We start from the raw sequence: 57,671 nt of genomic DNA on the forward strand, positions 1-57,671 counted from the left end.
GTCTTTGTTCCTCACGGGTGCTGGGCAGGCTCTGGATTTTATGATGTCTTTCACCAGCAGACCTGTGCGAAGGTCCGGTTTACCATGAAAGATATGATTATTGTTGAGCTCATTGAAATGGTACATGTCCCCATCCCCCAAATGGAGTCATGGATCACAAGCTGGCAGTCACGGGAAAAAGCTTAACCCGTCCCTCGCAGCAATGGGGGCAGCTTTGTTATGACTTCAGTTCAATTTAGCTCATTGGCGGATAAGTCTTGTATAAGCTGCTTCGAGATGCATGGCCGTTCGGGACCAGCCAAACTGGTTCACGGCAATTGCTCGCCCAGCCTTGCCAAGAGATTCGGCTAGCTTTGGATCCCGGGCAAGCTTCTGAAGGCAAGCAGCAAATGGCTGAGGTTTGTCATATGGAGAAACCAGATAACCGCTGCTTCCGGACTCAATAATTTCTCGAATGCCACCATTGTCTGAAGCGATCACAGGCAGACCGGAAGCCATGGCTTCAACGTTAACTAACCCGAAGGCTTCGTGCATTTGAGACGGGCAGACCAGGCAATCAGCGGCCCGGTACAAGTGGTGTATCTGTTCATGGGCAATCTGTCCGAGAAAAGATGAACGAATCCCGAGTTTTCGGGCTAGCAGGCGCAGCTTGCGCACATAGACCTGCGGCCCCTTGCCTGCAATAATCAGCTGTACATCAACCCTCTGCTGCACAAGTGCTACTGCTCGAATCAGAATGTCCAAACCTTTGCCTGGAATCAGTCTGCCGACATACAGCACAGAAAAGGGTTGTGAACGCTCTGACGGTGTGGAGTTTGTTCCGCCGCTTAGCGCTGGAACGAAGCGGGTCAGATCGGCACCCAGAGGGATAACATTCATCAGATGTTTCACCGAAGGGAACCTGCGTCCTAATCTGTCTCTGAGGGACAAACTGTTGACGGCGATGCAGTCGGCTTGTCGTAACAACGCTAATCTTGACGGTCCAGGCTGAGCGAAGGTCAGGGAGTGAAGGAACAGGATTGCAGGGGTGTCAGGCAGGCTTCGTTTGATTCGGGCCAAGCAGCGTGGCCTGTTATCCACCTGGATCAGATCAAACGAATTTTCCTTTAAGAGCCGAATGACCGCCTGAATATATCGATCAGGATTGCTGGAAGGAACACGGCGGATCGTAATGCCTTCAAGCTGCTCTTTGGCTGGAAGACCAGGCATTTCGCGGCTAATGATTGTCACTTCATGACGCAGTGCAAGTTCGCGAGCGATACCCAGAATGCTTATTTCAACTGAACCGTTTCCAGGCACAGGTAGTTTCTCCGGTGCGACCATTACTATTTTCATTGGGCGGCTCCTCCTTGTCCCATACGCGTATCGAATCTTCGTCACATCTTATGCTTTTACGAAGCGTTTGGCGCCTCGGCAGTACCGAAGAAATAGGTACTTGTGATATAATGAACAGGTTGCAGATTACTCTTTAGGTGGATAGAAACAGGAGGAACATGATGTTACATTCAACACTGGGCCGCTTCCGATTACTGCTGTGGCTGCAGGGACTTTCATATGTATTATTGCTGTTTGTTGCATTCCCCTTGAAAAATGCAGGGATTTTGCCTCAATCGGTCACTTGGTTTGGTAATTTGTACGGTTTTCTGTTTTTGATGTATATGTTGTTTATGGTTAGTCTGTATACGACGCAAAAGTGGCGTTTACGCCGTCCGATTGCTTTATTTTTCATATCGTTTATCCCTCTGGGCAATTTCATTTATGACTTTTTTGTTTTTCGCAAAATGGATCAGGGTCAGGGTACGGTTAAATAAAGCTTGACTTTGTGTAGCGTTGTGAATATGATGAGAACAGGTTATTTGAACCGTAAGAAATGCACCAACTAAAACTGCATATTCCTGATGTTAAAGGGGAGTAGCTTTCACAGTAAAGTCGTCAATTCGGGATCACATCCCCGGCTTTATTGGCAGCAATTTGTTGTTAGCGAGACCTTTACCAAGTTTTCATGCTGGGTAAAGGTCTCTTTTTATGGATAAAAAAGGATCTTTACCAGCGATGGTAAAGGTCCTTTTTTTGTACATCATAAGGATACTAAGGAGGAGTCAAATTTGGATTTGTCATTATTATTGGAGTATGGATGGGTACTAATCGTCCTAGTAGTCCTGGAAGGATTGCTGGCAGCAGATAATGCTTTGGTGCTTGCGATTATGGTTAAGCATTTACCGGATGAGAAGCGCAAAAAGGCGCTATTCTACGGTTTGCTCGGAGCCTTCATCTTCAGGTTAGGTTCCTTGTTCCTGATCTCGTTCCTCGTCGATGTGTGGCAGGTTCAGGCGATCGGAGCGCTGTATCTTCTCTACATCTCGATTAACCACATTGCCAAGAAAGTTATGGGCAGCCGAAACAAGACAGACGAAGCAGCCGATGATGCACCGAAGAAAGCCAAGAAACAATCCGGTTTCTGGATGACGGTTTTCAAGGTTGAGGTAGCGGATATCGCTTTTGCGGTTGACTCCATTCTTGCAGCCGTAGCACTGGCAGTGGCGCTGCCACCAAGTGGATTGCCTCCAATTGGCGGGTTGGACGGTGGACAATTTATCGTCATCTTCCTGGGAGGATTTATTGGTCTCGTCATAATGCGTTTTGCAGCTTCCTTCTTCGTTAAATTGCTTCATTCCCGTCCGGGACTTGAAGTGGCAGCCTTCGTTATCGTTGGTTGGGTAGGGGTTAAGTTAGCAGTCATTACGCTGGCTCATCCTTCGCTCGGTGTTCTGGATGAACATTTCCCGGAAAATAAAATTTGGAAATTTGGATTCTATATCGTATTGATTACCATTGCTGTATGCGGGTGGTTCCTGTCTTCCAAAGTTCCAGCTAAAGAGGATGAAAATCCGGTTGAAGAGTTGGAAAAACAAGCAGGAAACTAAGCGTGTAAGCTTAACACAAACAACATATGTTGTCGTAAAAATCAGGGGCTGTATGGATACAGACCCCTGATTTTTTTAGTATATGCATATCCTTGCCAAACGGTTTATTTTCCAAGAAAAGGGTTGACATATCGAAACGAGTACTATTAATATAAGACTTATCATTTACGAAGGGAGGCCGAAAGACATGATGGTTGGTTATGATGTTCGATTAACACAGACACCAAGTCACGTAGATACAACTGCATATTCAGCTCATCGTCTCTTTGGCCTCTTGCGGGCGACATAGGAGAATCGGCATATCTTTTCACTGTTCATTATGCAGGCATAGATATGTCAATCTCGGCTTATATAGCGATGGAGAACAGAGGTATTGCATTTTTCATGCCGTCCTGTTCTCTGTTATTGTCATGAAGAAGTCATGGGCGATGCGTCCATGGCTTCTTTTTTTGTTGTATCGACTGAAGCGGACATGAACCATGCGATACAAACATTCCTTATTTTGAAAACAACTAAAGATGAAAAACAGGAAGGAAAAATCACCATTTATGAATACAGAACCTAATTTATTTACAAGTCAGAACGAATTTCCTGGCGGATATCGGCATGAAGTGAAATTGCCAGCAGGAGACTTGACGGTATATGCCGCACAGCAATTGTTTTCCTCTCTGGACTATAAAGTGTTTGAAATGGCTAACAACAATCTGCAAATTCCTGGCATTTCCTATATGAGTTATACCCCGGATGTTCATGTAGGTGTGGGAACCTGCATCGGCACTACGGCCGTATGGGACGCAAAGACGGGTTACGTTTCTCCATCCATCGTTGGTAGTGATATCGGCTGCGGGATGCGGGTGCATATGACCAATCTGCACAAGGATGATCTGAAAGATGTAAAATTGCGCCGCAAGCTGGTCAAGGCCATTGAAAAGGTATTGCCTATGGAGGCTAGTCAGCGTGGGCATTTCTCGGATATAAGGCTCGAACACATTGTTCGCAAAGGCTTGCACGGCTTGCCGAAAAAATATATTCCGGACAGTTACACGCCGAAGAAGTCGACATCCATTACCCATGTGGAAAGCAGCAAATTTGCCTACGATGAGGAAGTGCTCAATCTTGTTCCGGATATGACATGGCACCGTGCACACCGACAGCTGGGCACCTTGGGCGGGGGCAATCATTTCGCCGAAATCCAGTCTATTGAAATCGCAGAGGAAAATCGTGAGATCGCGGAAGCCTGGGGATTGGTTGATGGTCAAATTGTCGTCATGATTCATTCAGGTTCCCGTGCCTGGGGCGGACATGTGAGCCAGACCAGCTCGTCTGCCATTGCCAAAGTGATGCAGCGAAACGGGCTTGGTACATCGGATCCGAGACTGGTTTTTGCTCCGTTGGAACACGCCGAAGGCCGTCATTACGTCAACATGATGTATTCCGCTTTGAATTATGCTGTGGTTAACCGGCATCTGATCGCTTTCGCTATTCGGGAGGCATTCCGGGAAGTATTCGGACCCAAATGTGAATTCCGTACATTGTATGATCTGATGCACAACTATGCCTGGGAGGAATCTCATGCGAAAGAAGGCAGCGTATTCGTTCATCGCAAAGGGGCAACGCGTGCGCTGCCTGCCGGGCACCCGGATAATCCGAAACCTTATATGGCTACTGGCCATCCTGCGCTTATTCCAGGATCGATGGGGACAGCTTCGTATATCATGGTAGGTCAGCCGCAGGGCGAAGATAACTATTATTCGATCTGCCACGGTGCAGGGCGCATTCGTTCACGTACCGCAACCAAGCGTCTGGTTACGGTAGAAGATTTTGCATCAGCACTTGGCGTGGGTACAGAAGATGAAATTGTGGTGAATCAGCGATCACTCGAATCGATTATAGATGAATCGCCACAGGCATATAAAAATGTCGATGAAATTATTGATAGTGTTACCGGTGCAGGCCTGGCTCAGGTTGTAGCCAAATGCAAACCGCTTGCAGCTGTGAAAGGAGCCAAGTAATGATACTACCAAATGAAAAAGTAAATCACACCCAAGCGATCTATGCTTATGACCAAACACAGGACGACCAGATCCGAATCCAGGGCTATGCGACATATGCACGTCTGATCCGGGGCATTATTGAAGCACTAAGCAGCAAGTACGGGGTTCGTTATGAACTGTTTGCCAGTGATGATCCGAATAACGAATACTGGGAGCTGCTGAAGGAGGATTTGTTGAGCGATAGTAACGAAGTGGAGCTGGTTGCCCGTATTTTCGAGGATCTGGAGCTCCGTACCCTGCATTATGAAGATGATGGTGATGTGCCTACATATGGTGTGCATTATTCCATTCGGAACAACGTGTTTGCATATCCCAAATGGGGGGTTGCACTCGTCCGTATTCCCTTTTTCCGGGATAATGGCATTTACAATGAGGACTTTGTATTCGCGGTAGGTGAGGAAGAACTCAAGCAGTTTCTGGGCAGTGTGCGTGAACGGGAGCGTCAGCAAAATATGAAAAAGGTTACGGTGTATACCGATGCCCGCAATGGCAGTGAACGCCATGTCGAATCCATCACCCGCTCGGTGGGAAGAGACGATGTGGTTCTTTCGCCCCAAATTAAGCAGGATATTTTCCGCTCACTGGATCAGTTCTTCGAAGCGGATCGCTCCTTTTACCGGGAATATGATATTCCCTATAAACGGGGGATTCTACTGTATGGTCATCCGGGCAACGGGAAAACAACCTTGGTCAAATCCATTGCGGGCAGCATTCCGGGTCCAGCTGCATACTGGCAAATTACCGAGTATACCAACAGTGAGTCCGTTCGGGAAGTATTCGAGGCAGCCAAACGCCTGGCTCCTATGGTGCTGATCATTGAAGATATTGATTCGATGCCGGACGAAGTGCGCTCCTTCTTTCTCAATACACTGGATGGAGCAACATCCAAAGAAGGCATTTTTCTGATCGGTACAACGAATTATCCGGAGAAAATAGATCCAGGTCTCATGAACCGTGCCGGACGGTTTGATCGGGCTTACGAAATTCCGCTGCCAGATGAAGCACTGCGACTGCAGTACTTGCAGCAGCGGGGATTTTCGGTCTTTGCCGGCGAAGAAGGAACGCAGGAAGCGGCTCGGCTCACGGATACATTCTCCCTTGCACAGCTCGGTGAGTTATATGTCAGTGCTGCACTCGAATGGCATCAGAATGGCCAGACAGACATTGTACAAGTTATTCAGTCCATGCGGGGAGAGCTGGACAAGAGCCATAAGCATAACTGGCTGACTCAGCCAGGAAAGGGACGAGCCGGTTTTTATTAATACCATGCACCCCCAAATATTATACATCTCAATTGGATATACTACGGTTGTCTGCTCCTACATACAATGACCTTCGGGAGGTACAATTAAGCCGTTGAAGCTATTAAAGGTTGAACGGAAAGCAAAAATGAGTTGTTTCCTTGCTGAGACGGGCTTGTCGTGCGGATATGAAGCATATGAATAAAAGGTAATATACAACAATTTTTAATTCAGTTGTTTAAATGCTTCTGTAGCGGTTAATAGTAGACAGACAACAACAAAAACTTTTAATTGAGGTGAGTAGTATGGGTTGGTTATGGTCATTAATTATCGGTGGTATTATTGGATGGTTGGCAGGTTTGATCGTTGGTCGTGACATCCCAGGTGGTGTTATCGGTAACGTTATCGCTGGTTTCATCGGTGGTTGGTTAGGCGGCGTGATCTTCGGAGAGATGGGTCCTGAAATGGGCGGATTCTACATCGTACCGGCATTAATTGGTGCCATCGTACTTGTAGCAATCGTAAGCTTGATCTTCCGTTCAATGGGTCGTAGTCGCGGGTAACGACGTTATTGCACTACGAATCCATGGGAAATAAATGATGTTTCCCGTTTATAATGAAGAGGTTGATGAGAAGCCATATGGATGGCTTTCCATCAACCTCTTTTTGTTTTAAGATATATAGGCAGCGGTTCATAACGAAACCTTGGTTTGGGTGACTAGCAAGGTTTCCTAATAATAGATGAGTGCACGAAGGAGAGAGAGACATGGAGAAAGCGACATTTGCCGGGGGATGTTTCTGGTGTATGGTTACACCATTTGAAGAACAGCCAGGCATTCACGGAATTGTATCCGGGTATACAGGCGGTCACGTTGAACATCCCACATATGAGCAGGTCAAAACAGGGGAAACCGGACACGTTGAGGTGGTTGAAATCACATTCGATCCGGAACTGTTTCCCTATGAACGGCTGCTGGAGCTTTACTGGCCGCAGATTGACCCAACCGATGATGGGGGTCAGTTCCAGGATCGCGGAACCCAGTATCGTACAGCGATTTTTGTACACAATGAGCGACAGCGCGAACTGGCGGAGCAGTCCAAGCAGGAACTGGCCGCAAGTGGACGATTTAACCAGCCCATTGTGACAGAAATCCGGGATGCGGTTGTGTTCTACCCGGCTGAGGACTACCATCAGGATTACCACAAGAAAAATGAAAAGCATTACAAGGAAGACCGTGCCCAATCCGGACGGGATGAATTTATTGAAGCAAATTGGAAGTAAGACAATGGAAGATCATATAGCAAAAGCCGGGCAGGCTCCTTTTGGAGTCGACCCGGCTTTTTTTTATCAAGGCTGATGAATTATTTTGCGGACATGGACTTAAGCACATGTTTGGATAGTGTATCATCCTGAATGGTGTAGAGGACACCATTGACATACGTTGAAGGACTTATAATAGAAGGAACCGAAGCACTGGCTGTGTACACATGCACGTCTTCCAGGGTTTTGGGGTCCACAATATAACCTGTTTTGGCAAAATCAAGTTGATACTGTCCACCCTGTGTCCGCTTCACTTGCATCAGCACAGGCTGTTGATCTTTGAACGTGCGCTCGGTTACTTTGCCTTTCATGTTGTACAGCTCCAGCTTGGAACCTGTAAACAGGGTATATCCGTCGCCTGCTGTCTGAATGAAGGCATTACCTGGAATGCTGCGTCCCCAAGCGAGCTTGCCATCTTCTCCGAAGCCCATGAGTTTGTTGCCCGTGTTCTCAAAGTTGGCACGCATGATGACGGAGCCATCGTTCAGTATGGCAAGTGACTCACCACCGCCGTCTCCCTGCGTGTTTGCATTGCTCGGGAATTGATAGAAGGACAGGCGAGTGAGCGAACGATCATAGATCTCCACTTTGGGATTCGCTGCAGGCTGCCAGTAACTGCCGACTTTGATTCGTTTGCTCGCATCTACCACAATGCGGTCACTGCCTGCCTGGAGCACAGCACCATTAATCGTCTTTTCGGTAATCAGCTTGCCCTTCTTGTCATAAAGCGAGATAGCGGTTCGAACCGAACCGTTGGACTGTGCACCTTGACTGGAAGCGACTAGCAAGGTTTCGTCATCGAGAAGATACAGATCGGAAGGCGCATTTACCGTTCTGACCCAATTCGTTTTACCGGATGTGTTAAATGAGTATACTTTCTTGGTTCCATCCGAATATTCCATATATACATAGGCTGTGCCGTAACTGGTGTATATTGAATCGGAGTAGGTCGTATACGGCCCGCTTTTCTCATGAAAAATATAATTCCATTTCACTTTGCCGGTTGTCGCATCCAGGGCCTGAAGTGTATCCAACTGCCAGGCCAGCGTTGTGGCACTACTTGTTTTGGTCACAGGCTGGGAGGAATGTACGTATACCAGGTTTTTGGCAGGGACAGCGTTGATCTCCTTAACCAGAACGTCTTTCTCCGTGTTGACTTGGGATTGCATCAGTGAAGGCGAAGTCCAAGCAGGTTTGGGAAGCGGCTCACTCTGTACTGCAGCATAACCCGTTGTATTCATACTGAAGAGGAGCACGCCGCTGAGTAGCAGAGCTGCCCATGTTTTGGTATTGCGTTTGTTTAATGTAAGCAAGTTATAAACCACCTTTCTTCGGTTCAAAATAGAACCGATTGTTGAATTCTACCATTTAATCCAGTTGGAATTCAACCTGAGAGACTGTAACCTTTTATCCGTGATGTATCATATTATCTATGTTTGCTGAAGTGTAACGGTTACAGGGAATTCATCTTCTTCCGAACCGGGTAGAAGTTTGTTATATTAAGTGCGGTAATCATGGTTAATTCTAACCTAGGCACGATTCAGACAGAGGAATGTACAAGGAGAACAGACATGAATTGGAATGACAACTTAACCCCTTGGGTAATTGGATTGATCGCTGTACTGTTGCTGCTGGCCTGGGTAATTCGGCGATTCATCCGGCGGGGACAGCGTATACGCAGTGAAGCCAACCCTCGCAAGATTTCAATCAAGGACATCGATAAAATGGAAGATGGTTCGGAGTTTGAGTTGTACCTCTTTCATTTGTTTCAACAGCTCGGATACGAAGAAGTTCACAAGACGACCAGCAGCCGTGACTTCGGAGCGGATCTTGTGTTTACGGACCGGCTGGGCAGACGTAATGTGATTCAGGCCAAACGATATGGAGCGAATCATCCGGTTGGTTTGAGTGCCGTGCAGGAGATTTACACCTCGATGCGTTATTATGAAGCAGACCGCTCAATCGTTCTGACTTCAGCGAGGTACACGGAAGCCTGCCGAACCCTGGCTGCGGTCAACGGTGTAAAGCTGCTGGACCGGGAAGATCTGATGGATCTGATTGTCCTGTTCAAGTCGAGAAGAGTGGAAGAAGCCATGGAGCTCATTGAAGAAGATGATCAGGAACCGGTAGAAACGTGGCAATCGAGACGAAAACGAACTACACGCTAGAGTTCTAAATTAGAAATACATTAATCAGGCCCGATTGGGCCTTTTTACGAGGAAATTAGGCAGGGTTCACCTTCACTTGCATGCCTGCACATGATATATTGAGTGTATTCAACCAAAGGAGAGTGTATATCCATTATGGCACGTACCCAAACACAAAAAGCATTACGCAGAGCAGAGCGCTCAGGACAATATTGTCCCGAACAGAGCCGAAGAGTAAACGAAAATTATGGTGCATTATCCCAACATGTTCGACTCATGCCAACCAAACAAGAAAAACTGCAAAAGGTCAAACACAAGAAGCGGATCATCCAGGATGGTGGTGCTTCTTTTTATTTTGTCCACGGGACGTGCGGCAAGGGCGCTTAATGAATGTTTTACTTAACGCTTTGGTTGGATTGCTTCATTGAAGACTGATAAAATGGAAAAATAGGACAAACTGTAAAATCGTAAATGCGAACCATGAATCCTGTGAGAAAGGACGAATGAACCATCATGACTACAACCCTGCGCACGACAAAGGCAGCTGTTCGGCGCTTTTTGCTGCATACACAATTGCTGCTGGAACGCTGGCCAGCAGAATCGGGATCGTCCGGACCGGATCAGGTTATGCGTCTGATTCGTACGTTAGGCTGCGTGCAGATCGATCCGGTTGCAGCAGTGACCGGCAATCAGCATTTGGTTCTGGGTGCCCGCGATCCGGGGTACGATCCTGCATATTTACATACATTGCTCCGTGAGCACAAGGTATTTGAGTATTTTGCCAATGCCGCATGTGTCATCCCGATGGAGGACTACGCGTACTTCGAACCTGTGCGTGCAAGATTAAGGGAACGGCTTAATCCATCCCTCCAGGGTCTGGAAATAACCGTACAGCATGTTCTGCAGCGTCTTGCAGAGGAAGGACCGCTACCCTCCAAAGCATTTCGTGCGGTTGAACGAGTCAGTGGTTATTGGGATCGTCCGGATGCACCGAAGACCAAGGATACAAGTCTTGCACTGAACCTGCTGCTGGATACTGCCGCCATCCGGGTCGTTGCAAGGCAGGGCAATGAACGATACTTCCAGATCACTGAACCGCATCTGGTTCAACAGAGGCCTGGCCTTCGTGTCGAACAGGAGGCGGATATACAACAGCAGGCACTCCTGGATAAATACATCCATGCCTATCGGGTAGTGGATACCCGTGATGCCAGACTCGGATGGCTGAAATGGTCCGCAGCAGAGCGGCGTGCCCAGATGGCTGCACGTGTGACGGATGGACGAATTATTCCTCTGGAGATTGAGGGGGTTATGACACCCTACTACATCCGAACAGAGGATGAAGAGCTGCTGCTGAGAATGCAGCAGGACGAGACACATTATGAGGCATCCGGTCCGGTCCGTTTCTTACCCCCATTGGATAACCTGCTCTGGAGAAGGGAACGGATTGTGGATTTGTTTGATTTTCATTATAAGTGGGAGATTTATACGCCTGAAGCGAAACGGACGTATGGCTATTACGCTATGCCCATTCTTCACGGGGATCGGCTGATCGGACGGATGGATCCCAGACTGGATCGTAAAACGGGAACACTCACGGTCCGTTTGTTATCCATGGAGGAGAGCGCTCCCCCCGTGGAAGATTGGATGTCCGATTTTCGGGATGGACTCATCTTCTTCGCAACCATGCATGGGGCGCAGTCCATCAAGGTGGAAAAGACAGTACCTGCAGCACTAAAAAAGGGATTGAAGTCCCTCTGATCCTCTGATGCATGAAGGGTACATGAGATTGAAAAAGATAAATCATTCACTCTATAAATCTGAACATAACAAAAGGAGAGCCCCAAGGCTCTCCTTTACGTTTATATCATTTCGTTTGATGTACGTACCCGCGTTGCGTTATCTCTGATGAGCGATTAGCGCAGATGTGGTACTTCCACATTGGGATCCACATCAGCTTCGTAGTCCACGCCATCGGTCTCAAAACCAAACAGCTGGAAGAACTCGCGACGGTACCCTTCGAGATCCGACAGATCGTAGATGTTGTCTGTGGTCAGCTCATTCCAGAGCTTCGCGACTTCATCCTGCACATCCTCTCTCATCTCCCAATCGTCAATACGAATCCGTCCTTGTTCGTCTGTTGGAACGTCCCCTCCAGCATACAGTCGATCAGCGAACAGACGCTGCAATTGCTCGATACAGCCTTCATGCAGTCCTTTTTCCTTCATGACTTTGTATAAGGCAGAGATGTACAGCGGCACAACAGGAATCGCGGAACTGGACTGGGTGACAAGAGCTTTCGCTACAGTCACATATGCACGTCCACCCGTCGCATTCATGCGATCATTCAGCTTGTGTGCCGTCGCCTCCAGATGATCCTTCGCCTGACCAATGGAGCCTTCACGATAGATGGCCTGTGTCAGTTCAGGACCGATATAGGAAAATGCAATCGTCGTTGCGTCGTCAGCGAGCACGCCGCCTTGCTGCAGTGCATCCATCCACAGTTCCCAGTCTTCGCCGCCCATTACCGTTACCGTTTGACGAATCTCTTCTTCAGTTGCAGGCTCCAGGGTAACGGAAGTAATTTCGCCCGTATGGAAATTGACTGTTTTGTTCGTGTACGATTGTCCAATCGGTTTCAGCACGGAGTTGGAAACTTCTCCGGTGTTCGGATCGGTGCGCCGTGCGGATGCCACACTGTAGACCACAAGGTCAACTTGGCCGAATTCGCTGCGGATCAGCTCAACTGCTCTTTCTCTCGTTTCGTTAGCAAATGCATCCCCGGTGATGCTGTAGGATTTCAGGCCTGCTTCTTCCGCGGCCTTCTCAAATGCAGCAGAATTGTACCATCCTGCCGAAGCGGTGCGCTTGTCCGTCGAGCTGCTTGGGCGGTAAATACCGATGGTATTCGCTCCTGCGCCAAACGCGGAGACAATACGTGATGCGAGTCCGTATCCGGTAGAAGCACCGATAACGAGCACATTACGTGGCCCCTTCAGCGCCGGCTGGGATTTCACGTATTCAATCTGTTCTTGCACCTGTGCGGCACAACCTACAGGATGGGAAGTCGTACAAATAAAACCACGCGTTCTTGGTTTAATAATCATTCATTGGCATCCTTTCATTATCAACTCATGTGTCAATAGTTAGTCCATATTCTCCATTGCATACCTCCTTATTGTAAAACAATTGTCACCGAAACGGAAACCGTTTCATTTGAATTCGTCAAAAGGGTGGCATTGATTCCCTGATTTTGCGATGATAGTTCATAGCATTTACAGCAATGAATCGAAAGGAACACACGCCCATGCTGAAGGAACGGATTGAATTTCTGAGCAAAAGAAAGCAAATTTCCCGCAAAGATCTTGTTGAGGGTCTGGTGACACAGGCTCATTTTGCGAACATACTGGCGGATCGTTATCCGCTCCCCGAGGACTTGGCTGAAGCCATTGCTTCACGCCTGGCAGTCAAGCCGTCTTATCTGCTGCATGCAGCCGATCAGAGTGAGGAGACGCTGGAACGGGCAGAGGCTATTTTTGCACAGCTGTCCATGCCGGCTTCGGTTATACCGGAAGACACCGTACATGCGCTGGAAGACCGGGATGATGCGCTGACGGTTGAACTGACGACCGCTCTTATGAAAGCAGTGTATTACCAGCAGCTGAACGACGCAGCCGCTCATGAATACATCCATACTTCCTATTTGAATTATTATTTGGAGAAATACGGTCGTCCGGATGATGTGGATCTGCCCCGTCCGCTGGCGAAAGCCCTCTTGTATTACAAAGTGCAGTATTATCGTTCCAAGCTTGCATACGTCGACGTGTTGACTCATGCAACAAGGCTCAGTGAGCTGGCTCTCCCTGGTAGTGAATTTTGGCTGTCCGTACAAAATATCAAAATGGAAGCCAATATTCAGGTCAAACAATTTGAAGAGGCCAAACAGGTCTTTGAACTGACGATGCGGCATGTGTATGATCAGCGTCTATTCCACCGCTTGTCGGGTTTGTATGTTGCATATAGCGGTTATTGCTTCGCCATGGGGCTTGTGCAGGAAGCCCTCTCGGCTCTTACGATGGCGGAAGCCAACCTGGTGTATGCCGGGAATCAGGGAGATCTCGTTACTGCAATTGCAAACAATCGGATTGTCATGCTGACCATGACGGGTGAGTTAGACAAGGCTCAGACCGAGATTGAGCGATTTGAGACGCTGCTAATGCAGGAACCGGAAGAAACACAGCAGGCGATGAAGCCGCTCATCTGTGTGTATCGCTGTGAGGTGGCACTTGGCCGCAAACATTGGGGCATGCTTGCGCAAAGTGTGGATCAACTGCTGACATGTGCAATAACAGAGGATCAACAGATGAGTGGAACGTTTTATCAGAGTCATCTGGCCTTGGCTCATGGGAATCGTGAAGCGTTTATGGAACGGGCCCTCGCATGCCTTCCCTATTTCGAATCGACACAGCATGCAATGAGACTGGAGCTGTTATATGAGGGACTCGCGGTGGTATCCGAGGATCAGCGCAGGTATAAAGAGGCAGCGATGTATTATAAGAAGCTGGTTTATCTGCTGCGCAAAAAATAAGGGAGTAAATCGGCTTGAAATGCATGCTTGGATAACATTTTTTGTTCATCGGTGGTCCAATTTCTACAAAATAAAAGATTCTCAGACCAATTAAAGGGCCGATACTCGGCTCTTTTTTTGCTAATTAAATGAACTAAACATAAAAATCAGCTATCATATCACGATTGAATTTACGGATTTGGCGTTTATTTTGTATACAGTCAGAAGTATATTCAAGGCGAAGCCCTCCTGTTTATAATTAATATATAACAAAAAACAAACAAATGAGGTGTTTCGGATGGGATGGTTTAGCAAGAAGAACAAACAGGAAGACGCCATTGCAAAAGCAGATCGAATGATGAATAAAGGACTTACCGGCCTGATGATGAAAGGTTTCGTATCCAAGCGGCACCGGGAAGCGATTAATCAGAGTCTGGATTCGGCGAAACAGGCACAACTGGCGGCGACGGGTTCACTTCCCTTAACTGCCACGGCTACGGTCGTGACGATTACCGATACAGGCAAGCTGATCAACTTCGATCCCATTGTGGTACTCGTATTGGATGTAACGGAGACGAGTGGAAGACAGTATCAGCGAACGCTGGAAACGCTAGTGTCCAAGATGCAGATTCCCCGGGTGGGAGACCGGGTTGGATTAGGTCAGAATCCTGCGAATCCGTCGGAACTGATTTATATGGGATTGTTGACAGGTTAAGTGTTCACCCCAAGGATTAAGCACAATACGGATAGAGAGTAGTTTAGGTTATTCATATAACAACGAATTATAGAGTTGAAGGAGTGGGGGATTTGACAGGTATATTGAGAATGATTGGTGTGTTGACCGTATTCGGGGTGGGATTTTCGCCATTTCTGGCACAGCAGCTCTGGAATGATCCCTTTATCATCATGCAGGCATGGTGGTATAAACCGGCGATCTTTGCAGGTTTTGGACTAATTTTCATTCCTACCATTCTAAGTAACATCTTCGGCGTGGGTCGGGTGAAGTCAGGACTTCCTGCTGTGGGCGTCATTCGAAGCGTTCAGCAGACAGGCACGTATATTAATGAACAGCCAGAAGTACGGCTCAGCCTGACTGTATCGCGCAAAGGGCGGGAGAAATATGACGCTGAATTGAAAACGGTCGTCCCCCTTACAGCGCTGGCACAGTTTCAGCCAGGAAGTTTTGTTCCGCTGGTCGTTTCCGAGAAGGATGAGCGTAAGGTGGGGATTGATCTGAAAGGACAGCTATCGCAAGCGGACCTGCAGGAACTGCTTAACGAGAAGATGATCCAGGAGGGTGCTTCTCCAGATATGATGGATATTGCCCGTACGGGGGAGAAAGCGATGGCCAAGATTCTCGACGTCACCCCGCTGGGAAATTCGGGAACAGGCAAGATCAAGCTTCAGCTCACGCTCAGCGTGACCCCACCGAATGGGGAGACGTTTCAAGTGACAACGAAAAAGGATATTCTGCCTTCCGCCCTGTTTCAGGTTCAGCAGGGTCACATCATTAACGTCATCTATTCCAAGCAGGATCCATCCAAGCTGGTACTTGCATTGAATGTACAGGAAGAGCAGTTAAGCCATTTGTTCTCATCGTGATCCATATGTTGAAGACGGTTCTCTCCACAGAGGAGGAACCGTCTTTTTTGAATAGCTGTACGTTATGAATCGTGGCTGGACGCAAGTGGGGTGAGCATATCCCGGAATGATGGGAATAGAGGTACAGCCCAGTCTTCAAGCTGTTCGCGACTGGGCCATTCATTATGCACCAGCAGCTCATGATCAAACCAAACGACAGCATAATCATGGGCACCATAGGGTTTGCGAATGTCCCAACATACCGGTCCGGCGTCATCTTCGTATGTAGCAAATGGAATGTACCCTTCGGCAATCAGTGGTTTCCAGGCTACCCATAAATCTTGTAAGTCCCGTAATGGACGATCGGAGGGCAAATCCGGCAGACCAATGACAAAACCGTCGAAACGCAGATAGACATTCATGACATATCTTGTGCTCAGATATGCACGATACAGCGGCGGGACGGGAACGGGCAATCCACAGGACTGTTCCAGCCGGCGAATCTCATCCTCGGTCACCATAGAAGCCAGCATTCTCCAGCGAACCCAGCCTTCTTCATCTATTGCACCATCCTGCATGTCCTTAGGAACGCCGTAATCCTCGTCCTCTGTTTTGGCTGGATGGGACATCAGGATGTCTCTATGAGGGGAATTGAAATAGTTATCCAAGCATTGTTCAATAAAAGCCCGATCTTGCATCAAGGTTTGAATCATTCAAAGCCATTCACTGCCTTTCTTCCGGGTTGGATCTATATGATTGGAATAATGGGAAGATCAGATGATGCCCAGGCGCATGCGGTAAGAAAACAAGACCGTTCTCGTTTGTCCGTCAAATATCCGGGTAGCGAGCGCTCTGAATTCATCTGCGGCCGTTAATAGTTCGTCCGCTCCAAGCTTCAGCGCTGTCTGCAAGCCGCCCTGGCTGAGGGCCAGATTGACGTACCGATCCGCATCAAACGTCTCATGGTGATGGAATACGATCTCACGGACATAGCGGAACAGGCCTGATTGGCTTATTTGCTGCAAATGTCCGTCCTTGCTCCATTTATGAGCCTGGTTTTCCTGTACTTCCAGACTGGAGGCTCGATGATCGGCTTCCGCGATCAACTGCTGATATGTCTGCTCCAGCTGCCAATCGAGGATAGGCGGCCAGTCACAATCATAGGCGGCAAATATGCCTCCTGGTCGCAGTACACGTGCGAATTCACGAAGTGTGGACTCAGGCTCCATCCAGTGGAACGATTGGGAGCAGGTTACAATATCCACACTGCCGTCCGGCAATCCCAGTTCATGAGATAAGCCTGATACAAATCGCAGATGATCCGGTTTGCCAGCAGCCTCCCATTTGGCCTCCGCCACGGCTCTCATGTCATCGCTGGGTTCTACACCAATAATACGTTCAGCTTCATTCAGCCAGATCCATGAGGATAACCCGGTGCCGCAGCCCACATCTGCAACCAATCTTGGTTTGGTGCCGAGATAGGTGTTCAGAATTTCCACGACTTCTGTGGGTGCAGCCGGGCGATTCTGGTCATATAACGTACCGAAGCCTTTGAAACGTTCCACATTGTTGCGTCTGATGTCTTGCATGGATAAACCTCCTCTACAAAATGGGTGACTAGCAATGAACTGATGAATTCAAGTTCTTGGCGATTCCATTATATCATTCATTGGGCTTGCAGCTGTCAGGATTGAAGGCTTGCACGTGTTTGACAGCCTGTTGGTATCGACGGAGCAGTTCATGTCTGACATGTGGAGGTTCGAGAACGGTCAGTTCAGCACCAAATGACATCAGAAAAGAATACAGCCGCTCTCCTTCATGAATTTCCAACGTCACACGAAGGCGACCATCCGGCTGTTTGTTGATCCGGGAAGGTTCGAAGAAATCAAGCGCCCGATAAGCAATGGAACTTGAAAATAAGAGATCCAGGGATAAGGGAGCGTTCACAGGTGTCTTTTCTACATCGGCTGTGGACGAAGCTGATCCATGCTCTTGCAGCCTTGGCAGTAAACGGAGTTCAGAGATCCGTTTCATTTTGAATGTCTTTTTCTCAGTAGAATACGGCAGGCTTTCGTCCTGTCCTTCGATATACCATGTACTATTTTTGAAAATGAGTTTGACGGGTGCAATGGTCTCCACACTTGCTTCTCCGTCAGAGTCGATATAGTTGAATGTCATCCCTTGCTTGGTCAGTATGGCCTGCTTCACTAAGTTGAACATTTCTCTTTCCTGCACAGGGATATTGCCCCACGGGGAGAAATCGAATTCAATCCAATCCAGTTTGTGATCAAACAAGGCAGTCAGCCGTTTGAGCATATGAACACTGTTCAGGTGTGGAATGGCACTGATACTGTATAGGCCAAGCAAAATTTCGTTCTGATCTTCTTCAGACAGCAGGGACTTGTCCATCACATAATTGTCCATCAGATGGATGCCGCCGTGCTTGCCTGTGGTGGTGTAGACGGGAATTCCCGCTGCGCTCAGCCGGTCGATGTCACGGTAAACCGTGCGTACCGAGATTTCAAACAAGCGGGCGAGTTCGGGCGCGGTGGCTTTCTTCTTTTCAAGTAACAGCAGCAGCATTCGGAATAATCGGTTATTTTCCATGCCATGATTATACCATGACAATAGGTGTCAGGGTATAGATGCTACACTGGTATTATAGTGTTAAGCAGCTTATTCATAGGAGGACTTGTCATGAAAATGAAAGATGGATTTTACTGGGGCGGAGCAACGGCTGCCAATCAATTCGAAGGCGGATGGAATCAGGGCGGCAAAGGCCCGAGCACATCCGATATGATGACAGGCGGAACCCATACGACTCCGCGGCGGATTACGCCAGTACTTGAAGAAGGCACGTATTACCCGAGCCATGAGGCTGTAGACTTTTACGGACATTACAAAGAAGATATTGCCTTGATGGCAGAGATGGGTTTCAAAATGTTCCGCATGTCCATCAACTGGTCGCGGATCTATCCGAACGGTTATGATCTGGAGCCAAACGAAGAGGGATTGCAGTTCTATGATCAAGTTTTTGCCGAACTGAAAAAATATAACATCGAACCGTTGGTAACCATCTCTCACTATGAGACACCATTTGGTTTGACGCAAAAATACAACGGATGGGCTTCGCGTGAAGTGATTGATTGTTACCTCCGTTATTGTACAACCCTGTTCACTCGCTATAAGGACCAGGTGAAATTTTGGTTGACATTCAACGAAATCAACTGTCTGACCATGCCGATGGGCGCATATATGGCGGCGGGTATTCTGTTTGAAGGAAAAGAAACGTTGACAGACGGCATCGACGATCCGCAGACTCGCTTCCAGGCATTGCATCATCAGTTCGTGGCGAGTGCAAAGGCCGTCAAGCTTGGACATGAGATTAACCCCGATTTCCAAATCGGCTGTATGGTTGCATTCATGACAACCTATCCGAACACGTGTAATCCGGATGACATTTTGCTCGCACAGAAGAAGGATCAGCTTTCAAACATGATCTGTGGGGACGTGCAAGTGAGAGGAGCGTACCCTGGTTTCGCCAAACGTTTCTTCGCAGAGCAGGGCATCCAGATCGAAATGCAGCCGGAAGATGAGCAAACTCTGCGTGAGGGCTGCGTGGACTTCTACTCCTTCAGCTATTATATGTCCTTGGTTGAAAGTGCGGACGAGTCCTTGGAGAGAGCCGAAGGCAACCTGCTGGGCGGGATCAAAAATCCGTACCTGGAAGCTTCCGACTGGGGCTGGCAGATTGATCCGAAAGGATTGCGTTACACACTGAATCATCTCTATGATCGCTATCAGGTGCCATTGATGGTCGTTGAGAATGGTCTGGGTGCAGTCGATGTGGTAGAAGAAGATGGCACCATTCAGGATGACTATCGCATTGATTATTTGAGAGGTCATATTGAGCAAATGAAAGAAGCAGTAGCGGATGGGGTGGAGCTCATTGCCTACACGATGTGGGGATGTATTGACCTCGTCAGCGCATCGACCGGAGAGATGAAGAAGCGTTACGGCTTCATTCATGTCAACAAGGATAATGATGGAAATGGTGATCTGAGCAGAACACCGAAGAAGAGCTTCCACTGGTACAAAAAAGTCATTGAATCCAATGGCGAAGAACTATAATGGATTGCTGATAAAAAGAGCTGTCGTACCCGCTTGTTCCCTCTATGGGAATAGGCGGGTATTTGCTTTTGAATAAAATCTCGAATAATTTACATACTTAACTCAGAGACTGAGCATAAGTGAAGGTAAAACGCTAGATGTGATTTTTTCAGCAGATTCATATGATCGTTCAGAAAAGGGGAGATCTCTGTGAACACTTCCGGGAATCGCTACAGCATGTCACCCATTCATCTGTATTTTGTGCTCTATGTAAGTTTGGTTGGCGTGGGTTTAATGAATTTTCAATATAAAATGCTGCGCGGCGCGGAGAAAGATGGATGGATCAGCATTTTGGCCGCCGCTGTCATGATCACCATCATCCTTAAAATGATGTTTGTCCTGCTGTCACGACAATCCCCCGGTCATTCCTCTCTCGTTCACATCAATAGGCGGTATTGGGGCCGAATCGTGGGTTCAGTCCTGAATTGGATCTTTATTTTATATTTTCTGCTGGGTGCTTTTGTAGCCTATCGCTCCTATATTCATATCATCCAGCTGTGGATTCTTCCCACACAAAATAACTGGCTGCTGGGCATCGTGGTACTGCTGCTTGTCTATTACTGTGTGTCTGGCGGCATTCAGTCGGTCACCGGGATGTGCCTCTGGGGCACCCTCTTCATCCTAGTATTTGTCTTCCCGCAGACATTCCTGGTCTCTTCCTATCTTCATCCACGAAACCTTCTTCCCGTGCTGGATCACGATGTCACATCCATATGGTTGTCCACAAGGGATATGCTTCATGAATTTATCGGCTGCGGCATTCTGCTGGTCGTATATCCGTACATCAAGACGCCAGATCGCTCGCTCAAATGGGCTTATCTCGCTTTAGTTACTGCAACCATAGTGTATCTGGTTTTCTTTATCTATTCCTTTATGTACTTCAATCATGGACAGATGAAGGAACATTTGTGGCCTACCCTGAGCCTGATCAGCATTATTGAAATGCCTTTGATCCAGCGGATGGAGTATCTGGTATTATCCTTTTGGCTGCTAAAAATTCTATCCATCATCACGTTGGGACTTTGGGCAGGATGCCATTGTTTGAAACTGGAGAGATCAATCAAGCCCAGTCTCGGACTGAAACTCGCCATCGTCCTTTTTGCTATTCTTTTGTTTGTGGTTAAAGACACCGTGGATATTGATATGGTCACCGAGATATACACCAGAACCGGCGAAATATTGATTTTGTTATATGTCCCGCTTCTGTTTATCATCTCCCTGATCCGCAAGAATCTGGGGGGCTCTACCGGACATCAGGATATGCCGGACCAGCCCAAAGGAGAGGAAGCATGAATTCACCTGCCAGTGACAACCATAAAATCTCCAGTACATCTCATGACCCGCTCGATCCATGCCGTCGCTCTGATGATTTTATCATAAGTACGATGACCGTCTCCGGACTGGTCCTTGAAGTCTGCTACTATAAAACGCTCGTGGACAGCCATCTCCTTGAAGTAGCCATCCACTCCTTGCAGGAACGCATACCTTCAAGCGAAGAAGTGAATTTGCATGATGTTCTCTTGCATATTCCCATAGAGGAAACGAGCCTTACCGATCAAGGCGAGGAAATGGTCAAATCCCTTCTTCAAGGCAGCCTGCTAATTCGGGAGTCCGGACTGACTCATGAAGCCATCCTGGCTCCCATGCCAGGCAAGGAAGGGATACGAAGTGATAACGACACGGAAAATGAATTTAGCGTGATCGGACCCAAGGTCGGATTCGTCGAGGCATTGCCGGTTAACCTGCATCTGATCCGTACACAGCTGCGGACACCTAATCTGATCATCAAGGAAATGACACTGGGCTCCTTGTCCCAATCCCAAGTGGCCATTCTGTATATGGATGGTATTGCTCATCCCGAGAACGTCAGCCGGATGGAGGACAGACTGAAGGGAATCGATTTTGATGCTGTCTTGGATACGTCACAGTTGGATCAACTGATCGCGGATAATTCACTTACGCCGTTCCCCTTGTTTACGACGACAGAACGAAGGGACAGAGTCATCTATGCCCTGATCACCGGGCAGGTTGCCGTCATCAGCGAAGGCTCGCCAAGTTTTATTACAGGGCCATCCACGTTGTTTGATTTTTTTGTATCGCCGGAAGATTATTATCTGCCGTGGGCGCTTGGATCTTTTTTTCGCCTGATTCGCATTTTTGGAGTCATTTTCTCGCTGTTTGCCTCAGCCCTCTATGTGGCATTAATGACCTTTCACTATGAGGTCATACCCAAGGAGCTGCTTGGCAAATTGATCTCATCCAGACAAAATGTACCGTTTCCCCCTTTTGTGGAAGCCATATTTCTGGAGACGACGATTGAATTCCTGCGTGAAGCAGGAGCCAGACTGCCGAACCGGATCGGACAAACACTAGGTATTGTTGGCGGGATCATTCTTGGGCAGGCCGCCGTAGAGGCCGCACTTACGAGCAACGTACTGATCATCATCGTATCCTTGTCTGCACTGGCTTCATTTGTGACACCGATCTATAAAATGTCCAATGCCATTCGTTTTCTGCGATTTCCGATCATTATACTGGCTGCCATCTGGGGCGCATTCGGGATCGCGATCGGACTGTGCTTCCTCCTTGTCCATCTGTCGCGATTAAAGTCGCTGGGGTCGCCTTACATGGCTCCTTTTTATCCGATGCGGTTCAGGGATCTGAAAGACAGCCTGATTCGTGCTTCCTATCAACAGACGGATAAGAGGCCGAGCTATTTAAGGCCGCTCTCCTTCATCCGCTACAAGCCGGGAAGGGTTCATCAAACGAATCAACTGGATGAGGAGTGAGCGTATGAAACGTCTATCCAAATGGATCCTCGCCGTAATGTGCGTAATGGGGATGCTGCTGCTCAGCTCCTGCCAGGATACGAGCATTGTAAATGAGATCAGCCTCGTCCTAACTTCCGCATACGATCTGCAAGATAAACAAATTCACAACAGCGTGCTCATCGGTGAGTATACCGAGAAGGACAAGAGTGACGTCGAACTGCTGGAGATCGATTCAACCAACAGCTTCGATGTCATGCCAAGAATGAATATGCAGGCGAAAGAACCTATTGAGTATGGCCAATTAAGAATGATGGTGCTGGGTGAGGACTATGCGAAACACGGGATAGGCGATATTCTGCGCGTGTTAGCCCATAATACCCGGGTATCCAGACGTATGCAGTTTGCCGTAGCGGAAGGAAAGGCACTGGATATCATTAAGGCGTCCATCCCCGCTCATGATCCTCTGTATCTGATGAAATTAATCGAGCAAAACGGCAATTTTGCCAATCTGCCTCACTTCAGTCTGCATCAGACATTGTTCCAATATTTCAGCAAAGGACAGGATATTTATCTCCCTCGTCTTCGTTTGAACGATCAGGATAAAATTATGCTGGGTGGACTTGTGGTTTTCAAAGGGGAAAAAGCTGTACTTCAGCTGAGTGATGAAGAGGGGCTTTGTTTGAAGCTGCTTACTGAGGATGCCAAGAATGGCAAGTTTCTTGCACAGATCAATGAGGTTGAGGGAGCCCAGAAGCCATCGGCCAATACAACAGACAATGATGCCCTAATCAAAATCTTATCTTCCTCCGTGAAGCATCGGTTGGTTTCAGACACGCCAGCAGCAACGCTGGATTCAAAGATTCACATCAGCGCGTCCGTGATTAAGGCTTCGCGGAATGATTTTCTGTTATCCGGCAAAGAGATGAGGGAACTGGAAGCCGAAATGAAAAGGCATATGGAAGCTAAAATGAATCAACTGATCCGAAAGTGTCAGAGAGAAAATGTGGATCCGATCGGGTTTGGAGAGTATGTGAGAAGTCGTACCCACCATTGGGACAGTGAAACGTTCTATAAAAATTATGGCTCGATGGATATTCGGGCTCACGTGGACCTGACTCTCGTCCAGGACGGTATCCAGGAATAACTACAGGAAAACCCGCTCTAACCTCAGCTCTGAGGGTGGCGGGTCTTTCATATGTTCTAAATTTGATGTTCTATGTCAGAGGTTTGGAATGAAGCAGGGAGAGCCGCTCCACATAACGCTGATAAAACCAAATGCAAATGGCCAGCCAGCTGCCGCTCAGAAAGTAACCTCCGGCAATATCACTGGGATAGTGCACACCCAGATAAACCCGGCTCATGCCAATGGTCAAAATAAAGGCTGCACTGACGATAATCATGATTACCCGACCTGTTGCCGTGGGGATATGTTTCCAGATCAAAAAGGCCAGTCCACCATACAGGCTGAATGCTGCCATTGAGTGTCCGCTTGGGAAGCTGTATCCGCTTGCTTCGATAATGCGGTGAATGGTGGGTCTGGCACGCTGAAATGCCAGTTTCAACAGGGTGTTTAGCAGCGTGGAACCTGCAATGACTGCTGCCAAAAACAGAAGTTCCCTTCGGTGTCCCAGGAAAAGATATAAAACCAACATGGAAATGATCGTAATGATGATCACAGGCCATCCGCTGCCAATCCAGGTGAACACCTGCATCCACTTGGTCATTCCGGGAGCTTCCATCCCTTGTATCCATCCAATCAGGTTATCATCAAACCGGTGGATCTGGTTATCACTGATAGACAGGGCAATCAGTGCAAATACGGTAAGGCTCAATGCTGCAAGGAGCAGCGGGATAGAGAAGGCCTTTTTCCCTTGCTGTTTCAAATGTCATGTTCCTCCAGGATGTCTGAATTTCATATGTTGGGCCGCCAGCCATACGATATTGATATTATGCTATCATTTCACCTTAAATATAGCTTGAACAAAAAGATTAGCGCCTCAGTTCAGTTGAAGCATATATTCATACGCGGTAACACCGAAGACACGCTTAAAATGTCTGTTCAAATGCGTAAGATCGACGAATCCGCATTCGGCTACCGCGGAGTAGACATCCTTATGCTTCTCTATGGCCTGCCGGGCATGTTCAACCTTGCAGTTCAGGAAGAACTGGTAGGGTGATATGCCGGCATGTGACTTGAATTCCCGGATAAACTGAAACTTGGACATATTGAATTCGGTACAGAGATCATCCAGTTTCAGCACATCATCGAACCTGCTGAACATCATTTCTTTGGCCTTTCGGACAAGCCCGTCACCAGGTCCGGGAATGTGAGTATCAATCTCCGACCGGGACAGCAGATGTACGAGGCTGAAGAGCAGTTCACTGCATTTGGCTTCATCCTGCCCGCTCTGAACGGCATGGTTCAGCATGAGAATACTTCGTGCCAGCTGCGGATCATAGACAATGGGAGTGGAGAAACGCAATTCCTTTTTCCCCAGAATGTCTTCTACCACTTCCGGCTTCAGATACAACATGACATAGTCGATACCAGCCTTGTCGTAAGAACTGCCATCATGGGACTGCTCCCGATTAAACAGCATGACACCGTTCTGGTGGGAAGCCTGATAATGACCATCCAGATGGTACTGCTGGATACCGCGCAGCGTTACACCAACCGCATATTCCTCGTGACAGTGCTTCTTATACGTAAAATCCGTAAAACTGGCCGAAAGGGCCAGGACATCAGACGACTTCTTATAATTGAACAGCTCCACTCCATGCATACCTCCAATCTAGATGAGTCCCGATACCATAATGGCTGAGTATACCAAAAAGAGAGCCATCACGATACTAAAAGCTTTTTGATGATCATGCAAAAATTGCCTGAACACAGAGCCGAAAACAACCCAGCTGGTAAAGGCCAAAAATCCAATCAAAGTGATAAGACAGACAAACAGCATCGTTGACAGCGAGGTGTCATAATAAGGCAGCACATAGCTGGGGATGACGGTGAACGTGAACAGAATTACCTTCGGATTCACAAACTGCATAATTAAACCGCTCACAAATCCGGTTGCTTGCTTCGGTGCCTCCTCGGAAGATCCCATCTTGTAGATCTGATAGGCGAGGTACAGCATATACAGGCTGCCAACGATCTGCATCACATGAAGAAGACTGGGCAAGATGCCGGCCAGAAGATGATTGAGGAAAGCCGATGCGGCAAGCAGCAACCCAAAAGCCACGGTGGCTCCCCACACATAATGCATGGTTTTGCGTGCACCCGCGTGCTGGACAGAAGATAAAATGACAATATTGCTGGGTCCTGGCGTAAAGGTAACCACAATGCAATAAATCAAAAAAGATGTAAGGTTCATCGTTTCATAGTGCCTCCCCGGGTTGTAGTTTCATGATCATACTGCGGGAATGGGGGAACCGATAGTACATTATTGCAGCAGCACAACCTGAGATCGAAAGTATGAAGATACTTTGGTTAGAGAGGAAAGCGGTTTCTTTTTTGCGTGTTTGCGTTTACAATTTAAGCGAAACACAAGTGGACAGATCTCAAGGATGTGAAAACGAATATGAAAAAGACATTGCTGGTCTACATTTTGCTTATCTCGGCTTTTGCACTGTATGTACTCAGGTATGAATACTCAAGCGAAGCGAATGGCTCTTGGGAAGCCAAGGGACTGCGTGGAGATATTGGTGAAACATACATCATGATTACATTTCAGTCTGGCTTGGAATATTGGAAAAGTGTGCTCAAAGGCTTCGAGGATGCGGGGGATGCGCTCGGAGTAACCGTGGAGTATCGGGGAGCTACCCGATATGACCCGAAGGAACAGACCACGATCATTGAGCAAGCGATTGCACGGAAACCGGCAGGCATCGCCATCTCCGCCATTGACCCGCAATCGCTTATTCCTGTGATTAACAAAGCATTGGATGCAGGGATTCCGGTGGTTTTGTTTGATGCGGATGCCCCGGACAGCAGGGCATATTCTTTTCTCGGCACGGACAATTATCAAGCAGGGGTGACTGCTGCGGACAAAATGGCCGAGCTTCTGGGCCGGGAGGGAGAAGTCGCCGTTCTGACCATGCCGGGACAGCAAAATCATGAGGAGCGAACGGAAGGGTTCCGTAATACCATCCGTGATCGGTACCCTTCCATGAAGGTTGTTGAAATCGCGGACGGGCACGGAGATGCAATGAAATCGAGGGATGAAGCTCTTCGAATGATGAAGACATATCCGGAGCTCGGCGGTATTTTTGTAACCGAAGCTACGGGAGCAGCGGGCGTTGGTGAAGCGGTTCAGAATGGGGATGCAGGTTATCCGCTACAGATCATATCCTTTGATACCAATAAAGCTACACTGGACATGATCAAGAGCGGCACAATCTCTGCAACGATCGCACAGGGAACCTGGAACATGGGTTACTGGTCCCTTCAATACCTGTTTCATTTGCACCACCAACTCACCGTACCTGCACCGTCTTCTTCGGATGAAAATGCACCGCTGCCGGTTAGGGTGGATACCGGAATCTCTGTCGTGACACGATCGAATGTAGATGATTACTATGCCAAATAAAACAGAACATCGTTCTCGAATGCCCCTCGGCTGGAAGAAAATTCGTTTCTGGATGAAGAGCGGATTGCAGAGACTGCGATTGCGTAATATGCCACTGCGCTATCAGCTGATGCTGCTCTTTTTGCTCTTTGCAATCGTTCCTTCAGTGGGACTCGGACTGCTGGTGAACTGGACAGTGGAACGGATTGTTGAAAGGCAGGTCGAGGGACACACGATGCAGCTAATCGGCAAAGTCAATGAAGCACTTGACAGCAAGATGGAGAATTTGCAAAACATGACCTATCTGATTGCGTTTGACCCGGATATCCGTGCGTTCATGGAAGGGAAAACGGAGTTTGACGGTCATACAGGAGCAACCGTATCCGGTGGCGATTCGAATCAGTCCAAAGATCAGGATCAACTGTATGGGATCAAACAGTTTTTGCAGGGATTCACGACATTGTATCCGGAAATTGCAGGAATTGTCCTTGTGAATGGAAACGGAGATTACATTAGCAACGAGATGTACCCGAAAACCAATCAGAGCCTGGTTCAGGAGGAGTGGTACCAAGGTGCATCCCGGAATGCCGGCATTTTTACTGTTCTGGGTCAACCGAGACAGCGTAACATCACGACACATGTTCGGTATAAGGATAGTGAAATTGTGTCTGTTGCACGTTCCATCACGGATGAAACATCAGGACGTGTGCTCGGTGTCATTATGATTGACCTGAAACTGCGTACCGTATCTCAGGCCGCCAGGGATGTGACGCTGGGGAAATCCGGATATGTGATGGTGACCGATGCAGAAGGGCGAAGTGTCTATATGCCGGAGAACCCACTTGTTGAGCAGATTCCATCGTCGTGGTTCCCATCCGGGGATAGCGGAATATTTAACGCTGAAGCGGATGGGAAGGAGTTGTTATTCATGTACCAGTCTTCCTCGTTTACAGGATGGAGAACTGTAGGGGTATTTCCGGCAAGGGAATCGACCGCTGAAGTCCGCCAGATCCAGTTTTACGTCGTCAGTTTTGTGTTCGTGGTCTGTCTCTTTGGTCTGAGCGCTTCCCTTCGGTTCTCCAGTTCCATCGCTCAGCCTATTTTCCGGTTAATGTCTTATATGCGCAGGGCGGAAACGGGAAATCTCAGATCCGGCCGCTGGAGCGATCGGGCTGATGAAATCGGCATGCTGGGTAGAAGTTTTAACCGAATGCTGGCACGGATCCGGCAGCTCATGTCCCTTAACGAATTACGGGAGAGGCAAAAACGGGATGCTGAAATGCGAAGCCTGCAGGAGCATATCAAACCTCATTTTTTATATAACACCCTGGATACGATCCATTGGATGGCACAGAGGAAAGGTGTGGACGATGTATCCGAGATGGTGGGAGCCCTGTCCAGACTGTTTCGTATCGGGCTCAGCAAAGGCAATGATTTCATTCCCTTGAAATCCGAGGTTGAACATATATCCAGTTATCTGCAAATTCAGCAGACCCGGTATCGGAACCGACTTCAATGTGAGTTGGTGATTCCGGAGGATCTGAAGGAGCTCTTCGTGCTTAAGCTGGTGCTGCAGCCTATTGTGGAAAATGCCATTTATCACGGGATTAAGGGCAGACGAGGTCCGGGTAAGATTCGAATTGAAGCCAAAGTACAAGATCATAAGCTGGTTCTGACGGTACAGGATGATGGCGCCGGGATGTCCAGCGAGCGGCTGCACGAGATGGCACAACTGCTCGGTACGCCCCTGGAAAGCATGGAAACACAGGAAGCCGGTCAGGGAGGCAAAAGCTATGGCATGCTGAATGTACAGGCACGCCTTCGGCTTTCTTTTGGAGAAGAATATGGGATCAGTTTGAATAGTCGGGAAGGTGAAGGGACTTGTGTGACCATCACTCAGCCGTTGATGAAAGAACTTCCACAAGCGTTGCAATTCGATACTGAAGGAAGGCGGGATAGTCAATGAAGGAAGCAATGATCCAAGCAGCTTGGACAGAACCAGAGACGGAGAGTACGGCAGCATCGGTGGCTGCAGCCCAGACATTGCCGTCGGCCCGGCGTTACCAAGTGCTGATCGCAGATGATGAACCGATTATTCGCGAAGGCATTCGGGATGCCATTGACTGGGAAGCGCTTGGCATGGAGGTTGCCTGCGAAGCGGAGGACGGAGAGGAAGCGCTGGAGCTGGCTGTCCAGTTCGGTATTGATATCATTCTAGTGGATATGAACATGCCATTTCTGAACGGCATTGATCTGATCCGTCGTCTTCAGGATGAGTGTCCGGATTGCCGCTGCCTCATCATCTCCGGGCATGATGAGTTTGCTTATGCCCAAGAGGCTGTACGGCTTGGCGTGGAGGATTACATTCTTAAGCCGGTAGATGCAGAGCGGCTGCACGCTGCGCTTGTGCGCCTGAAACAGCGCATGGATGAAGAACGTAGACGTACAGCCTACGTCAAGCAGGCTGCCGACCAGATCGAACGCAACATTCCGCTGCTGCGTCAGCGTTTTTGTCTGGAATGGCTGGAAGGACGGGCGGAAGGAAAAGATCTGACAGAGCAGCTTGCGTTCCTGCGCCTGCCATCGGATCCGCCTGTGCAGATCGGGGTCGTCCGCTGGCCTGCGGCCGAAGCACGGCAGTCCCTTATGCGGGAGAATGATCGTCAATTGTTTCTTTTTGCCGTAGAAAATATTATCGGTGAACTGCTGGGGAATCTTCCCCATGTCCTGTTCCGGGACCCGAATGGATTAATTGGCTTCTGTCTCTGGAGGGCAGTTCCGGAAGAACTGGATTGCACCATTGAACAGCAAATTAGTACCTGTCTGAATATTGCTGTTCATGCTCATGTGGAGCAGAATACAGGTGCATTGGAGGAAGTCCCGAGTGCTTACCGGTTATGCCGTGAGCTTATCTATGGGGAAGCCCGCTTATCTCCGCTGGTGCGCAGAGCTCGGCAGATCATTCATGAAGGATACGCGGATCGGGAACTGACACTGGAATCGCTCGCTTCGCGTCTGCAAGTCTCCTCGGTATATCTCAGCCGGGTGCTCAAGAAAGAGTTAAACGATACATTCGTAACCCTGGTCACACATGCTCGCATCCGCAAAGCAGTCCAGCTGCTGGATTCAACGGCACTGCCTATCCACAGCATTGCAGAACGGGTCGGTTACGATACCCAGCACTATTTCAGCACGGCGTTCAAGAAAGTGATGGGCATTTCACCCGCACAGTATCGGAAGGATGGGGGCACAGGGCAGAGTGCCTCCGCAGACCGCGTGTAGCATATAAGATATGGTGAAGACAACAGAGTTGCTCTGCTTCTGCGAAGCGGATCAGCTCTTTTTTTGTGTCCAGGGATGGAACTGGAACTGTATTCAAAGAAAGGGATGCGGTACTCCTTCTGAGGATACAAAAGTTAAATTTTTATAAAAAAGGTTCAAAAGCTGCAAAGACTGTTCAAACCTGACAATGCTACGATGGGATCAGGCAGAAACAGAAGGCAATAGAAGTTCATTACTAGATTGTAAGCGTTATCTTGTTAAACAATCAGATCCGCATGATTCGAGGAAAGGGGAACTTGATATGAAAAAAGGAGCAGTGATGATCTGGCTTCTGGTGATGACCTTGATGTTATCGGCCTGCAATCTGGCTGAGAGCGGAACAGGCAGCAAGGAAAAAGGATATGTCGGCATCTCCATGCCAACGAAATCGTCCGAGCGCTGGGTCGGCGACGGAGAGAACATGGTCCGTCTATTTCAGGAACAAGGGTATAAGACGGATCTTCAGTACGCTGAGGACGTGGTCGAAAATCAGATTTCACAGATTGAGAACATGATCACCAAGGGAGTGGATGTGATGGTCATTGCATCCGTGGACGGCAATACACTGACGGATGTAATCAAGAAGGCCCATGATGAGGGCATTCAAGTCATATCATACGACCGCCTGATCCGGAACACGCCTTATCTCACGTATTATGCGACGTTCGACAACTTCAAAGTCGGGGTGCTGCAGGCTTCCTACATTGAGCAGAAGCTTGGCCTCAAGGAAGGCAAAGGACCATTCAACATTGAGCTGTTTGGCGGCTCACCCGATGACAACAATGCGTACTTCTTCTTCGACGGTGCAATGTCTGTACTGAAACCCTATATCGACTCCGGCAAGCTTGTAGTACGTAGCAACCAAACCACAATGGCACAGATTGCGACCTTGCGTTGGGATGGAGCACTCGCCCAGTCGAGGATGGATAACCTGCTCAGTGCCTATTACTCTGGAGATAACCTGGATGCAGTGTTGTCCCCATACGACGGAATCAGCATTGGCATCATCTCGTCACTGAAAGGCGTCGGATACGGATCAGAAAGTAAACCTCTGCCTGTTATTACTGGGCAGGACGCGGAGCTGGCCTCCATCAAATCCATTGTTGCCGGAGAGCAGACACAGACGGTATTCAAGGATACACGCAAGCTCGCAGAGCAGACGGTAGAGATGGCCAATAGTATTTTACAAGGAAAACAAGCAGAAGTGAATGACGAAAAATCATATAACAACGGTATTAAAATAATTCCGGCCTATTTGCTGGACCCGATCTCCGTGGACCGGACCAATGTGGAGAAGGACATTGTCGGCACCAATTATTACACCAAAGAGGAAATCGGACTGAAATAATAATGGAAAGGAGCAAGTCCCATGACCGGAATCATATTGGAAATGAAGGGCATCACCAAAACCTTTCCTGGCGTCAAAGCACTGGAAAACGTCAATCTCAAGATCCGAGAAGGTGAAATTCATTCCCTGTGCGGTGAGAACGGTGCAGGTAAATCCACGCTGATGAAAGTGCTTAGCGGTGTATATCCACATGGAACGTACGAAGGAGATATTTTATTTCAGGGGAAAACCTGCGAGTTCAAAAGCATTAAGCAGAGCGAGGATTTGGGAATCGTCATTATCCATCAGGAGCTCGCACTAATCCCTTACCTGTCCATTGCCGAGAACATCTACTTGGGCAACGAGCGTGCCAGCAAAGGCATCATTGACTGGAAAGAAACATTGGTCGGCACACGTGAATTGCTCTCCAAAGTGGGCTTGAGCGAAAATCCGAACACCCTTGTATCCAACATCGGTGTAGGGAAGCAGCAGCTGGTTGAAATTGCAAAAGCACTCTCCAAAAAGGTTCGTCTGCTCATCCTGGATGAACCGACGGCAGCGCTGAATGAGGACGATAGTGAAAACCTGCTCCAATTAATGCTGGAGTTCAAGAAGCAGGGAATTGCGTGTATCTTGATTTCCCATAAGCTGAACGAGGTGTCCAAGGTATCGGATTCCGTCACGATATTGAGGGATGGCAAGACAATCGAGACGCTGGACATGAGGAAGGATAACGTCACCGAGGACCGGATTATCAGCGGAATGGTGGGCCGTGATCTGACAAGCCGCTATCCCGAGCGTCATGCGGATATTGGTAACGTCATTTTGGAAGTGAAGGATTGGACGGTTTATCACGAGCATCATGCTGATCGCAAAGTGCTGGACCGGGTCAACATGAATATTCGGCGTGGTGAAATTGTCGGCATAGCCGGTCTGATGGGTGCGGGACGTACAGAACTGGCCATGAGCATATTTGGCAAATCCTATGGACGCAACATATCGGGCCAGCTCATTAAGGATGGTCAACCGATTCAGAACAACAGTGTAACGGAGGCAATTCAGAATGGTTTTGCCTACGTGACAGAGGATCGGAAGGAATACGGACTTATTCTTATGGATGATATCAAACGCAATATCTCACTGACCGGCCTGGGCAAGCTGACCAAAAACGCCGTTGTGAATGAACGTGAAGAAGTGCTGGTTGCCGAAGAGATGAAGAAAAGCATGAATATCAAGGCCCCAAGCATCCTTCAGAAAACCGGCAATCTGAGCGGGGGTAACCAGCAGAAAGTGGTGTTGAGCAAATGGATATTTGCCGGACCGGATATTCTCATTCTGGATGAACCGACCCGCGGAATCGATGTGGGTGCCAAATTCGAAATCTATACCATTATTCACCGGCTTGCTGCTGAAGGTAAGGGCGTGCTGGTGATCTCATCCGAGCTCCCGGAGGTTCTGGGCCTGTGTGACCGGATTTATGTCATGAATGCCGGGCGCATCACGGGTGAAGTCAGCCGCGAGGAAGCGACGCAGGAAACGTTGATGAGATATATGACGAAGTCTGGAGGCGAGAAGCATGGAAATGCTAACTAAACTGTTCAAAAACAATATACGCCAATACGGCATGATTATCGCACTGGTTGTCATTATGATCTTGTTCGAGGTGCTGACTGGCGGACTCTTGCTGAAGCCGATCAATATTACGAATCTGATTCTGCAGAACAGCTATATCCTGGTGCTCGCCATCGGGATGGTACTGGTCATCATTACCGGACATATTGATCTGTCGGTCGGATCTGTTGCAGCCTTTGTCGGTGCAGTGGCGGCAATTATGATGGTTGACTGGCAGCTTCCAGCCTGGCTGGCGGTGATTGCTTCTTTGCTGGTAGGGGCGTTAATCGGGGCGTGGCAGGGCTTCTGGATCGCGTATGTGCGGATTCCGGCCTTTATCGTAACCCTTGCGGGCATGCTGCTCTTCCGCGGCTTGACGATGATTGTGCTGGAGGGCCAGTCCATCTCTCCTTTTCCGGGGGGATTCCAAAAGATTAGCTCCGGATTCCTGCCTGATATCCAATTTTCAGGTTTCGGTCTCATCTCGATCCTTGTAGGGATTGCGCTTACAATCTGGTATATCGTAAATGAACTGCGGGAACGCCGCTCCCAGCGGAAATACGGATTCGCGGTGGTGTCGCAGGGACTTTTCCTGCTCAAGCTGATTGTGGTGGCTGCGGTAACGAACCTGTTCACCTTCGTACTCGCAAGTTACGCCGGGATTCCGAATATCCTGATCCTGCTGTTTGTGCTGATCGTCGTGTATTCCTTCGTCATGAACCGAACTGTAATGGGACGTCATGTGTATGCACTTGGTGGAAATGAAAAGGCCGCAGGACTATCCGGAGTCAAAACCAAAAAAGTGACGTTCTGGGTATTTGTAAACATGGGTGTGCTCGCTGCTGTATCCGGTCTGATCTTCGCTGCTCGTCTGAATGCGGCTACGCCAAGAGCAGGTACCAACTTCGAACTTGATGCGATTGCAGCCTGCTTTATCGGTGGAGCTTCAGCTTCCGGAGGGATTGGAACCGTGTTTGGAGCGATCATCGGCGGCTTGGTTATGGGGGTACTGAATAACGGGATGTCCCTCATTGGACTGGGCATTGACTGGCAGCAGGGAATTAAAGGTTTGGTGCTTCTGCTTGCCGTAGCCTTCGATATCTATAACAAAAATAAGAGATCGGCATAGATTGATCAAAAAATAGATCATTCCAATTTCCAATTGATATCTTAAAGCTTGGATGTCACTTATGATTAGATGCACTGTCCATTCATTTGGAAAGGCATAAACAGACCCGCTATCCTTCATAGTGGGTCTGTTTTCCGTATATCAGGCACAGCCGGTTTTACATGAGTGCACCCAGAAACCGGGTTGCGATCCCGAAGTAAATAAACAGCGACAATATATCGTTCAGCGTAGTGATCAAGGGTCCGGAGGCAACGGCGGGATCAACCTTGAAGCGACTCAGCAATAGGGGGATACATGTACCTGTCAGTGTACCGATAACGAGTGTGAAAAAGAGGGACACGCCAATAATGGTGCCGAGCAGCCAGTCCCCCTGCCAGAAGTAGGCGATAACTGTAATCATGACTCCGCATACGAGTCCAATCAGGGTACCTACCTTGATTTCCCGGCCGATCAACGCCAGTACGGTGGACTTGTCGAGCTTGCGTCCAATGAGGCCGCGGACGACGACAGCCAGGGACTGTGTTCCCGTGTTCCCGGTCATACCGGCGATCATGGGCATGAAAAATGCGAGTGCAACCACCTGATTCAGCGTATCCTCGAAGAAGTCCACAATGCTGCCTGAGATGAGTCCGATGAATAGTAACAGGATAAGCCAGGGGAGCCTGCGCTTGACCGCCACGAGTGGTTTGGTATCAAAATCAATATCCTTGCCGCCGCCACCCATCTTGGCAAGGTCTTCACTGGCTTCATGCATGATGATATCAATGACATCATCCATCTGAATGACACCACAGAGTCTGTGGTTCTCATCAACGACGGGTAAGGCGATAAATTCATAACGCTGCAGCAGCTGCGCAGCTTCTTCCTGGTCCATGTCCACGGTCGCATAAATGACGCGCTTGGTCATCAGCTCCTCTACCCGGGTCTTGTCACCCGCCTGAAGCAGGGACCGGTGACTGACCACTCCAACGAGTTTGCCTTCATCATCCGTAACGTACAGATAGCTCGTAGCCGGTATAGGCGGAGTGCCATGGGATTCCCTTATCGCTTCCTTCGCCGTTTCATGCGCCAGAAGAGTGCGGTAACGGTCGGTCATGATCCGGCCGGCCGTCTCCGGCGGATAGTTCAGCACGGAGCGGATAATGGCAGAATGGTCGAGATGCATGTTCGACAACAGCTGTTCCCTGCGTTTGGCAGGCAAATCATGCAGGAACCGGATCAGATCACCCTTTTCCATCTGCTGCATGACCTCAAGCGTACGTTCCGGCCCTAGCTGTTCGAACAGCTTAATCTGTTCGTGAAGCTTGAGCGATTCGGCCATATCGGCGAGAACATCTGGCTTGAACAGCAGCAGCAACCGCTTTGTTTCCTGTTCGGGAAACTTTTTGTAGATGAGAGTAAGATCGTAGGGACGAAGCTCTTTTATCGCTTTATAAAATTCGGGGAGGTCTTGTGTTTGTACATATTGAACCAGCAGCGCGGTGATTTCTTCGATTGAATTATTCTTAGGCGATTGAGGTCCGTTCTTGTTCATATCAAGACTCCTTTCTAGAGGCGGGGCTCCGTATTTTTAAACGCTATGTAAGCGAGGTAAACAGCAAATTTGATGATTGAAGCATGGACTGCGCTATTGAAATCTTGCTCAACCATTCGGAACGGGCTTACAAATAGGCGCTGCGGAGATATACTGGTTGTACAAGTAACTGATGAGGAGGACTTGCACGGGTGGAAAAAGAGATCAGAACACAGCTGCTCAGTCTGGCCGAACCGGAGTACCAAAAATTCTCGGCTGCATTGATTCCCAATATTACGAATCTGATGGGTGTTCGATTGCCTGCGATACGAAAGATGGCGAAAAAGCTCGCTGCAGGGGACTGGCGTGCGTACCTGGAGACGGCTGACGATGACTATTTCGAAGAAGTGATGCTGCAGGCCATGGTTATTGGTCATGTCCAGGCGGATCTGGATGAATGGCTGGAGCATGTCGCCGCTTTTGTTCCCAAGATTGATAACTGGTCGATATGTGACAGCTTCTGCGCCGGATTGAAATATACGAGGGTACATGCAGAATCCGTGTGGAATTTCCTACAGCCTTATCTGAAGTCGGATCAGGAGTACGAGATACGTTTTGGCGTGGTCATGCTGTTGAACTTTTATCTGGATGAGACATACATTGATCGGGTTCTGGTCTCATTGGATCAGATTAAACATGAAGCGTACTACGTCAAAATGGCGGTAGCATGGGCAATATCGATGGCCTATGTGAAGCAGCCGGAAGTGACGATGCCATATTTGAAGAACAATACGCTCGATGATTTTACCTACAATAAAGCTCTGCAGAAAATAACGGAGTCTTATCGCGTGGATCCGGAGACCAAGCAGATGATTCGCAGCATGAAGCGGAAGACCAAGAGATCTGTTCGTGTTTAGCAGCGGAGTCTTCTTTATATAGAAAGAAACGAAATACTCAATAGGGAGGAGAGTGGACACATGCGAAAAAAGATCATATGGTCTTCCTTGGAGCTGGACGGAAGTCCGTGGGTGCCGATTGCTACGGAACTTGGGATCTGCCGTATTGTCATGCCGAATGAAACGTTGGAGGACTGGAGCAGCTGGATTTCCCGGATTGCCCCGGGTGCGGAGCTGGTAGAAGATGAACAAGCCATAAAGGGGACAGGCATGGTGGACTGGCTGCAAGCTTACTTTGTAGGGGAGCAGATTCGTTATACGGACGAGATTCCACTTGATCTGATTGGCACAGGATTCCAGCAGCAGGTGTGGAAAGAGCTGGGGCGTGTCCCTTATGGTGAAGTTCGCACATACGGCGAGATTGCGGCTGCAATCGGCAGACCTACGGCGGTTCGTGCAGTTGGGGCGGCGAACGGGGCGAATCCCATTCCCCTTCTGTTACCATGTCACCGCATCATCGGTGCCAACCGTAAACTGACCGGATTCCGCGGAGGCTTGGAGTTGAAGCGCAGACTGCTGGACTTAGAGCGGATTGAAGGCGTGACTAATGGCGGGCATGAGCGGTTTCATTTTTGAAGAGCAGTGGTTTAGGAGGGTGGATAGGGTGCAGGCACTTAGTTGTGCCTGTTTTTGCGTTCTCTGATTATCGTTCCGAGCGTCTGTGGAATAACTAGAACAAGTAGGAGGATCACCGTGTACGAACCCCAATGCACTTCTGAAAGGGACGTCCCGGTTACTGTATAGTACAGCAGCATGAAAAGCGTAATTGCGATTGCGCTTACAAGGATATGAAGCCATTTGTTCATGTTGAGGGCACACCTTTCCGCTAGTCAGATCCAAACGATCCTCGTATGGAACACCAACGTTTTACATATTTTTGCCTCGTTCACCCCTATGGTACCATAGAGCACAGATGATCGATACCATGCACGGCACACTTCGTGGAAAGAGGGATGACATGTTAAATCAGGCATATTGGTTGACTAACGTAACGATGGAGCAAGGTTATGTTACGGAAGAGGGCCAGGTAACGGGAACACAGACGAAGAAGGCCCATCTCCGGGTGGAGAACGGAACCATTATTGAGATTAAGGATGAGGGAACGGAACTTCAGACGGATCTGCCTCAATATGATGGGAAAGGGCAGCTGCTGCTGCCGTCGTTCGAAGAAGCACATATTCACCTGGATAAAACGTACTACGATGGACCTTGGAAAGCTGTAAGGCGCATATCCAGCATTTTCGAACGTATTGAAGAAGAGAAGGCGCTGCTGCCCAAGCTGCTGCCTGATGCGAAACGTCAAGCGGAGAGTATCCTGCACCTGATTCAGAGCTATGGGTCCACTCATGTACGCAGCCATTGCAACATTGAGCCCGTCAGCGGGTTGAAACGGCTTGAGGCCACCAGACACGCACTGGAAACTTTCTCAGGCAAACTCTCCTCGGAGATTGTGGCATTTCCGCAGCACGGGTTGCTTCGCTCCAATTCGGTGGAGCTGATGCGCCAAGCCATGCAAGAAGGGGCTACAATCGTAGGTGGACTTGATCCGCATACGGTGGACGAGCATATCGAGAAATCGCTGCATGCCATGGTAGATCTGGCTGTGCAGCATCAGGCGGGGATTGATATCCATCTGCATGATCGCAACGAGCCGGGCAAGCAAACGCTGCAGCGACTCGCTGATCTGACGGAAGAGGCAGGACTTCAGGGGAAGGTTACGGTGAGTCATGCATTTTGGTTCGCTCAAGCGGAGTCGCAGGAGGCAGAGGATATGGCGAAGCGCATGGCCTCTCTCGGCATGAGCGTGACTTCAACGGTGCCCATCGGCAAAATGGTTATGCCTCTTCCGATGCTGCATCGCGTGGGGGTCAACGTGAAGCTGTCCACAGACAGCCTGACCGATCATTGGTCACCTTTTGGCAGCGGGGATCAACTGGAGAAAGCAGGGCGCTTCGCCGAATTATATGGATACAATGATGAACGTTCGTTGTCCCAATCTCTTGGATTCATCACGGGTGGAGTTACACCGCTGGATTCGGAAGGGAAACAAGTCTGGCCTAAAGTAGGCGATGAGGCGAGCTTTGTACTGGTTCAGGCGAGCTGCTCGGCGGAAGCCGTTGCCCGTAAATCTGCCCGGCAGGCGGTTTGGTACAAGGGGCAAATGGTGAGTGGAACTGTATAAGGGAAATGCAGAAATCATGTGAAGCCACGGGAAACCGTGGTTTTTTTGTGATGTTAAATGAAGATACACCTCTAAGGAGAGAGGAATAATTTATTCGCATATACCATGATTTGGGTTATGATGGATTTAGTTTTCCAGTGTGAGAAATAAGGAGCGTGGGCGTGATGATCAGGGAAGCAGAGCCAAGAGATGCGCAGGCTATTGAACGTTTGTACAAAGAATTATTGCCAAACAACTTGAACACAAAAGTGCTGGGAGAACGGATTGAGGAGATCCAATATAATCCCAACAGTTTCTTGCTTGTGTGCGAAATCGATCAAAAGGTTATTGGTACAGCGCACTTACATATTTGTCTGGATGCCCTGATGGAGAATAGACCGTTTGGAGTAGTCGAACGAGTCATTGTTACAGAGCATGTTCAGAGCAAGGGATACGGTTCAGCACTAATGAAGCATATCGAAAATATATGTATACAGAAAAATTGTGTGAAAATGTTTCTAACCAGTGGAGCATCCCGAAGCGAGGCACATCATTTTTATGAAAAACTAGGGTACGATGGAGAGTCAAGCAAAGCATTTAAGAAATACCTATAGATGAACGAACCAAGTGAGCAAACAAAATCTAATCGAATGAAATGAGGTTATAGAGCGATGAATAGCCCAAAGCAAGATGTTGAATTACAAATCGTATATGAAGAGCATGAGGATGACTACAAAGCCATTTGTGATCGTTTATATAACTACAATGTAAGAGAAACGAAAGGCTTATTAAAGAAGCCAGGAGAAAGCATCAATCTATTTCTAAGGGATAAGGAAGGCCGGGCTGTAGGTGGAATCTTCTGTGCTACATACTGTGAGACATTATATATTGATAACTTTTGGATCGACGAGGAATATAGAAATCACGGGAGTGGGAAGTCTCTCCTCTTGCAAGCGGAAAGCATAGCCTCAAGTATGGGGTGCAAACTTGCTCACACCAGTACGTTTTCCTACCAGGCTCCAGAGTTCTATCAGAAGATGGGCTATGAAGTGTTTGGAGTCATTGATGAATATCCAGAGGGAATAGTTCAGTATTTTCTGAAGAAAAGGCTGTAGATTTTTGAAAGTGTAACAACTATTACAAATGGAAAAGCGTTATTAATAATATGAGAAATTTTGGGAAGGTAGAAGAGTAGAAAAGGTACAACGTGTATGACTTTAAATCAAATGGTTAAAAGCAAGGAAGGAGTGATGCAGATTGAAAAATGCAACTCTAATTTTGGCGATATTGGGCATTTTGCTCAGTGGCGGTTACTCAAAGTCTTCTGTCTATACTGGATTAATGGCTAATGACATTTATGATATAGAGGTTTCCGAGCTGGAGTTTCTAAATGAATACAAGGGCTCAGCTGACAACTGGGCAGCAAACCTTATAACTCTCCAAAAAATAGGGGAAGACAATCATAAAAGACAACTGGTTTTCAAATATATTGGAGATGATACGAAGCCGGTTGGAGAAATAAAATACAGTTACGATACCACTGCTGGATCGGGAAGGGGAACGACACCTGCTAATAAGAATGCAGAGGACGTATATTTTGTTGGCTACATAATAAGTAACGGAGCAATCCCTCTAGCCGATTCAAGTGTGAGTTTTCGCATAGAATGGAACGGTCAAACTGAAGAGTTCGATCTTAAAGTAAGGTGAACAAAATCATTTAAAGGAGCGATACAATCATGGCTAAAACTACGGATGAAATGATTGAGGAATTCAAGTCGTTTACTTCATATGTGAAAGAGTTGGAGAGTCTGTCTGAGCAGGTTTGGAATACGCCAATAGCTGAAGGCAAATGGACTTTGAAGGACGTTATCGCGCATATGATGTTGTGGGATCAATATTTTTATGAGGAAGCTATTTATAAAATCAAACAGGAAGAACCATTAACTGCAAGGCATCTGAACTTTGATGAATTTAACGCAAATGCGATGGAATACTCAAAGACCAGATTTAAGAATACAATTGTTGAAGAATTTGTAGCAAAGCGAATGAACATTATCCATGCTATTACTGGATTGGACGAAGAAGAATATACAAGAGAATATAAGGATGGAGACAAAAAGAAATTCAGTATTAAGAAGTATGTAAGGGCATTCATCTCGCATGATAAGCATCATAAAAAACAGATTGAAGCTTTTAAGAAGATGCTACACATAGCTAATTAAAGGTGAGGTGGTAACCACGATATGAATTATGAATTAATTCAAGCATCCAAGGAATATAAGGGTATCATACAAAATCTCATGCAATTCTATAGTTATGATTTCTCTGAATTTATCCATTGTGATGTGGAAGATGATGGTCTATTTAAGCCCTATCCCTATTTGGAAGACTATTGGATCGAAGTGGATCATCGATTTCCATATGTCATCAAACAAGAGCATAACTATATTGGTTTTGTGTTAGTGAGATGCATAGAATCAGAAGAGCGAAAATACTTCTCCATTGCGGAGTTTTTTATTATGAAAAAATACAGAAAAGAAGGCATAGGCACGGCGGTAGCTAAACAACTATTTGATATGCATAAGGGGCAGTGGGAAGTACACCAGCTTGAAAGCAATGTGCCCGCACAGCACTTTTGGAATAAGGTTATACACGAGTACACACAAGGAAACTTCTCAGATCGAGTGCATGACGGTAGAAGAATACAAGAATTCGAGGCATAGAAAGTGGGGGAATGACGAGTGCAGGTAGCTGAATGGTCTGAAAACATAGAAACGTATGATTTATCCAGCGAATATTCTATTCGTAAGGCTGACCCGGAAGAGTGGGGAATATATTGCTCGGTTTATTACAATATGCGCTTTGTTGGTTTTTTTAGAGAAGAACGTTTCAGTGCTAACCGAAATAATGCGTATTGGATCTACCAGGGAGAATCGAAAATGGGTGGGGTACGGATGGCACCCAATAATATATATCATTTATTTTTCATTCCACCGTTCAATCAATCATTTGAGGTACTGAAGCTTCTGAAAAAGATTCTTGTTAGCTGGTCTGATCGAACCCAAGCCATTAAAGCTTTTGAAATTCTTCCGGACCAGGTTCATTTATTTGCCAAAGCTGGATTTTGGCCAGTGGAGTTCAGATGCCGCTGGATGCAGCGTCCCACTGAACGATTCGACGTGACTTGGGACGACGATCTGATCATCAAGAGTCCTCAAATTACCGAAGATGCAACAGGCACCAAGCGATTTACAAATGAAAATGAAATAGCTCAATGCGACTTCGCAAGCTTTGTAGGAGGTTTTGAGGCGGTAAGAAGAAATAAGTCTTCGTTGGAACAGTTCATACCTGATGAAGATCCCGCTCTAACCAATGAGACCCTTACGGAAGCGTCTACACTTGTGTATGACAAAAATACCGGGAAGCTTGTCGCCAATTGCCGGCTTTGTTTACAGGACACGGAGGCAGCAGTCTATAGTATTGGTGTTATCCCATCGCATAGAGGGAGAGGTATTGCTACATATATGCTGCAGAGAGCTTTGACAATCCTGAAAGGAAAATATTCAATCCTTCGGTTGTATGTCATGGAAGGAAACGATGCAGAGTCCGTATATTATAACCTCGGGTTTATTCCTGGAGTACAAGAAGTACAGCAGATGATTATTCCTGCGGAATCAAATTAAAGCGAAAGGTCTTGAGAAGATGCCCCCACCTAAACATATTGTTTCGGCAGCTGCGATTGTAATCAATGATCAGAATGAGATATTACTTATTAAAGGGCCTAGAAGAGGGTGGGAAATGCCAGGCGGACAGGTGGAGGTCGGCGAATCATTACACACCGCAGCCATTAGGGAGACGAAGGAAGAAGCGGGGATTGATATTGAAATCACTCGGTTTTGCGGCGTATTTCAAAATGTGGAGGAATCCATTGTGAATACGTTATTTCTGGCAAGGCCAATTGGAGGCCAACTGACCGTATCCAACGAAAGTCTGGAGACCAAGTATTTCACGGTGGAAGAAGCCTTAAGGCTAGTCACGTGGAAGAATTTCAGACAGCGAATCGAGTATTGTTTAAGACCTGAAATGCAGCCCTTTTATATTGAATTCTAAGATGAAGAGGCTTTGAAAAGGAGCATGCTTTGAAAAAGTTCAGAGAGATCGGATATGGAAACCGTTGGTTCATCCGAACGGAATTCGAACACAAAGACGGTACGGAAAGCGAGGTCAAGGGATTTACTAAACCCTTCAGTCTTAGGTCAGTGTACGTTAGAGTATGGATCGGAAAAAAGGTAATGATCATCGATACAAAAGAGGGAATTAAATTTATGAATAAAAAGGTGAAGAAGGTAAAAATCATTCTTGGTTTCTTTGGATATTGATTCGGGGAGTCAAGATAAGACTCCTGGAACCATAGAAACTAGAAGCGAAAGAGAGCTAAATAAGGAGGTCAGCCATGTCAACCAATACATTTCATGCGATTTTTATTGATCGTGATGGAACGATAGGTGGTACAGATGAAGTTATTTATCCAGGTGAATTTGAGCTGTTCCCGTTTACGCTAGATTCCTTAGAGAAACTTAAAAGTCATGGGATTCCCATCTACGGATTTACGAACCAACCGGGTGTTTCAAGAGGAGAGGCAGCTGTGGAAGAATTTGAGAAGGAAATGACGGACTTTGGTTTTGACGGGGTGTATATCTGCCCGCATCAACATGATGATGAGTGCGCCTGCAGGAAGCCCAAACCGGAAATGTTGTTGAGAGCAGCAAGAGAGAATCGCTTGGACCTGAGCAAATGTGTAGTCATTGGAGATCGGTGGTCCGACATGTTAGCTGCACATTACAGTGGCTGCAAGAAGATATTGGTGAGAACAGGGGCAGGTAATGAAGCTCTAGGTAAATATAGGGATAAGTGGGCTGTGACCGAGCCGGATTATATTGCTGATCATTTCGGGGATGCTGTGAACTTTATCATAAGCCAAGTAGTCTATACCTAGACGTTTTTTTAATAGAGAGGGGAATCAATGAAGACCAAAAATATCATTATTGTTGTCTCCATAGTATTTAACATCGCCTTGATCACGTATGTATTTTGGAGGGAAAGTCACCTGAGAGAAATCTATTCGGGTTTATCCTTTGGACTTCAGGGCGATTTAGTGCAATTGGAGAGTACAATTAATTATCAAATGAATAATAAGTGGAACGACGAAAATACAGTTCTTGAGAAAATTGAGGATGTTACAGAAGGTATTCACCAACTAATGGTTACAGGTAAAGATGCTGGAATGATTACGAAATCGCAAGAAAATGACTTGTGGACATTGTATAGGTATTTTGCTAACTTTCCCACATTCACAGGTTTTCCAAATACCAAGTTGGACAATGACGGGATTAACGAACTAATCCAATTAGGAGATGATCTAAGGTCAGCAGGTTGGGGGACAAATTTAGGATATAGTAGTGACTGGGAGAGTTTTTCAATGAAAATAAAAGACTTAACGAATTAATTATCTGCTGCACTCATTGGCAGTTATATTAAGATAATTCACTATGGAGGGATTCCATTGCTCTATCTCATTATAGTCGTGGTTATTGGTTTTGCAGGCATAATTAGTAATCAATACGCAGGGTTGAGGAGAATGGAATTGTTACAAAAATCATTGGATGAACTGAATCATCAGCTGCGAGGAGCTGAACAGATCCAATCTGCTAATCAGGTTGAAAAGGAGTGAATCATAATGTACAAGCAAAAAACAAAAGAGACAGACAATAGTGTTATTGAGTTTATTGAGAGCGTGGATCATCCAAAGAAACGTGAGGATGCTTATACGTTGCTGGATATTTTTGCTGAAACAACAGGTTATGAAGCCAAGATGTGGGGACCGAGCATTATTGGATTTGGTTCGTATCATTATAAATATGATTCAGGACATGAAGGCGATGCCCCACTGGTAGGTTTCTCACCCCGAAAAGCGAAAATCAGCTTATATTTTGCAACTGGAGATACAGAACGAGAATCACTGTTAGAGGACCTAGGGAAACATACGACAGGAAAAGCATGCGTGTATATTAATAAAGTCGCCGACATTCATGTGGATATTTTGAAAGCTCTGATAAACCAGTCGGTTAAGTTCTTACAAGAGACCTATCCGAATCCGTAGTTATATTTCATGTACCATATGCTGCTATGAACAGCTGCTATGAACAAGGCAAGGAGGAATAAATAATATGCTGCATGACCTGCAAGGCCAACCCAATATGACATCGGTGGTGGGAATGTTATATTCAGCGTTGAGAGAGAATAGCCAGCGACTTCAAACCATTACAGAAGGAATGTCCCAGGAGGAAGTAGACTACAAGGGACCCGATCATAACCTCAACAGTACGGCTCAGTTAATAAAACATATCCTATACGTTGATCTAAACTGGGTTTACAGAATTAAAGGACTAGCGCTGCCCCAGTCATTGAGAGAACAACACGGCCCGATGATCGATGAAAACCATAACCTTCCGATGGTGAGTGGAGTGTCAAGGGACACGCTTATCTCTCAATACGAGGGAGTAATAATTGATCTGAAAGAGACATGTGAGCAATTAACAGATGCTGATTTGGACCGTGTTGTTACTTTTGGACATGACCATGAAAAACAAGCCACACTACGCTGGGGAATATGGCATATGGCCGACCATAATCGTTACCATCAAGCTCATATTAATCAACTAAGAAAGTGGTTTAAGGAGAAGGGGAATTAAATGCACGAATGAACAATAAACACACGATAATGATTAACAAAAGCGTGATAGGACTTGTTATTTATGATATAGCCAATACATATCGAAACGAGGTTGAGCTTCTGTATGGAAGAGCAATGGAGAATTGCAACGCATGACCCGGCATGGAGGGTGATGTTTTTAGAGACGGGACTCCGATTAAGAGAGGCATTAGGAGAAAAGGCTCTTCGCATCGACCATGTCGGATCAACTTCGATCACCGATTTAGACGCCAAACCCATTATTGACATTCAAATTTCGGTGTTGCATCTTGATAACTTACCGGACTTCCAGTTTGATATTGAAAGGGCCGGCTTTGTGTTTAGGGAGGATAATCCGGATCAGAGCAAAAGATATTTCCGCGAAGCACCTGGGAATAGACGAACTCATGTACACGTTAGGCATGCAGGGAGTTTTTCGGAGCAGATGACATTGCTGTTTAGGGATTATTTACGAGAACATCCACTGGATTGCCTGAAGTATGCGGAGGAAAAGCACAGGCTCATGAGTTTATACAAGGAACAACGTTCGAAGTATGTGGAGGGCAAAGGGCCTGTAGTGTGGGAGATCTTGCAGAAAGCCCATCTGTGGTCTCAGGAAGTAGGCTGGAAACCGGCGGATTCGGACGTATAAGTACCTTGGATTAATTGTGGATACTCATATTGGAGTGGTGAAATGAACCTGGGTAGAAAGCTGTTAACTTCACTTTTAACCATAATCATGTTTAGTTTAGCTGCAAGCTTGGTATCCATGAGTGAAATTTATGATTTTGGTTTTTATATTGCTGTGTACCCTATATATGCAGCTCCGTTGATCTTTTTGATAGGGTTACCTTTGTCAATATTAGTAGACTTCTTGGTGAACAAGATCAGAATTACTAATCATGTACTCTACCTAATCATAAAATTAATGAGTTACGCGTGCGCTGGGTTCGTCGGCATGTACATATTTTGTCTGATCATGGGCGCTGGGATCGATGTTTTAATGTATAAGGAAACCATCATTCTAACCTTGTTTGGTGTATTTGCAGCGATGATCTTTGTGCTGGTCGATCTTGGTTTGGAGGCTCTTTTCAAGGCTCGTAAAAAGCAGCTATAGTCAACATGGTATTAGGGATTATTCCATTTTATAAAAGGGTGATGTATGTGATATCTTACCGACGGTTGGAACCACAGGATCCGGAATTGGTTAAGCAATTAATGGAGGAATATGCGCTGCAGTTTCCAGCTTTTATCATTAACCTCTATCCAGAACGTTGGGCGAGCTATTTAAATCATTCCAATAATTCGGCATACTGGGTTGCGGTTGAGAAGAACAGGATTGTAGGACATGCCGGGTTTATGTATAACAACGATGAAAAATTGTACGAAATCGTAGGTGTCGTTGTATCGCCCAGGCATCTGAGAAAGGGAATCGGGAAAACTCTTTTGGACCATGTATGTGAAGCGATTCAAGAAAAAGGAGTAACTGAAGTTATGCTGCACACCCTCGGCCATCCTGGTAATGAAGATACACTAGTATTTTATAAATCGATTGGTTACTCGGTATCGAAATTGGAGAAGGATTATTTCCAAACCGGATATTCGCGTGTTACGTTTAGGAAGAGTTTGAATTAATGGGAATTATGTAATAGATCAGTATGAAAAGAGATTGACCCGTTCAGAAGAGTAGATAAGAACACAACAAGAAAAGGAGGAATGGAAATGGAAACTTTTTTTCGTTATAACTGGATGGTGCGTGAACAGTGGTATGCGTGGTGTGAGGATCTACCGCTTGAAGAATTGCTGCGGACTCGTACAGGCGGGGTAGGGAGCATCTTGAAGACGTTTTTCCATATCATTGATGTAGAGTGGAGCTGGCTTCAGATTCTGCAAGGTAAGCCGGATGGAGCGGAAGATTTTGAACACTACAAGAGCCTTGAAGCTGTGCGACAATTCGATCGCAAGCTGCGTCCCGATGTAGAGGCATTTGTTTTGGCGTGGGACACGAGCATGGAAAAGAAAGCTCATATCGATCATCTACCGAATGGCAAAGTTGTCATTGATTCATGGGGAGAAGTGATGCGCCACGTCATCGCTCATGAAATACACCATATGGGACAATTGTCGGTATGGGCGAGAGAATTGGGCAAGGAACCGGTGTCCGCCAATGTAATCGGTAAAGGCCTTATTATACCTGACTGACCGGATGGGGGGAGACCCATGATTATTAGAAAAAATGGCGAGAGCAACTTATTCCGACGGAGATAAGGCCATGTGCTGAAGAGGAGGAAGTGATGACCATCGAACTTAGTCGTATGAATTGGATCCACTTGGATGAACGTCTAAGACTTGTGGTGAAAGGGGGCTATGAGGTCATTCCTTTGTCACCTGGACTGGAAGCGGATGTGTTGAAAATCGTACTTGATGATCAGCCGTATGTTCTGAAGATATGGAACAAGGATTCGAAACCGAATGTCGGCAACCAATATAAGCTGTTATCCAAACTACTCCATAATGGTATCCGTGTCTCCACACCTTATGGCTGGGGCAGGGATGAGGAGCATAATCAGGTGCTGTTAACGAGCTATGATGGCGCGCCAGTTACCCAATTAACATCTTCCAAGCTGGCACATTTGGCTCAAAATTTAATGGAGGTCCATCGTTATCCATTGAACGAAGCGGGTGCCGGAGAAGATGGAGCGTACATATCCAGGTATGATTTTGTTGGTTATTTCTTTCCTTCCATAGAGCTCTATGAAGACATAAGCACTCATCTGTCGTACCTTCTTCAATGCGTCCAGCTCAGGCAGGACTGCTTAATCCATGGGGATTATAATCTGGGTAACATTCTTGAAATGGAGGACGACTATACCATTATCGACTGGACGAACGGACAGCTGGGAGACCCGAGGTACGATGTTGCATGGTCTGTTTTTCTTATTACGATCTATAATGGCGAGAGTTATGGAGAGACATATTGTGCTGAATTCAGACGTATATCAAGTTACTCGCTGGAGGATGAAGGGGTTTTTGAAGCAATGGCTTGTCTTCGCTGGATTCTGTTAAGCCGCGTCGCCGATGTACCCATGGGACCAAACGTAATACAGCGGGTGTGTGCAATTGTTCGTAATAATCCGTATTTGAAGGAGAGTCTATTGCAATCATGACGGAGTGCCCGAAGAAGTTGATAGAATGTGAGAATAGCCTGTCCTAAACAATCGTTTCCTGCATACCTATGGTATAGAGGAGCGTGATAGGTCATGGAACAGAAGGTGCAAACCTATTTTCAACTGAAGCAGCAGCAAAAAGAGATTGAGCAGCAATTATCTGTACTTCGAGATGAGATTGTCGCATATTGTGCCGAACAAGGGGTATATGAGACACAGGTTGGAGGTTATACGGTGAAAACGGTGCTTCAGCACCGCAAGGAATATGATGATCAGAAGCTTTATGCCGCACTGCCTGATCCGGATATTTGGCGACTGCTGTCCAAGGTAGATAGTCATAAGCTGAAAAGCCTGATTAAGCTGAACGTGCTATCCGAAGAGCAAATCAGTCCTGCGTGTACCGTAAAACAGGTTACGCTGCTGCAGGTGGACAAGCTATAGCTGTACCCCCCTTTTGTCCAACAGAACTTATCTGAAGAATGTACGAGCTGTTTATTGGTTGAAATACATCATATACATCAAACAAAAAAACAGGCATGCATTTACCTTGAGGCGTTCTGACCGTCTCCCTGAGTGTAAATGACATGCCTGATCTTTATTTATGCTGCAAATCCCGTGTGATTTTGCGCCCTGTCGGCGTTTGGGCGAGGCCGCCGCCTGCCGTTTCGCGTAATGATTCAGGCATGGCCGATCCAACCTCAAGCATGACCTGTACCACCTCATCGGAAGGGATAACACTGCGGACTCCGGCCAGCGCCATATCGGCGGCTCCGAGAGCAGTAATGGCACCAAAACCGTTCCGTACGATGCACGGAATCTCGACAAGCCCGGCTACCGGATCGCAGATCAGACCAAGGGTATTCTTCAGCGCAAGTCCAACGGCGTGGATGGCCTGGGAAGGGGACCCGCCCCGGATATCCACCAGCGCTCCAGCTGCCATCCCGATGGCTGACCCCACTTCTGCCTGACACCCGCCTTCCGCACCAGAGATGAACGAATTGTTAGCAATGACATAACCGATTGCCCCGGAGGCGAACAGGCCGTAGACCATCTGTTCATCGGTCCAGCCGAATCGCTCCTGGCTGCTGATAAATACCCCGGGAATAATGCCGCAGGAACCCGCCGTCGGTGTAGCAATAATTCGGCCCATCGAGGCATTGACCTCGGATACCGCAAGTGCGTAACTCATGGACAGACTGGCATGGTCCCCGAGCATGGATTGTCCATCTGCGCGAAAAGCCATCAATTTACGGGCGTCTCCTCCAGTTAATCCGCTTTTGGAAGTGGTATCGGTGTGAAGACCTTGATGCACCGCACTTTTCATAATCTCATAATACTCTTGCATCTGGCCGAACACGGTTCCCGTGTCCTCCCCTGATTCATGACATTGCTCTTCCAGCATGAGCTGGCCGAGGGAAAGATTGCGGGTCTCCGCCAGTTCGGCAAGTTGTTTTAGCGTTCGAAAGTTCATTGGCGTAGGCTCCTTTATCTATTAAGCGGAAATCAATTCCAATATTCAAATTAAAGATGGAGCAGCGTGACTTCCTGGACTTCCGGAATCACTTCAATCTGCCGCACCACGGCGGGGTCGATCCGGCCATCACATTCGAGCACCATCATGGCTTCACCCCGCCGGTTCTTGCGATCCACGGACATGTGTCCAATATTGATGTGATTATCCACAAGCAGGCGGGTGACGACAGCAATGACACCTGGTTCATCGCTATGACGAATGATGAGTGTAGGATAGAGAGCCGTCAGCTTCAAGTTGTAGCCGTTAATCCGGACAATTTCGATATTCCCTCCGCCTATTGACGTACCGATCATGTTTAATGTCCGAGTTCCCGCTGCGTTGGTCAGTACAATCTCTGTCGTGTTCGGATGCGGATACAGACCTGTTCCCGGACGGATGACAGTTTGCATGCCAGCCATGTCTGCATGGGCAAAAGCCTCGGGTAAACCGGGATCATCCGTGTCCATATCCAGCAGACCGCCAACGATGGCCGTGTCGGTACCATGTCCTTTGTACGTTGCGGCAAAAGAGCCAAACATGATGATTTCCGCATGGGAAGGGCATTCGCCGAACAGTTGTCGAGCCGTGCGTCCAATCCGTGCTGCTCCAGCAGTGTGGGAGCTTGACGGTCCAACCATGGCTGGACCGATAATGGAAAATACGTCTTTGAACCTCACAGTCTCATTCTCCCCGTTTGGGAGGCTGCACATCTGCGGGAACGAGGCAGTCGTACACTTCCCCGCCGAGTCTGTCCAGCAACTCCTGTTGTGCTTCCTTGATGATCTCTGGATGCAAAATGGATTCAATGGCCGTAGCTGCCATCGCTTTGGCAGCGAGCAGCATGCCCTTGTGAGCAAAACTGCTCTTGCCCTGGGCAACGGTTTGCCAAGCATGAAGCGGCGTGCCAAAGGCCATCGTGGTGGTAATACACTGCGCGGTTGGCACATTCCAGCTGACATCCGCTACATCGGTTGATCCACCCATGAAGGTCTCCTTCTCATCCGAATAAGGAGCAATAAAGTTCGGCAGCGGTCGCTCAGCCAGAAGAGGGGAGAGCTCAGGACCAACTAACGCGCCAGCTTCCTGCTGATTTTGGAGCGGCAGCGTCTCATAGATGGCTTTGGCATAATCGTATTCGTCCTCTGCATATTCGGGTGCACCGAAAGCCACTAGATGCTGATGCATCACTTTCTCAAGCGTGCTGTTCGGAATCAGGTTGGCGCATGCGCCTTCATATTTAAAATCCATCGTGGTTTCCGTCATCAAGGCAGCCCCTTCTGCGACCTTCACCAGACGTTCAAACAGACTCCGTACCTGAGCGCTCTTCGGTGCTCGAACGAGATAAGTGACCTCGGCTTCCGCCTGCACGACATTGGGTGCCAAACCGCCCGAGTTGGTAATGGCGTAGTGAATTCGGGCCTGATCAATCATGTGCTCCCGCATATAATTTGAACCGATGTTCATCAGCTCAACGGCATCGAGAGCACTTCGGCCCAGGTGGGGAGCGGCTGCAGCATGAGCACTGATGCCTTTAAAAGTAAACGTGCCGTGAATGACCGCATTAGAGCTTCCATGCATAACGGCATTCATGGAGTGAGGGTGCCAGGAGAGTGCAGCATCCACGTCTTTGAAGTAGCCCTCGCGAGCAAGATACGTTTTTCCATATCCGCTTTCCTCGGCCGGGCATCCATAGAAACGCACCGTTCCTTGGGTTTCCGGATGCTCCTGAAGATAGTCTTTGACTGCGACTGCCGCAGCCACAGCGCCTATGCCGAGCAGGTTATGTCCGCATCCATGACCGTTACCACGCGGCTGAACGGGCTGGTATGTGCTGATTCCGGCTTCCTGGCTGAGATCAGCCAGTGCGTCATATTCGCCCAGTAAGGCAATAACAGGCAGCCCCGTACCATAAGAGGCGATGAATCCGGTCTCCAGTCCGGCAACACCTCTCTCGATCGTGAAGCCTTCCGATTCCAGCAATTCTATCAGCAGCTCTGCAGATTGAAATTCATCGAACCTTGTCTCTGCAAATTCCCAGATTCGGTCACTAGCTTGGGTGAACAACTCGCGTTTTCCTTCAATGGCATCGGATATATATTGGGTTAGATCAATCGTTGTTGTCATGGGATACACCTCTTTACATGTATTTTATGGTGAGCACGAAATGGCTTGTTTGTTATGCGTGATTTTTTTATCGAGAAAAAGGGTACTAAGCTGCGTCTTTAAACGGCCGTCGCCTGCACTTCAGAACCACTGTCTTGTTTCGAACGACGCGAGAAGAATAACGAAAGGGAGCAGATGAGGGCGAAGGCGATCAACATGATGAAGGCCGTTGCATAAGATCCCCCTGAAGCCTCTACCAGAAATCCGATCAGCATCGGTGTCAGGAAACCGGCGAGCTGTGCACCTGTGTTAATGAATCCATTGGCCGTTGCGACAATAGATTCGGGCATGGTTTTTAGTGATTTTGAAATGATCAGCGTGGAAATAAATCCAGCCATGGCCGTTACGATTGTCATGTACGTAATAAATGTAGCAATGATTCCCGAGGAGCCCATGAGGTACAGGAAGAAGGCAACAAGTACACCGAATACGGAAGCGATAATCCGATCTTTGCCAGCCGGGATACGGTCAAGCACATAGCCACTGAGGAGCATGGTGAAAATGCTGACGACAGCCGGGATGGCTGAGAGCAGTCCCATTTGCGTCATATCCAATCCCCGGACATTCACCATGTAGGTTGGCATCCAGGATTGAAGGCCCCAGTTCACAGCATAAATGCTGAAATAGCTAATAAACAAATTCCAGATCAGCGGTGTTTTCAAGACGTCTTTAAGCGATGTTTTGGGTTGTTGTCCCGAGGCAGAGGCAGCGAGTGAAGGTTTAGCCGGTTCTTTGAGTAAAAAGAACATGAGGGCAGTGATGAGGATACCCACCACACCTATGATATAGAACAGGTTACGCCAGCCAATGGTCACAAGGGCATGTCCAGTCAGAATAGGAGTGACAACCCCCATAATTGCAGCGGACGCCAGCATGATCGACATGGCACCACTTCGCTGATTGACCGGGAAGTTGGTGGCGATAGCTTTGGAACCGGAAGGGAAGAAGCTGCCTTCACCAATACCAAACAGGAAACGAACGAAGATAAGAGAGAGTAAAGACCAGGCGGAACCGGTCAGAATGGTGAATATGGACCAGGAGAACAAGGAAACAAGAATGACCTTACGGTAGCCGAAACGGTCGGCGAGAGCTCCGCCTGGGATTTGCATAATGGCATACCCGAGGAAAAAGCTGCTGAGGATGATGCCTTGTGCGGAAGCGCCCAGACCCAGGTCCTGAGTTATTCCCACAATGGCATAGTTGATGACGAAGCGATCCAGGTTGCCTAGGCACCAGCCGAGAAACAAGAGAGCGAGAACAATGTACTTGAAGTGTTTGCTGTGCATGATTTTGGACATTGTGTTACCTTCTTTCTCATCGATTGTTAACTTGATTTCTGTGTTGATATAAAGTTACAGGATGAGGGGGTTACAACACAATGTATATATATGTATAATAAATTGTAGTTTTATGTGAAAACCTACATTGACTTGGGGGCGGCTCTGTTGAATGGAATCTTACATGAAATCCTGAGAGAACGGTTGGGGAAATGCGATTATGAGGTTTGGATCAGCAGTAATTGGGAAGATTGGGGGCTGAATGAAGCCATTGGCAAAAAGGAAAGTATACCACCTAGTTTTGATGAAAGTCTCCCTCTTCAACACCCCAAAGTAGAGCACGAATCAGATGATGTTGTGTTAGTTTTTCTACCATATAGTAACAATGTATGTGTGGCAATTCGTGTCTTTATGAACTGGCACTTTTCTGCGGAAGATTTAGTTACGTTATCCTCATTACTCTACCCGTATTATACGGAGGCTGTGGCCAGCAAGCATGAACGTGCCTTGAACGAAATCATGAACAGTATCCGTGATGTGACTCAGTTGTTAGATCTGAATGAGCTGTTGGGCCGGATTTTGGTGAGTGCGCTATCGGTCATTCCTTATGAATGTATCGGGGTGTTATGGAGATACGATCCTTCAATTGATGCACTGAAGGTTAAGGCGAGAGCTGGAGAAATGGGCGAGGACATGATGAAAATGAAGCTGAAGCCGGGTGAAGGCATTATTGGCAATACATTCAAGCGAGGCACACCCAAGCTTTACAACAGTTTCTCCACAGTGGAAGATGACTTTGGCAACATGACCCCTGACAACAAGGATCATTTGAATTCGGCATACGACTTTCAGAATATCGGGTCAATCATTTCGGTGCCGATCAAGGTGGGAGGCAAGCCGGATTGCGTGTTAATCGTTTATCAAAAAGGTAGGGTCCCCATATTCACGGAATCGGATGTAAGACTGCTGCAGAGCTTTGCCGACCAGGTTTCCATTGCCATCACGAATGCCCAGCTCTATGAGGATCTGAGCAAACGGAACGAGACGCTCATTAAACGAGATGAGATTCACTCATCCTTAATGCGGCTGTCCCTCCAAAATAAAGGTGCGGTATCCATCGTTAACGAATTGACACGTATCATTGGCGTGCCAATCGTATTTATCGATTTTATTGATAATGAATGGATTCCCAAACGGAGCAGCGTCCTGAATGATTGGGATATGGAGAAACTGCGGAATCTGTACGAATCCTTGCATCATCCTGATTATCTGACATGTATCAAGGGGGAAGAAAGCCAGGTATTTCAATATTTGTACCCGATTGCTTCGGCTAATCAATGTCTCGGTTATCTGATCATGCAGATGAATACTCCGCTGGAACCATTGCAGTTAATTGCGCTGGAGCAGGGGAGCTCCATTCTGGCTCTTGAATTGATGCGCAAGCAGTCTCTGGCTGAATTTTACTTCAAGAAAACACAGCAATTCTTCAATGAACTGAGACTTAGTCAGGACTCGGAGGATTACTGGCAGAAGTCGGGGGAGATCGGGGTCGGTCCTTCAACAACCATCGTAGTCGGCCATTTGGAGTTTGCAGATCGGGTGAACCCATCCACATATAGTCCATTATCCGTTCAGCTCATTGCTTATCTGAGAGAGAAAATGCCAAGCGGAACGCTGCCAGTTGCGTTTGGGGATGAGAGGCGAATGACCTTGCTGCTGATCGTGACTGATGCGTTTAAACCCGGTAAGCTGGAGCAGCAGTTCAGCTCCCTGGTGAAGGATTGGGAGAATCGAAATCAGGTGAAATTATTCGGAGGCTTAAGTTCAATCCGATCAGGCTTAGATGCGATTAATACGGGATTCCAGGAAGCCGATAAGGCACTGGCGTATCAGAAGACAAGGGGAGAAAGGGGCACCATTCGCTATACGGATATTGGTGTCAACCGTTTGTTCATCCGGCAATCTGCGGAGGATCTGAATGCGTTTATGGCAGAGATCTTTGAGCCGCTAAGACCTGCCAAAGGGCAGACCGGCGGACTGGAGGAAACGCTAATGACATATATGGCTTCCGGGGGATCTGCTGCCCAGACGGCAGCCACCCTTCATATTCATATCAATACTCTGTATCAGCGGATTCGCAAAATTGAAGAGATTTTGGGCATGTCCTTGAGTAACCAGGAGCACCTGCTTCATCTGCAGCTGGCCTGTTATTTGCGGCAGACATACCGCTCATCTTGATTGAATATCTGGATTTATTTGGTAAAATGTGATAGCGTTAAAAATAGAATTAGGCGTTTTTCAAATAAAGTCCCGAAATGAGGGTGAGAAGATGAATCACATCCGCAATTACCTGATTGCTTTTATGGGCAATGTCACATTCACCTATTTTATTTTTGCTGAGGGCACCCTTAACAAGCCGTTGATGTTCGCCACACTGATGCTGCTTCTGATGATGGGGATGGATATTATAAAAAGCAGAACCGCACATTCACTGAATTAAATACCATGGCAACCGACTCTCTGGCTGAGGGTCGTTTTTTGTGTGCACAGGTGAAGTATAATGACTAGAAAGGAAACCATTAGAATCTTGGCCATGCCAGTCGTTTGGGAGGTGCATATCACGTTGCTTCAAAAGAACTTCACACAATGGGCCGAACTGAAGGCAGGCCCGCTGCGAACGCTTCATATTACTACAGAACCGGTGAACCGTAGCCATGTGAAAGAACAGTATATTCCCGACCCCTCGACCGGGTTTGTTCATGAATCAGGGTGTGCCATGGGCCAAGTGACTGTCTGGGAGTCCGGACAAATGGAATACGAGGTAATAAACATCGAAACGGAAGAATTGATCTTGTGGAAGTATATAGAGCAGATTCAGGAAGAGACTCCTGATTTTGATAAGCTTTTGCAAGGTTATTTCCAAGTGTTACAGACGGGTGTTAATGCTTAACGTATACAGCGTGAGACTGTCCAGAAGTGTTGGTTGCCGACTTCCATTTACATCATGTCCATTGTTCATTACACTTGAGGTATAGTCATACGAATCCCCATTACAGATGATCAGGAGGAAACCATTCATGCATCAATCCGAACATATTCAAGAAGCTAGAGATTACATATTAAACCGAATTAACACCAAGCCTGTTGTAGGCATGATCCTCGGTTCAGGGCTGGGAGCACTTGCGGACGAGATCGAGAATGCTACAGTTATTCCCTATACGGATATTCCATACTTTGCACAATCTGAAGCTGTTGGTCACGCTAACGAGCTGGTCATTGGCGAACTAATGGGCAAAACCGTCGTCGCGATGAAAGGACGTCTTCATTATTATGAAGGGTTCACGCTGGATGAAGTGACGTTTCCGGTTCGTATCATGAAGGCGCTGGGTGTTGAGCAATTGATCATTACAAATGCCTGCGGAGCGATCAACACAAGCT

At 47.5% G+C, this 57,671-nt stretch carries 62 protein-coding genes (2 of these 62 running past the window's edge); 47 read left to right on the forward strand and 15 right to left on the reverse strand.

The window, feature by feature from the left end; genetic code table 11:
* A protein-coding gene (locus PIL01S_RS17845) for a DNA-binding protein (RefSeq protein WP_127538680.1) crosses the window boundary here: on the forward strand, positions 1-186 show its 3' portion. Its footprint begins 177 nt before the window's first position; 186 of the gene's 363 nt are visible here — the last part of the coding sequence; the start codon falls outside the window, past its left edge; its stop codon occupies positions 184-186.
* 54 nt (positions 187-240) lie between these two features.
* On the opposite strand, the gene PIL01S_RS17850 is transcribed toward PIL01S_RS17845, so the two are convergent.
* Positions 241-1,335, reverse strand: a complete 1,095-nt coding sequence (locus tag PIL01S_RS17850; protein WP_127538681.1) for a glycosyltransferase family 4 protein — start codon at positions 1,333-1,335, stop codon at positions 241-243.
* 161 nt (positions 1,336-1,496) lie between these two features.
* Here PIL01S_RS17850 and PIL01S_RS17855 point away from each other — a divergent pair, with 161 nt between their 5' ends.
* From PIL01S_RS17855 to msrA, 6 genes are all read left to right on the forward strand, one after another.
* Positions 1,497-1,811, forward strand: coding sequence for a DUF3817 domain-containing protein (locus PIL01S_RS17855; protein ID WP_164764269.1), 315 nt, complete (start codon positions 1,497-1,499; stop codon positions 1,809-1,811).
* A 294-nt stretch (positions 1,812-2,105) separates the two neighbouring features.
* Positions 2,106-2,924, forward strand: a complete 819-nt coding sequence (locus tag PIL01S_RS17860) for a TerC family protein (RefSeq protein WP_127538683.1) — start codon at positions 2,106-2,108, stop codon at positions 2,922-2,924.
* A 548-nt stretch (positions 2,925-3,472) separates the two neighbouring features.
* Positions 3,473-4,936 carry an RtcB family protein gene (locus PIL01S_RS17865; protein WP_246058430.1) on the forward strand — a complete coding sequence of 488 codons (1,464 nt, stop codon included), beginning with the start codon at positions 3,473-3,475 and terminating at the stop codon, positions 4,934-4,936.
* Positions 4,936-6,240 (forward strand): AAA family ATPase, encoded by a 1,305-nt coding sequence (locus PIL01S_RS17870; RefSeq protein ID WP_127538684.1) that lies wholly within the window; start codon positions 4,936-4,938, stop codon positions 6,238-6,240. Before PIL01S_RS17865 ends, PIL01S_RS17870 begins: the two co-directional genes overlap by 1 nt.
* A gap of 284 nt (positions 6,241-6,524) precedes the next feature.
* Entirely contained in the window at positions 6,525-6,782 is a 258-nt protein-coding gene (locus PIL01S_RS17875; RefSeq protein ID WP_127538685.1) for a GlsB/YeaQ/YmgE family stress response membrane protein, read from the forward strand.
* Between the two features lie 203 nt (positions 6,783-6,985).
* Entirely contained in the window at positions 6,986-7,501 is a 516-nt protein-coding gene (msrA, locus tag PIL01S_RS17880; protein ID WP_127538686.1) for a peptide-methionine (S)-S-oxide reductase MsrA, read from the forward strand.
* Positions 7,502-7,581: 80 nt separating this feature from the next.
* Here msrA and PIL01S_RS17885 read toward each other — a convergent pair whose 3' ends face one another.
* Positions 7,582-8,853 carry a hypothetical protein gene (locus PIL01S_RS17885; RefSeq protein WP_127538687.1) on the reverse strand — a complete coding sequence of 424 codons (1,272 nt, stop codon included), beginning with the start codon at positions 8,851-8,853 and terminating at the stop codon, positions 7,582-7,584.
* Positions 8,854-9,111: 258 nt separating this feature from the next.
* Here PIL01S_RS17885 and PIL01S_RS17890 point away from each other — a divergent pair, with 258 nt between their 5' ends.
* The 3 genes from PIL01S_RS17890 (at position 9,112) to PIL01S_RS17900 (ending at position 11,448) form a co-directional block, all read left to right on the forward strand.
* On the forward strand, positions 9,112-9,708 hold the full coding sequence (locus PIL01S_RS17890; RefSeq protein ID WP_127538688.1) for a restriction endonuclease: 597 nt from the start codon (positions 9,112-9,114) through the stop codon (positions 9,706-9,708).
* 135 nt (positions 9,709-9,843) lie between these two features.
* On the forward strand, positions 9,844-10,074 hold the full coding sequence (locus PIL01S_RS17895) for a hypothetical protein (protein WP_127538689.1): 231 nt from the start codon (positions 9,844-9,846) through the stop codon (positions 10,072-10,074).
* A gap of 126 nt (positions 10,075-10,200) precedes the next feature.
* The gene (locus PIL01S_RS17900; protein ID WP_127538690.1) at positions 10,201-11,448 is read left to right on the forward strand and encodes a winged helix-turn-helix domain-containing protein; all 1,248 of its coding nucleotides are present in this window, start codon (positions 10,201-10,203) and stop codon (positions 11,446-11,448) included.
* 155 nt (positions 11,449-11,603) lie between these two features.
* On the opposite strand, the gene fabV is transcribed toward PIL01S_RS17900, so the two are convergent.
* Complete coding sequence (gene fabV / locus PIL01S_RS17905) at positions 11,604-12,794, reverse strand: enoyl-ACP reductase FabV (RefSeq protein WP_127538691.1); 1,191 nt, start codon at positions 12,792-12,794, stop codon at positions 11,604-11,606.
* A gap of 200 nt (positions 12,795-12,994) precedes the next feature.
* On the opposite strand from fabV, the gene PIL01S_RS17910 reads away from it, so the two are divergent.
* From PIL01S_RS17910 to PIL01S_RS17920, 3 genes are all read left to right on the forward strand, one after another.
* The gene (locus PIL01S_RS17910; RefSeq protein ID WP_127538857.1) at positions 12,995-14,275 is read left to right on the forward strand and encodes an XRE family transcriptional regulator; all 1,281 of its coding nucleotides are present in this window, start codon (positions 12,995-12,997) and stop codon (positions 14,273-14,275) included.
* Positions 14,276-14,552: 277 nt separating this feature from the next.
* A complete protein-coding gene (locus tag PIL01S_RS17915; protein WP_127538692.1) occupies positions 14,553-14,969 on the forward strand; it encodes a hypothetical protein in 417 nt (138 codons plus the stop codon).
* Positions 14,970-15,052: 83 nt separating this feature from the next.
* Positions 15,053-15,856 (forward strand): hypothetical protein, encoded by an 804-nt coding sequence (locus PIL01S_RS17920; RefSeq protein ID WP_246058436.1) that lies wholly within the window; start codon positions 15,053-15,055, stop codon positions 15,854-15,856.
* A 62-nt stretch (positions 15,857-15,918) separates the two neighbouring features.
* On the opposite strand, the gene PIL01S_RS17925 is transcribed toward PIL01S_RS17920, so the two are convergent.
* The 3 genes from PIL01S_RS17925 to PIL01S_RS17935 form a co-directional block, all read right to left on the reverse strand.
* Complete coding sequence (locus tag PIL01S_RS17925) at positions 15,919-16,464, reverse strand: SMI1/KNR4 family protein (protein ID WP_127538694.1); 546 nt, start codon at positions 16,462-16,464, stop codon at positions 15,919-15,921.
* Positions 16,465-16,608: 144 nt separating this feature from the next.
* A complete protein-coding gene (locus tag PIL01S_RS17930; RefSeq protein WP_127538695.1) occupies positions 16,609-17,424 on the reverse strand; it encodes a class I SAM-dependent methyltransferase in 816 nt (271 codons plus the stop codon).
* A gap of 73 nt (positions 17,425-17,497) precedes the next feature.
* Positions 17,498-18,442, reverse strand: coding sequence for a helix-turn-helix transcriptional regulator (locus PIL01S_RS17935; protein WP_246058438.1), 945 nt, complete (start codon positions 18,440-18,442; stop codon positions 17,498-17,500).
* Between the two features lie 90 nt (positions 18,443-18,532).
* Here PIL01S_RS17935 and PIL01S_RS17940 point away from each other — a divergent pair, with 90 nt between their 5' ends.
* The 4 genes from PIL01S_RS17940 (at position 18,533) to PIL01S_RS17955 (ending at position 23,920) form a co-directional block, all read left to right on the forward strand.
* Positions 18,533-19,966, forward strand: coding sequence for a glycoside hydrolase family 1 protein (locus PIL01S_RS17940; RefSeq protein ID WP_127538696.1), 1,434 nt, complete (start codon positions 18,533-18,535; stop codon positions 19,964-19,966).
* A 189-nt stretch (positions 19,967-20,155) separates the two neighbouring features.
* Positions 20,156-21,298 (forward strand): GerAB/ArcD/ProY family transporter, encoded by a 1,143-nt coding sequence (locus tag PIL01S_RS17945; protein WP_127538697.1) that lies wholly within the window; start codon positions 20,156-20,158, stop codon positions 21,296-21,298.
* Positions 21,295-22,794, forward strand: a complete 1,500-nt coding sequence (locus PIL01S_RS17950; RefSeq protein ID WP_127538698.1) for a spore germination protein — start codon at positions 21,295-21,297, stop codon at positions 22,792-22,794. Before PIL01S_RS17945 ends, PIL01S_RS17950 begins: the two co-directional genes overlap by 4 nt.
* A 4-nt stretch (positions 22,795-22,798) precedes the next feature.
* Positions 22,799-23,920 carry a Ger(x)C family spore germination protein gene (locus tag PIL01S_RS17955; protein WP_164764270.1) on the forward strand — a complete coding sequence of 374 codons (1,122 nt, stop codon included), beginning with the start codon at positions 22,799-22,801 and terminating at the stop codon, positions 23,918-23,920.
* Positions 23,921-23,990: 70 nt separating this feature from the next.
* Here the strand turns inward: PIL01S_RS17955 and PIL01S_RS17960 are convergent, their stop codons facing one another.
* From PIL01S_RS17960 to PIL01S_RS17970, 3 genes are all read right to left on the reverse strand, one after another.
* Positions 23,991-24,659, reverse strand: a complete 669-nt coding sequence (locus tag PIL01S_RS17960) for a phosphatase PAP2 family protein (protein WP_127538700.1) — start codon at positions 24,657-24,659, stop codon at positions 23,991-23,993.
* Between the two features lie 114 nt (positions 24,660-24,773).
* Positions 24,774-25,550 (reverse strand): AraC family ligand binding domain-containing protein, encoded by a 777-nt coding sequence (locus tag PIL01S_RS17965; protein WP_127538701.1) that lies wholly within the window; start codon positions 25,548-25,550, stop codon positions 24,774-24,776.
* A gap of 18 nt (positions 25,551-25,568) precedes the next feature.
* Positions 25,569-26,150, reverse strand: coding sequence for a LysE family translocator (locus tag PIL01S_RS17970; RefSeq protein WP_127538702.1), 582 nt, complete (start codon positions 26,148-26,150; stop codon positions 25,569-25,571).
* A 207-nt stretch (positions 26,151-26,357) separates the two neighbouring features.
* On the opposite strand from PIL01S_RS17970, the gene PIL01S_RS17975 reads away from it, so the two are divergent.
* The 6 genes from PIL01S_RS17975 (at position 26,358) to mmsB (ending at position 34,732) form a co-directional block, all read left to right on the forward strand.
* Positions 26,358-27,365 carry a substrate-binding domain-containing protein gene (locus PIL01S_RS17975; protein WP_127538703.1) on the forward strand — a complete coding sequence of 336 codons (1,008 nt, stop codon included), beginning with the start codon at positions 26,358-26,360 and terminating at the stop codon, positions 27,363-27,365.
* An 88-nt stretch (positions 27,366-27,453) separates the two neighbouring features.
* Positions 27,454-29,310 (forward strand): cache domain-containing sensor histidine kinase, encoded by a 1,857-nt coding sequence (locus tag PIL01S_RS17980; protein ID WP_127538859.1) that lies wholly within the window; start codon positions 27,454-27,456, stop codon positions 29,308-29,310.
* Positions 29,307-30,626 (forward strand): response regulator, encoded by a 1,320-nt coding sequence (locus PIL01S_RS17985; RefSeq protein ID WP_371859972.1) that lies wholly within the window; start codon positions 29,307-29,309, stop codon positions 30,624-30,626. Before PIL01S_RS17980 ends, PIL01S_RS17985 begins: the two co-directional genes overlap by 4 nt.
* A 301-nt stretch (positions 30,627-30,927) precedes the next feature.
* The gene (gene chvE, locus PIL01S_RS17990; RefSeq protein ID WP_095359720.1) at positions 30,928-32,013 is read left to right on the forward strand and encodes a multiple monosaccharide ABC transporter substrate-binding protein; all 1,086 of its coding nucleotides are present in this window, start codon (positions 30,928-30,930) and stop codon (positions 32,011-32,013) included.
* A gap of 21 nt (positions 32,014-32,034) precedes the next feature.
* Positions 32,035-33,585 (forward strand): multiple monosaccharide ABC transporter ATP-binding protein, encoded by a 1,551-nt coding sequence (gene mmsA, locus PIL01S_RS17995; protein ID WP_095359719.1) that lies wholly within the window; start codon positions 32,035-32,037, stop codon positions 33,583-33,585.
* Positions 33,569-34,732, forward strand: coding sequence for a multiple monosaccharide ABC transporter permease (gene mmsB, locus PIL01S_RS18000; protein ID WP_095359718.1), 1,164 nt, complete (start codon positions 33,569-33,571; stop codon positions 34,730-34,732). The genes mmsA and mmsB overlap by 17 nt, the downstream gene beginning before the upstream one ends.
* 157 nt (positions 34,733-34,889) lie before the next feature.
* Here the strand turns inward: mmsB and mgtE are convergent, their stop codons facing one another.
* The gene (mgtE, locus tag PIL01S_RS18005) at positions 34,890-36,266 is read right to left on the reverse strand and encodes a magnesium transporter (RefSeq protein ID WP_127538704.1); all 1,377 of its coding nucleotides are present in this window, start codon (positions 36,264-36,266) and stop codon (positions 34,890-34,892) included.
* Between the two features lie 191 nt (positions 36,267-36,457).
* On the opposite strand from mgtE, the gene PIL01S_RS18010 reads away from it, so the two are divergent.
* Both PIL01S_RS18010 and PIL01S_RS18015 read left to right on the forward strand, forming a co-directional pair.
* Positions 36,458-37,162: a DNA alkylation repair protein gene (locus PIL01S_RS18010; RefSeq protein ID WP_127538705.1), complete on the forward strand. Its 705-nt coding sequence runs from the start codon at positions 36,458-36,460 to the stop codon at positions 37,160-37,162.
* 60 nt (positions 37,163-37,222) lie between these two features.
* Positions 37,223-37,777, forward strand: coding sequence for a methylated-DNA--[protein]-cysteine S-methyltransferase (locus PIL01S_RS18015; RefSeq protein ID WP_127538706.1), 555 nt, complete (start codon positions 37,223-37,225; stop codon positions 37,775-37,777).
* A gap of 38 nt (positions 37,778-37,815) precedes the next feature.
* Here PIL01S_RS18015 and PIL01S_RS18020 read toward each other — a convergent pair whose 3' ends face one another.
* Positions 37,816-38,007, reverse strand: coding sequence for a hypothetical protein (locus tag PIL01S_RS18020; protein WP_127538707.1), 192 nt, complete (start codon positions 38,005-38,007; stop codon positions 37,816-37,818).
* A gap of 152 nt (positions 38,008-38,159) precedes the next feature.
* Here PIL01S_RS18020 and PIL01S_RS18025 point away from each other — a divergent pair, with 152 nt between their 5' ends.
* The 18 genes from PIL01S_RS18025 to PIL01S_RS18110 all read left to right on the forward strand — a co-directional run bounded on the left by PIL01S_RS18025 (position 38,160) and on the right by PIL01S_RS18110 (position 49,721).
* The gene (locus tag PIL01S_RS18025; RefSeq protein WP_127538708.1) at positions 38,160-39,383 is read left to right on the forward strand and encodes an amidohydrolase family protein; all 1,224 of its coding nucleotides are present in this window, start codon (positions 38,160-38,162) and stop codon (positions 39,381-39,383) included.
* Between the two features lie 164 nt (positions 39,384-39,547).
* Positions 39,548-39,976, forward strand: coding sequence for a GNAT family N-acetyltransferase (locus tag PIL01S_RS18030; protein ID WP_174818708.1), 429 nt, complete (start codon positions 39,548-39,550; stop codon positions 39,974-39,976).
* 57 nt (positions 39,977-40,033) lie between these two features.
* Positions 40,034-40,477 (forward strand): GNAT family N-acetyltransferase, encoded by a 444-nt coding sequence (locus PIL01S_RS18035; protein WP_127538710.1) that lies wholly within the window; start codon positions 40,034-40,036, stop codon positions 40,475-40,477.
* Positions 40,478-40,619: 142 nt separating this feature from the next.
* Entirely contained in the window at positions 40,620-41,069 is a 450-nt protein-coding gene (locus PIL01S_RS18040) for a hypothetical protein (RefSeq protein WP_127538711.1), read from the forward strand.
* Positions 41,070-41,098: 29 nt separating this feature from the next.
* Positions 41,099-41,584, forward strand: a complete 486-nt coding sequence (locus PIL01S_RS18045) for a DinB family protein (RefSeq protein WP_127538712.1) — start codon at positions 41,099-41,101, stop codon at positions 41,582-41,584.
* Positions 41,585-41,605: 21 nt separating this feature from the next.
* A complete protein-coding gene (locus PIL01S_RS18050; protein WP_127538713.1) occupies positions 41,606-42,085 on the forward strand; it encodes a GNAT family N-acetyltransferase in 480 nt (159 codons plus the stop codon).
* Between the two features lie 18 nt (positions 42,086-42,103).
* Entirely contained in the window at positions 42,104-43,045 is a 942-nt protein-coding gene (locus PIL01S_RS18055; protein ID WP_127538714.1) for a GNAT family N-acetyltransferase, read from the forward strand.
* A gap of 19 nt (positions 43,046-43,064) precedes the next feature.
* Positions 43,065-43,472, forward strand: coding sequence for an NUDIX hydrolase (locus tag PIL01S_RS18060; protein ID WP_127538715.1), 408 nt, complete (start codon positions 43,065-43,067; stop codon positions 43,470-43,472).
* Between the two features lie 29 nt (positions 43,473-43,501).
* On the forward strand, positions 43,502-43,741 hold the full coding sequence (locus tag PIL01S_RS18065; protein ID WP_127538716.1) for a DUF3977 family protein: 240 nt from the start codon (positions 43,502-43,504) through the stop codon (positions 43,739-43,741).
* Between the two features lie 74 nt (positions 43,742-43,815).
* Complete coding sequence (locus PIL01S_RS18070) at positions 43,816-44,358, forward strand: HAD-IIIA family hydrolase (RefSeq protein ID WP_127538717.1); 543 nt, start codon at positions 43,816-43,818, stop codon at positions 44,356-44,358.
* 27 nt (positions 44,359-44,385) lie between these two features.
* Positions 44,386-44,868: a hypothetical protein gene (locus PIL01S_RS18075; RefSeq protein ID WP_127538718.1), complete on the forward strand. Its 483-nt coding sequence runs from the start codon at positions 44,386-44,388 to the stop codon at positions 44,866-44,868.
* Positions 44,869-45,099: 231 nt separating this feature from the next.
* Positions 45,100-45,522: a DUF1801 domain-containing protein gene (locus PIL01S_RS18080; RefSeq protein WP_127538719.1), complete on the forward strand. Its 423-nt coding sequence runs from the start codon at positions 45,100-45,102 to the stop codon at positions 45,520-45,522.
* 67 nt (positions 45,523-45,589) lie between these two features.
* Positions 45,590-46,114, forward strand: a complete 525-nt coding sequence (locus PIL01S_RS18085) for a DinB family protein (RefSeq protein WP_127538720.1) — start codon at positions 45,590-45,592, stop codon at positions 46,112-46,114.
* Between the two features lie 105 nt (positions 46,115-46,219).
* Positions 46,220-46,765 (forward strand): GrpB family protein, encoded by a 546-nt coding sequence (locus PIL01S_RS18090; protein ID WP_127538721.1) that lies wholly within the window; start codon positions 46,220-46,222, stop codon positions 46,763-46,765.
* A 512-nt stretch (positions 46,766-47,277) separates the two neighbouring features.
* On the forward strand, positions 47,278-47,748 hold the full coding sequence (locus PIL01S_RS18095; protein WP_246058440.1) for a GNAT family N-acetyltransferase: 471 nt from the start codon (positions 47,278-47,280) through the stop codon (positions 47,746-47,748).
* A gap of 87 nt (positions 47,749-47,835) precedes the next feature.
* Positions 47,836-48,315: a DinB family protein gene (locus PIL01S_RS18100; RefSeq protein ID WP_127538722.1), complete on the forward strand. Its 480-nt coding sequence runs from the start codon at positions 47,836-47,838 to the stop codon at positions 48,313-48,315.
* A 92-nt stretch (positions 48,316-48,407) separates the two neighbouring features.
* Positions 48,408-49,280, forward strand: a complete 873-nt coding sequence (locus tag PIL01S_RS18105) for an aminoglycoside phosphotransferase family protein (RefSeq protein ID WP_127538723.1) — start codon at positions 48,408-48,410, stop codon at positions 49,278-49,280.
* Between the two features lie 93 nt (positions 49,281-49,373).
* Positions 49,374-49,721 (forward strand): hypothetical protein, encoded by a 348-nt coding sequence (locus PIL01S_RS18110; protein ID WP_127538724.1) that lies wholly within the window; start codon positions 49,374-49,376, stop codon positions 49,719-49,721.
* A 154-nt stretch (positions 49,722-49,875) separates the two neighbouring features.
* On the opposite strand, the gene sdaAA is transcribed toward PIL01S_RS18110, so the two are convergent.
* From sdaAA to PIL01S_RS18130, 4 genes are all read right to left on the reverse strand, one after another.
* On the reverse strand, positions 49,876-50,751 hold the full coding sequence (gene sdaAA / locus PIL01S_RS18115) for an L-serine ammonia-lyase, iron-sulfur-dependent, subunit alpha (protein WP_095359693.1): 876 nt from the start codon (positions 50,749-50,751) through the stop codon (positions 49,876-49,878).
* A 50-nt stretch (positions 50,752-50,801) separates the two neighbouring features.
* Positions 50,802-51,470, reverse strand: a complete 669-nt coding sequence (gene sdaAB, locus PIL01S_RS18120) for an L-serine ammonia-lyase, iron-sulfur-dependent subunit beta (protein ID WP_127538725.1) — start codon at positions 51,468-51,470, stop codon at positions 50,802-50,804.
* Between the two features lie 4 nt (positions 51,471-51,474).
* A complete protein-coding gene (locus PIL01S_RS18125) occupies positions 51,475-52,905 on the reverse strand; it encodes a M20 family metallopeptidase (protein WP_127538862.1) in 1,431 nt (476 codons plus the stop codon).
* A 110-nt stretch (positions 52,906-53,015) separates the two neighbouring features.
* Positions 53,016-54,254 (reverse strand): MFS transporter, encoded by a 1,239-nt coding sequence (locus tag PIL01S_RS18130; RefSeq protein ID WP_174818709.1) that lies wholly within the window; start codon positions 54,252-54,254, stop codon positions 53,016-53,018.
* A gap of 147 nt (positions 54,255-54,401) precedes the next feature.
* On the opposite strand from PIL01S_RS18130, the gene PIL01S_RS18135 reads away from it, so the two are divergent.
* The 4 genes from PIL01S_RS18135 to PIL01S_RS18145 form a co-directional block, all read left to right on the forward strand.
* Positions 54,402-56,471: a helix-turn-helix domain-containing protein gene (locus tag PIL01S_RS18135; RefSeq protein WP_127538726.1), complete on the forward strand. Its 2,070-nt coding sequence runs from the start codon at positions 54,402-54,404 to the stop codon at positions 56,469-56,471.
* Between the two features lie 91 nt (positions 56,472-56,562).
* On the forward strand, positions 56,563-56,733 hold the full coding sequence (locus tag PIL01S_RS29545) for a hypothetical protein (RefSeq protein ID WP_164764272.1): 171 nt from the start codon (positions 56,563-56,565) through the stop codon (positions 56,731-56,733).
* A 60-nt stretch (positions 56,734-56,793) separates the two neighbouring features.
* Complete coding sequence (locus PIL01S_RS18140; RefSeq protein WP_127538727.1) at positions 56,794-57,183, forward strand: immunity protein TriTu family protein; 390 nt, start codon at positions 56,794-56,796, stop codon at positions 57,181-57,183.
* 127 nt (positions 57,184-57,310) lie between these two features.
* Positions 57,311-57,671: the 5' end (the start) of a purine-nucleoside phosphorylase gene (locus PIL01S_RS18145; RefSeq protein ID WP_127538728.1), read on the forward strand. Its footprint extends 458 nt past the window's final position; only the first 361 of its 819 coding nucleotides appear in the window; its start codon is at positions 57,311-57,313; its stop codon lies beyond the right edge, outside the window.

It is taken from the genome of Paenibacillus illinoisensis NBRC 15959, assembly GCF_004000925.1.
GTDB lineage: Bacteria > Bacillota > Bacilli > Paenibacillales > Paenibacillaceae > Paenibacillus > Paenibacillus illinoisensis.

Coding starts and splice junctions, on each gene's coding strand:
- PIL01S_RS18100 (WP_127538722.1), top strand. CDS start 47,836: ATGGAAACTTTTTTTCGTTATAACTGGATGGTGCGTGAACAGTGGTAT.
- PIL01S_RS17870 (WP_127538684.1), top strand. CDS start 4,936: ATGATACTACCAAATGAAAAAGTAAATCACACCCAAGCGATCTATGCT.
- PIL01S_RS17985 (WP_371859972.1), top strand. CDS start 29,307: ATGAAGGAAGCAATGATCCAAGCAGCTTGGACAGAACCAGAGACGGAG.
- PIL01S_RS18110 (WP_127538724.1), top strand. CDS start 49,374: ATGGAACAGAAGGTGCAAACCTATTTTCAACTGAAGCAGCAGCAAAAA.
- PIL01S_RS17910 (WP_127538857.1), top strand. CDS start 12,995: ATGCTGAAGGAACGGATTGAATTTCTGAGCAAAAGAAAGCAAATTTCC.
- PIL01S_RS17850 (WP_127538681.1), bottom strand. CDS start 1,335: ATGAAAATAGTAATGGTCGCACCGGAGAAACTACCTGTGCCTGGAAAC.
- mgtE (WP_127538704.1), bottom strand. CDS start 36,266: ATGAACAAGAACGGACCTCAATCGCCTAAGAATAATTCAATCGAAGAA.
- PIL01S_RS18035 (WP_127538710.1), top strand. CDS start 40,034: ATGAATAGCCCAAAGCAAGATGTTGAATTACAAATCGTATATGAAGAG.
- PIL01S_RS18105 (WP_127538723.1), top strand. CDS start 48,408: ATGACCATCGAACTTAGTCGTATGAATTGGATCCACTTGGATGAACGT.
- PIL01S_RS17930 (WP_127538695.1), bottom strand. CDS start 17,424: ATGCAAGACATCAGACGCAACAATGTGGAACGTTTCAAAGGCTTCGGT.
- mmsA (WP_095359719.1), top strand. CDS start 32,035: ATGACCGGAATCATATTGGAAATGAAGGGCATCACCAAAACCTTTCCT.
- PIL01S_RS18020 (WP_127538707.1), bottom strand. CDS start 38,007: ATGAACAAATGGCTTCATATCCTTGTAAGCGCAATCGCAATTACGCTT.
- PIL01S_RS17975 (WP_127538703.1), top strand. CDS start 26,358: ATGAAAAAGACATTGCTGGTCTACATTTTGCTTATCTCGGCTTTTGCA.
- PIL01S_RS18030 (WP_174818708.1), top strand. CDS start 39,548: ATGATCAGGGAAGCAGAGCCAAGAGATGCGCAGGCTATTGAACGTTTG.
- PIL01S_RS17970 (WP_127538702.1), bottom strand. CDS start 26,150: ATGAACCTTACATCTTTTTTGATTTATTGCATTGTGGTTACCTTTACG.
- PIL01S_RS18025 (WP_127538708.1), top strand. CDS start 38,160: ATGTTAAATCAGGCATATTGGTTGACTAACGTAACGATGGAGCAAGGT.
- PIL01S_RS17855 (WP_164764269.1), top strand. CDS start 1,497: ATGTTACATTCAACACTGGGCCGCTTCCGATTACTGCTGTGGCTGCAG.
- PIL01S_RS17940 (WP_127538696.1), top strand. CDS start 18,533: ATGAAAATGAAAGATGGATTTTACTGGGGCGGAGCAACGGCTGCCAAT.
- PIL01S_RS18075 (WP_127538718.1), top strand. CDS start 44,386: ATGAAGACCAAAAATATCATTATTGTTGTCTCCATAGTATTTAACATC.
- fabV (WP_127538691.1), bottom strand. CDS start 12,794: ATGATTATTAAACCAAGAACGCGTGGTTTTATTTGTACGACTTCCCAT.
- PIL01S_RS29545 (WP_164764272.1), top strand. CDS start 56,563: ATGAATCACATCCGCAATTACCTGATTGCTTTTATGGGCAATGTCACA.
- msrA (WP_127538686.1), top strand. CDS start 6,986: ATGGAGAAAGCGACATTTGCCGGGGGATGTTTCTGGTGTATGGTTACA.
- PIL01S_RS18050 (WP_127538713.1), top strand. CDS start 41,606: ATGAATTATGAATTAATTCAAGCATCCAAGGAATATAAGGGTATCATA.
- PIL01S_RS18045 (WP_127538712.1), top strand. CDS start 41,099: ATGGCTAAAACTACGGATGAAATGATTGAGGAATTCAAGTCGTTTACT.
- PIL01S_RS18070 (WP_127538717.1), top strand. CDS start 43,816: ATGTCAACCAATACATTTCATGCGATTTTTATTGATCGTGATGGAACG.
- PIL01S_RS17980 (WP_127538859.1), top strand. CDS start 27,454: ATGCCACTGCGCTATCAGCTGATGCTGCTCTTTTTGCTCTTTGCAATC.
- PIL01S_RS18015 (WP_127538706.1), top strand. CDS start 37,223: ATGCGAAAAAAGATCATATGGTCTTCCTTGGAGCTGGACGGAAGTCCG.
- PIL01S_RS17875 (WP_127538685.1), top strand. CDS start 6,525: ATGGGTTGGTTATGGTCATTAATTATCGGTGGTATTATTGGATGGTTG.
- PIL01S_RS18080 (WP_127538719.1), top strand. CDS start 45,100: ATGTACAAGCAAAAAACAAAAGAGACAGACAATAGTGTTATTGAGTTT.
- PIL01S_RS18130 (WP_174818709.1), bottom strand. CDS start 54,254: ATGTCCAAAATCATGCACAGCAAACACTTCAAGTACATTGTTCTCGCT.
- PIL01S_RS17865 (WP_246058430.1), top strand. CDS start 3,473: ATGAATACAGAACCTAATTTATTTACAAGTCAGAACGAATTTCCTGGC.
- PIL01S_RS17925 (WP_127538694.1), bottom strand. CDS start 16,464: ATGTCCCATCCAGCCAAAACAGAGGACGAGGATTACGGCGTTCCTAAG.
- PIL01S_RS17890 (WP_127538688.1), top strand. CDS start 9,112: ATGAATTGGAATGACAACTTAACCCCTTGGGTAATTGGATTGATCGCT.
- PIL01S_RS18060 (WP_127538715.1), top strand. CDS start 43,065: ATGCCCCCACCTAAACATATTGTTTCGGCAGCTGCGATTGTAATCAAT.
- sdaAA (WP_095359693.1), bottom strand. CDS start 50,751: ATGAACTTTCGAACGCTAAAACAACTTGCCGAACTGGCGGAGACCCGC.
- PIL01S_RS17955 (WP_164764270.1), top strand. CDS start 22,799: ATGAAACGTCTATCCAAATGGATCCTCGCCGTAATGTGCGTAATGGGG.
- PIL01S_RS17935 (WP_246058438.1), bottom strand. CDS start 18,442: ATGGAAAATAACCGATTATTCCGAATGCTGCTGCTGTTACTTGAAAAG.
- mmsB (WP_095359718.1), top strand. CDS start 33,569: ATGGAAATGCTAACTAAACTGTTCAAAAACAATATACGCCAATACGGC.
- PIL01S_RS17950 (WP_127538698.1), top strand. CDS start 21,295: ATGAATTCACCTGCCAGTGACAACCATAAAATCTCCAGTACATCTCAT.
- chvE (WP_095359720.1), top strand. CDS start 30,928: ATGAAAAAAGGAGCAGTGATGATCTGGCTTCTGGTGATGACCTTGATG.
- PIL01S_RS18090 (WP_127538721.1), top strand. CDS start 46,220: ATGGAAGAGCAATGGAGAATTGCAACGCATGACCCGGCATGGAGGGTG.
- PIL01S_RS17895 (WP_127538689.1), top strand. CDS start 9,844: ATGGCACGTACCCAAACACAAAAAGCATTACGCAGAGCAGAGCGCTCA.
- PIL01S_RS18140 (WP_127538727.1), top strand. CDS start 56,794: ATGACTAGAAAGGAAACCATTAGAATCTTGGCCATGCCAGTCGTTTGG.
- PIL01S_RS18085 (WP_127538720.1), top strand. CDS start 45,590: ATGCTGCATGACCTGCAAGGCCAACCCAATATGACATCGGTGGTGGGA.
- PIL01S_RS17915 (WP_127538692.1), top strand. CDS start 14,553: ATGGGATGGTTTAGCAAGAAGAACAAACAGGAAGACGCCATTGCAAAA.
- PIL01S_RS17900 (WP_127538690.1), top strand. CDS start 10,201: ATGACTACAACCCTGCGCACGACAAAGGCAGCTGTTCGGCGCTTTTTG.